Here is a 57,671-nt window from a genome sequence, read left to right on the forward strand (position 1 = left end):
GATGCCCCTGATCTGTTCAACCTTATCTTCTGTTATTTCAGGCCTTGTCCGATATTCCATACGAATTTCCTTCCACCGCGATTTTCATAATGCAATATTCGACATCGGATGGTTGGAGTTCTGTTTTTTTAAAAATTTTAATCAAAAAAAGCGCGGCATTTATTTCTTTTGATGTTGCGTTTGCCGCGCTTTTATCCTTTTCTCTATTGAATAGGTGATGTTATTTATTTGATAAAGAACATTCTATTTCATGAATGGAAATTAAATAGGACTGTGAATAGTAACCCCATTGCCGCGGGCGGGTATTATGTTTCAAAAAATATTCTTGACACCCCAATGACTTTTTTATATACTGAAATGCAATATTATTGTCGTTAAAAGTAATGAAGGGGAGCAAGTAGCCTGATCCCCGGGCTGCAGAGAGCTGGTGGGCGGTGTAAACCAGCGCCCGGCCGGGTGAAAGGATCGCCCCGGAACTGCCGGCTGAAAGGTGTTCAAGCCGATTAAGCCAAGGACGGATTGGCCGCTGTTAGAAAGGCCGTGTCGTTTGTTAGGCGCAAAAGCAGGCTTTTATTTTTTAAAAATAAAGGCAAGCAGGGTGGTACCGCGCGAGGATTAAACCTCCCGTCCCTGGCAGTTGGCTTTAAACTGCCGGGAACAGGGGGTTTATTATTTTTTATAAAAAATAGAGGTGTTATTATGGGTTTGGTTATTTACCTTGATGGGCAGTACGTTCCGGAAGAAAAAGCACTGGTTTCAGTATTCGATCACGGATTGCTATACGGAGACGGAGTATTTGAAGGTATCCGGGCTTATCACAACAGAGTGTTCAGAATGGATGAGCATATCCTGCGCCTTTACAAATCAGCCCGCGCTATAACCCTCCAGATTCCCTTAACAGAAGACGAGATGAAAGAAATTGTCCTTGAGACCTGCCGGCGCAACGATTTGCGGGATGGATATATCCGTCTGGTTGTTACCAGGGGTCCCGGTGATCTCGGTTTGGACCCGAGGAAATGCCATAAGCCCACGTTACTTTGTATCGCAGCCTCGATCCAGATGTATCCCGAAGAGCTGTATCAACAAGGGCTGGAGCTGATTACAGTGGCTACCAGGAGGAACCTCCCGGAGGCCTGCAATCCTCAGGTGAAGTCTTTAAATTATTTAAATAACATTTGTGCGAAGATTGAAGCCAATCTGGCAGGCGTTCCCGAAGCAATCATGCTCAACCAGCAGGGGTATGTGGCTGAAGCTACAGGAGACAATATATTTATTGTTGACGACGATTCCACCTTAATTACACCCCCTGCATCGGCAGGCGCCCTGGAGGGGGTTACCCGCAACACGGTGATGGAAATAGCGGTCAAAAAGGGAATAAAGGTGGAAGAATGCACGATGACCCGCTACGACATATACAACGCCCGGGAGTGTTTCCTTACCGGCACTGCGGCCGAAGTAATACCGGCTGTTAAGGTCGACGGCAGGCCTATTGGAGAAGGCAAGCCGGGAAAAATGACCTGGGAACTGATTGATGCTTTCCATGAAGTGACTAAAACAGACGGACCGCTGATTTTTAGGTAAAGGAGTAGTTTAAAATGCGCAGCGACATGATTAAAAACGGTCTGGAGAAGGCGCCGCACCGTTCGCTCTTAAATGCCCTCGGCTTTGTCAGTGAGGAGCTTGACCGTCCGATGATCGGTGTGGTCAATTCCTTCAACGAGATTGTGCCCGGACACATGCACCTGAATGAACTTACGGACTGCGTCAAAGCCGGGATCAGGCTTGCCGGCGGAACTCCTGTTGAATTCCCCTGCATAGCTGTATGCGACGGCATCGCCATGAACCACAGCGGAATGAAATATTCCCTGGCCAGCCGCGAACTGATTGCCGATTCAATTGAAGTAATGGCTCAAGCCCACCAGTTTGACGGACTGGTGATGGTTACCGCCTGTGATAAAATAGTCCCCGGAATGCTGATGGCGGCGGCGCGCCTGGACATTCCGTCAATCGTTGTCAGCGGCGGGCCGATGATGGCCGGACGTTATCAGGGGCGGGATATCTCCCTGAGCAATGTTTTTGAAGCCGTAGGCGCCGTCAGGGCGGGGAAAATGACTGACGATGAACTCGCCGAGATAGAAGAATCGGCCTGCCCCGGATGCGGATCCTGCGCCGGGATGTTTACGGCCAACTCAATGAATTGCCTTACCGAAGCTCTCGGCATAGCCCTGCCGGGCAACGGGACCATTCCGGCGGTTTCATCCGCCAGGAGAAGACTGGCCAAGCTGACGGGCATCAGGATAGTTTACCTGGTTAACGAGGATATCCGTCCCTCAATGATCTTAACCGAGCAGGCGTTTGAAAACGGCCTGACGGTTGACATGGCGCTGGGCTGTTCGACAAACACGGTCCTGCACCTTCCGGCTATAGCCCTGGAAGCCGGGATTAAAATCGACCTTAACAAAGTTAACGAGCTTAACAAAAAAACTCCCAACCTGTGCCGTTTAAGCCCGGTAGGCCCTCATTTCATGCAGGACCTCGACGAGGCGGGCGGAATTCCCGCCGTAATGAACGAACTGGCTAAAAAAGGCTTGCTGAGCCTTGACGCCAGGACCGTTTCCGGGACTGTGGGAGAGCAGATTAAAGGAAGACAGGTTTACCGCAGGGATGTTATCCGCAGTGTGGAAGAACCATACAGTCCCGACGGAGGAGTTGCTGTTTTAATGGGGAACCTGGCGCCGCAGGGCGCCGTAGTAAAAAAATCCGGTGTTGACGAGCAGATGCTCAAGCACCAGGGTCCGGCGAAGGTCTTTGATTCGGAAGAAGAAGCCTTCAAGGGCATTACTTCCGGCGCCATCCAAAAGGGAGACGTAGTCGTTATCCGCTATGAAGGTCCCAGGGGCGGGCCGGGAATGCGCGAGATGCTTACCCCTACCGCTACGATTGCAGGAATGGGCCTGGACAGGGACGTTGCCCTGCTGACCGACGGCCGTTTCTCGGGCGCCACCCGGGGGGCCTCAATCGGACACATTGCCCCCGAAGCGTCGCTTGGCGGCCCGCTGGCTATTGTCAGGGACGGGGATATAATTGACATCGACATCCCGGGGGGCAGATTAAACGTTCAGCTGTCCGACGAAGAAATCAAAAACCGCTTTGCCGTCTGGAGCCCGCCTGAGCCAAGGGTAAAAACAGGTTACCTGGCAAAGTACCTGCGCATGGTCGGCCCGGCTTCGGAAGGCGCCGTTGTTAGATAAGCAATGCAAAATTGGAAAGACAAAAGGCCTGGAGGTTTTAGATAAATGAAAAAAACCGGAGCCAATATTTTATTAGAGAGCTTGCGGGAAGTAGGGGTAGACACAATTTTCGGTTATCCCGGAGGCAGTGTTCTGCCCATCTATGACGCCATATTTGATTCCGATATCCGGCACATCCTGACCAGGCATGAACAGGGAGCGGTGCACGCTGCCGACGGGTATGCGAGAGCCAGCGGACGGCCGGGTGTATGCCTGGCAACTTCCGGACCCGGAGCAACCAACCTGGTTACCGGGATTGCGAACGCGTATATGGATTCGGTCCCCATCATAGCCATGACAGGCCAGGTAGTTACTTCCCAGTTGGGCAAGGATTCATTCCAGGAAGCGGATATTGTAGGGATCACACTGCCCATAACCAAACATAGTTATCTGGTTAAGAACGCCCGGGAACTGCCCAAAGTGGTCAAAGAGGCTTTTCACATAGCTACAACGGGCAGGCCCGGGCCGGTACTGATCGATATTCCCCGTGATGTCTCCGCCGCTCTTGTGGAACATGAAGAAACAGGCCCCCTTGACCTGCCGGGATACAGACTGCCGCAGACGCCTCCTCAAAGAAGGCTGGAAGAGGCAGCCAGTGTGATCATGGCCTCCCAACGCCCGGTCATCTATGCCGGAGGAGGGGTGGTCAATTCCGGCGCTTTCATAGAGTTCCAGCAATTTGCCGAAAAGATTATGGCTCCGGTGACGACGACTCTAATGGGGCTTTCCGGATTTCCGGGAAGGCATCCCCTGGCGCTGGGAATGCTGGGTATGCACGGGAGCAAATATGCGAATTACGCCGTCTGCAGCTGTGATCTGCTGATTGCCGTGGGAGTGCGTTTTGACGACAGGGTGACTGGAAAGCTTGAAAAATTTGTCCCGGAAGCAAAAGTAATTCACATTGATATAGACCCGGCTGAAATCGGAAAAAATGTAAAAGTAGACATACCGCTTGTGGGAGACGTTAAAAACTCGCTGGCGGAACTTGTCAAATATTTGGAGGCAAAGCCTTCCGGCGCCTGGCAGGAACAGGTGCAGGACTGGAAAAAGGAATATCCTTTGACTTTTGAAGATACTAAAGAAGGCAGGCTTAAACCTCAGTATGTAATCAGAGAGATCTACCGCGCCGGCCAGGACCGGGCAAAAATAGTTACTGATGTGGGGCAGCACCAGATGTGGTCCGCACATTATTACGACTACACCCGGCCGCGTTCCTTTATCTCTTCCGGAGGGCTCGGAACGATGGGCTTCGGGCTTCCGGCGGCCATCGGAGTTCAGGTTGCCTGCCCGGATGAACTGGTCTTTAACATCGCCGGCGACGGAAGTATCCAGATGAACATACAGGAACTGGCCACTGCGGTTAATAACAATCTTCCTATTAAAATAGCTATTTTAAATAACGGTTACCTGGGAATGGTCAGGCAGTGGCAGGAGCTTTTTTACAACCACAGGTATTCACATACCGAGCTGATCAATCCGGATTTCACCAAGATTGCCGAGGCGTATGGCGCCGTGGGGATGCGGATAGAGAGGCAGGAGGACGTGGCGCCGGCGCTTCAGGAAGCTCTGGCGGTAAAAAAACCCGTCGTGATGGATTTTCTGGTTGAACGTGAAGAAAATGTGCTGCCGATGGTGCCCCCCGGTGAGCCACTGGACAAGATGCTGGGATAAGAGGAGATTATTTAGATGAAACATACGCTTTCTGTTCTGGTTGAGAATCAGCCCGGTGTACTGGCCAGGGTTGCGGGGCTTTTCAGCCGCCGGGGATTTAACATTGACAGCCTGGCTGTGGGGCAGACGGAAAATCCGGCTGTTTCACGGATGACCATAGTAGTCGAGGGCGACGGCCGGATTGTGGAGCAGGTAACCAAGCAGCTTCACAAACTTATCGACGTGATCAAGGTCGGCGACATCACCGCTGAAAAATATGTCGACAGGGAACTGGTCATGGTCAAGGTGAACGCCGATGCCGGCCAGCGCGGTGAAATAATGCTCATCGCGGACATTTTCAGGGCGCGCGTCATTGATTTAGGACGCCGCACGCTTACCCTGGAATGCACCGGCGATGAGGGAAAAATAACTGCATTTGAGGAATCCCTTCGCCCATACGGGATCAAAGAAATGGTCCGGACGGGGAAGGTGGCCATGTTAAGAGGCGCCAGGTTTACCACTGTTGGAAATTCGGGATTAGACCAGGATGACGAATAAAAATTAAGGAGAGTCCTCTATTGGAAATTACTGCTGCCCAGGCCCTGGTTCGCTGCCTGGAAAAAGAAAACATAGAAATCATCTTCGGTATTCCGGGCGCCGCTATAGCCCCGGTATATGACGCCCTGTACAATTCAAAAATCAAACACGTTCTGGTGAGGCACGAGCAGGGAGCGGTTCACGCCGCTGACGGCTATGCCCGGGCGACCGGCAGGGTTGGCGTCTGCATGGCCACTTCCGGGCCCGGGGCCACAAACCTGGTAACCGGGATAGCCAACGCTTACATGGATTCGGTGCCTATTGTCGTAATCACCGGCCAGGTGAATACCGAGCGGGTCGGAACCGACGCGTTCCAGGAAGTGGATACTACAGGGATAACAATTCCGATCACCAAGCATAATTTTTTGCTCAAAGACCCGGCTCAGCTGGGAGAAACGGTCAAAAAAGCTTTTTATATAGCTTCTACCGGCCGGTCCGGGCCGGTGCTGATCGACCTGCCCGGAGACGTCACAAGTTCAAAAATCAAGTTTAAGTACCCCGAAACGGTTAAGCTGCGCGGTTACAAGCCGACCTACCGGGGTCACCCGAATATGATTAAAGAGGCTGCAAGGCTGATCGGCGAAGCCCGGCGGCCGGTCATTTACGCTGGAGGAGGAATTCTCAGTTCCTCAGCCTTCGGTGAATTGAAACAGCTCGCCGAAACAATCGACGCGCCCGTAACCAACACCTTTATGGGCCTGTCGAGTTTTCCGGGAGATCACCCGCTTTTCCTGGGTATGTTGGGACTGCACGGCACACGCTACGCAAATATGGCAATTACAGAATGCGACCTGCTGATTGCCCTGGGGGCGCGTTTTGACGACCGCGTCACAGGCAGAATTTCCGCCTTTGCGCCAGACGCAAAGATAATTCATATTGATATCGACCCTGCTGAAATAGGGAAAAACGTAAAGATCAACATTCCCGTCGTAGGCGACGTTAAGCAAGTCTTGCAGTCACTGCTGACTCAGGTCAAGAAGACTGAGCGTCCGGAATGGCATAAACGGATCCAGGAACTCAAAGAGGCTTATCAGATGCGCTACAGCCGTGAGGGGGGGTTGAAACCCCAGTTTATTGTCGAGCGGCTCAATGCGGAAACAGGCGGGGATTCCCTGGTGGTTACCGACGTGGGCCAGCACCAGATGTGGGTTGCGCAGTATTACCGGTTTAACAAACCACGCATGCTGATTTCTTCCGGCGGTCTGGGCACAATGGGTTTCGGGCTTCCCGCAGCAGCAGGCGCCCAGTTGGGCATCCCGGGGCAGCAGGTCGTTCTGATTACGGGAGACGGCAGTTTTCAGATGACCATCCAGGAACTGGCCACAGTCAAAGAACAGAATCTGCCCTTAAAAATATTTATCCTGAACAATCAGAGACTGGGTATGGTCCGTCAGTTCCAGCAGGTTTATTATGAAGGAAGGTACATGGCGGTGGATTTTCTTTTCCATCCCGATTTCGAAGTTCTGGCCCGGGCATATGGAATCGACGGCTTTACCATCCGCAGCGAGGAGGACGCCGTCCGCATGCTGCCCGGGATTTTAAAGTCACCCGGCCCCGCCCTGGTGAACTGCCTGGTTTACCCCGAGGAAAACGTTATACCGATGGTCCCGGCCGGGAAAGGTATTGATGAAGCAATTGAATTTGCCGAGGGAGAGAGTAAGCTATGAGCATGACAATTACGGAAAAAATTCTGGCCGCTCACGCGCAAAAGGAAAAGGTGAGCCCGGGAGAACTGATCAACGTCCGGATTGACCTGGCGCTGGGCAACGATATTACGGCCCCGCTGGCCATCCAGGAGTTTGAAAAAATCGGCCTGCCCGGTGTTTTTGACCCGGACAGGGTCATCCTCGTGCCGGACCACTTTGTGCCCAACAAGGACATCAAGTCTGCCGAACAGGCCAAGATGCTGAGGGAGTTTTCCTCCCGCCAGAAGCTGACCTACTACTTTGAAGCCGGCAGGATGGGGATAGAACACTGCCTGCTTCCGGAGCAAGGGCTGGTCGGGCCGGGAGACGTGGTTATCGGGGCCGATTCGCACACCTGTACATACGGCGCCCTGGGGGCTTTCTCAACAGGCGTGGGCAGTACCGATCTGGCGGCGGCTATGGCTTCGGGGGAGATCTGGCTGAAAGTTCCGGAATCAATCAAGCTGATCTATAACGGCGAACTGCCCCCCTGGGTCAGCGGCAAAGACCTGATCCTGCTCGCCATCGGCGATCTCGGCGTTGACGGCGCCGCCTACCAGGCGCTGGAATTTACCGGCCCCGTAATCGACAGGCTGTCCATGGACAGCAGGTTTACCGCGGCAAACATGGCTATTGAGGCGGGGGCCAAGAACGGCATCTTCCCCCCGGATGAGATAACACGACAGTATGTAGAAGGGCGCGCAAAAAGGCCTTATACTTTTTACAGCAGCGACCCGGACGCCGGGTATAAAGGGACGCGCGAGTACGACGTCAGCGGAATGGAGCCGCTGGTAGCCTTCCCCCACCTGCCTGAAAAAGTTCACCCGGTCAGCCAGGCGGGCCATATCAAGATCGACCAGGTCGTCATCGGCTCCTGCACAAACGGGCGTCTGGAAGACCTGCGTCTGGCGGCAGGCCTGATCAAGGGGAAGAAAGTGCACCCGGAAGTAAGGCTGATTGTCATACCCGGCACGCAGAAGATTTACCTGCAGTCGCTGAGGGAAGGCCTGATTGAGGATTTCGTGGAAGCCGGGGCGGTTTTCAGCACGCCGACCTGCGGACCCTGCTTAGGAGGCCATATGGGCATCCTGGCCAAAGGGGAGCGCTGCCTGGCGACTACAAACCGCAACTTTGTGGGCAGGATGGGCGATCGCGAGAGCGAGGTTTACTTATGCAACCCCGCGGTTGCGGCTGCATCCGCGATAGCCGGATATATCGTTGGGCCCAAGGAGGTTAGCAAATGAAATTTCAAGGGAAAACATGGAGGTTCGGCGACGATATTGACACTGACGCAATCATCCCGGCTCGTTATTTAAATACTTCCGACCCCGCCGAACTTGCTCAGCACTGTATGGAGGACGCTGATCCGCAGTTTTCTTCCAAAGTCGGCAAAGGAGATATTATCGTAGCCGGCAAAAATTTCGGCAGCGGCAGTTCACGTGAACACGCCCCCCTGGCAATCAAAACTTCCGGGGTCAGCTGTGTGATTGCGAGCTCTTATGCCCGGATTTTTTACCGGAACGCTTTTAACATAGGACTGCTTATTCTCGAATCACCGGACGCCGCCGGCGATATACGGCAGGGAGACCTTGTGGAGGTGGACACCGACCAGGGCGTTATCAAAAACCTGACCAGTTCAAAGGAATACAAGTTCATCCCCATACCGCCTTTCATGCAGCAGATTATTGCCGCCGGCGGACTGATCAATTACCTGAAGTTAAGGAAGGAGCAATAATGGTGTACAAAATAGCTGTTTTACCCGGAGACGGAATAGGGCCGGAGATTACCGTTCAGGCTATCAAGGTCCTCAAAGCCGCGGGTCGGCGCTTCGGGCTGGAATTTGATCTTCATGAAGCATATATTGGAGGGGCCGCCTATGATGCCACAGGCCATCCCCTGCCGCCGGAAACACTGGAACTCTGCAAGAGCAGCGACGCAATTTTACTGGGCGCCATAGGAGGGCCGAAGTGGGATGACCTGCCCGTGAGCCTGCGCCCGGAAGCGGGGGCGCTGCTCCCTTTGCGCAAAGCTTTAAACGCCTATGCCAATCTGCGCCCGGCAATGATTTTTCCGGCCCTTGCAGACGCTTCCACATTAAAGCGTGAAGTAGTCGAAGGATTGGACCTCCTGGTGGTCAGGGAACTTACCGGAGGAATCTATTTTGGTGAAAAGAAGCGGGAATCCATCCCGGGCGGTGAACGGGCTACGGATACTCTGGTCTACACAACCGGGGAAATTGAGCGGATAGCCAGGAAAGGCTACGAGATGGCCAGGCAGCGGAGAAAGAAACTTACTTCGGTCGATAAGGCCAACGTTTTAGAAAGCTCGCGCCTGTGGCGCGATGTAATCAACAGGCTGGCGCCCGAGTATCCGGACGTTGAGACCAGCCATATACTGGTAGATAACTGCGCCATGCAGCTGGTTCGTTTCCCGACCCAGTTCGACGTGCTGCTGACCGAAAACATGTTTGGCGATATTTTAAGCGACCTGGCGGCGCAGCTGACCGGCTCGCTGGGTATGCTGCCCTCGGCCAGTGTGGGGGACGGTGTAGGCCTTTTCGAACCAAGCCACGGTTCGGCGCCCAAATATACCGGTTTGAATGTGATCAACCCCATTGCCACCATCCTGTCGGGCGCGATGCTGCTTCGTTTTTCGCTTGGCCAACTGGAAGCGGCCAGGGCTATTGACGATGCGGTGAGCGCTGTACTGGCAAAAGGTTACCGGACACGCGACATTATGGAGGAAGGCCGCCAAAGGGTTTCTACGGAAGAAATGGGCGATCTCGTTGCCGCCCAGGTTGAAAAACCAAATTAAAAAGGGCCAGAAGGAAAGATAAAAGATGCCGGCAGTAGAAATATATGATACCACTCTGCGTGACGGCGCGCAGGGGGAGGGTATTTCATTTTCAATTGAAGATAAAATCAAGATAGCCCTCAGGCTGGATAAGATGGGGTTTCACTATATTGAGGGCGGCTGGCCGGGCTCGAACCCGAAAGACGCGGGCTTTTTTAACCAGATTGGCGATTATGGACTGAAGCAGGCCAGGATTGCCGCCTTCGGCTCGACGCGGCGCCCGAAAACCGAAACCGCCGCTGATGAAAACATCCGGAGTATAATCAAGTCCCGGACTTCCGTCGCGACGATTTTCGGCAAAACATGGGACTTTCACGTGACGCACGCCTTGCAGACGACGCCGAAAGAAAACCTGCTGATGATCAGGGAGTCAATTGCCTATATGAAGGGTAAAGGGATCAAGGTTTTCTACGACGCCGAACATTTCTTTGACGGCTTCAAAGCGAACCCCGCCTATGCCCGGGCTACCCTTGACGCTGCCGTTGAAGGCGGCGCGGACGCGCTTGTGTTCTGCGACACTAACGGCGGGAGCCTGCCGCACGAGATTGCGGAAATTATCGGCGGGCTGCGCTTAAAATACACTGTGCCTTTCGGAATCCACTGCCATAATGACGGGGAACTTGCCGTGGCCAATACGCTTGCCGCCGTACAGGCAGGTGTCACGCATGTTCAGGGCACGGTCAACGGCTATGGCGAGCGCTGCGGGAACGCCAACCTGTGTTCAATAATACCAAATCTGGCCTTAAAATACGGCGTTCAAACCATTCCGCAGGAGAGGCTGTCCAAATTGACCGCCTTATCCAGGTATGTAAGCGAGATAGCCAACATGCACCCGGCAGTGAACCAGCCGTTCGTCGGAGTGAGCGCATTTGCCCACAAAGGGGGCATTCATGTCAGCGCTATTTTAAAGGACTACCGTACATACGAGCATATCGACCCGGAACTAGTTGGCAATAAAAGGCGCGTCCTGGTTTCGGAGCTAAGCGGCCTGTCCAATATTTTATATAAATACAAGGAATTAAAGCTGGACCACACGCCGGAAGGCGCCCAAACCATACCGGACAAACAAATTCTGGAACAGATTAAGGAACTGGAGAACCAGGGCTTTCAGTTTGAAGGGGCGGAAGGGTCTTTAGAGCTTATGCTGCGCAAGGTGTATCACAATTACGAGGAGCCTTTCAGACTGGAAAACCTGCGCATAATCATTGAACTTAAAGAAAACAGCCCTGTTTATTCAGAGGCGGTGATCAAACTTACTGTCGGCGACCGGGTTGTCCATACCGCGGCGGAAGGCAATGGCCCGGTTAACGCTCTGGACAATGCCCTGCGCAAGGCGCTGGAGGAATTCTTTCCCGATATCCGGAAGATACAGCTTAACGATTACAAGGTCAGGGTACTGGACGAAACAGAAGGAACCGGGGGAGTTGTGCGGGTTCTGATTGAAACAGGCGACGGCCAGCATTCCTGGAATACGGTGGGTGTATCCGCGAATATAATCGAAGCCAGCTGGCAGGCCCTGGTGGACAGCATTGCATATGGTCTTCTGAAGATAAAGGGGAGCACGGATATTGCTGGAACAGATTAAAAACATCAAGCCGGATATATTTAATATCACCAACGTAATTGATGTTTTAATCATTGTAATAGTCCTGTATTGGCTGGTCCTTCTGATTAAAGGGACAAGGGCCGTCCAGCTGATCAAGGGTCTGATCGTTCTTTTTATAGCAACACAAATCAGCGACTGGCTGAAACTTTACGCTGTCCACTCGCTGCTTTATCAGGTAAATATGGCCCTTTTGGTTGCCCTGCCGGTTGTTTTTCAGCCTGAACTCAGGCGGGCTCTGGAAAAATTAGGTGGAGGCGAACTTTTTACCACCTCTTTTCCCTTCCTCAGCGAACATGACCGGAACAAGGCGGTGACGGAAATTGTCCGGGCGGCTCAGGTTATGTCCCGGGAGAGAAAAGGCGCCCTTATCGTTCTGGAAAGAAATACCGGACTGGAAGAGTATATTGATAAAGGCATAAAGATTGAAGGCATTCTGTCCGCCGAACTTTTGCTGAATATCTTTACACCAAAGTCCCCCCTTCATGACGGCGCCGTGATTATCAGAGGCAGCCGTATTGCCGCGGCATCCTGCGTTCTTCCGTTGACTGAAAACAATGACGGAGTTTTTAAGGAACTGGGGACCAGGCACAGAGCGGGAATTGGTATTTCCGAGGTGTCCGACGCGCTTGCAGTCATTGTCTCTGAGGAGACCGGGAGCGTTTCCCTGGCTGTGGAAGGGTTGCTGGCCAGGGAACTGAAAGAAAGCGACCTGATCAACAGGCTGACGGGTGTCCTGCAGCCGAAGCCGGTTCGTTCACTTGCTTCATTTTGGCGGCGGAAGTAATTTTTTTAAAGGCTTAAAACGCTGACCGTATTTTTCATATTAAATATAACAGACGGCTAACAGACATATAACAAAGGTTATAAATTTGGAAATTGACGCAATAATAGACAATGATATATAATTAGTTAATTTATGGAGGTGCATACCGGTCATGGGGTAATGTTCGGCACTGATGGAGTAAGAGGAATCGCCAACCGGGAGTTAACTCCCGAGTTAGCCTTGAGCCTGGGCAGGGCAGGCGCTCATTTTCTGTCATTAAAAACCCCCGGCGCTCCTCTGGTTATTGGCCGTGACACCCGTATTTCCGGTGATATGCTGGAATCTGCCCTGATTGCCGGAATGTGTTCGGCGGGTGTAAACGTGCTGAAAGCAGGTATCCTGCCCACGCCAGCCATTGCCTGCCTGACCCGTCTTACAGGCTCTTGCGGCGGGGCTGTAATTTCAGCGTCGCATAATCAGGTGATGGATAACGGGATTAAGTTTTTCGGCCCGGACGGTTTTAAACTCAACGACGCGGAAGAAGAAGATGTCGAAAGGCTGGTTGTCCATCCGGAGGAGATACCTTACCCGGTGGGGGAACAGGTTGGCGCCTGTCAGGAGATGACTGACGCCTGTGACCGTTATGTTCAGTATCTTAAGAGTGTTGAACCGGTCGACCTTTCAGGATTGACAATTGCTGTCGACTGCGCCAACGGGGCGGCAAGTTCTGTAGTGCCCAAGCTATTGGCAGAGTTAGGGGCGCAGGTTGTGCCGATGTTTCACACCCCCAACGGAGTGAATATCAACGACTCCTGCGGATCAACCCATCCGGAGAAACTCTGCGGCGCCGTACTTTCCAAACGTGCGCACGTAGGCCTTGCTTTTGACGGGGATGCCGATCGCCTGATTGCGGTCGATGAAAATGGAAACCTGGTTGACGGGGACCAGATCATGGTTATTTGCGCGCAGGACTTGAAAGAAAGGGGCCGGCTGTCCAAAAACACTGTTGTCGTAACCGTGATGAGCAATCTCGGCCTGCATCGCGCCATGGATAAAGCCGGCATTGAGATTACCGAAACCCAGGTCGGGGACCGCTGGGTGCTCGAAGAACTGCTCCGCAGGGGCGCCATTTTTGGCGGCGAGCAGAGCGGGCATATCATCTTTTTGGAGGACCAGACTACCGGTGACGGAGCGTTAACAGCTCTGAAGCTGCTTTCGGTGATCAAGCGCAAAGGACTTTCGCTTGGCGAACTGGCTGCGCAGATGTTCCGCTATCCCCAGCTTTTGAAAAACGTAGCCGTTTCCGACAAGCAATCCGTTATGAGCAGCGATCAGCTCAAAGAAGCTGTCTGCAGCTGTGAGCGCAGGCTTAACGGGCAGGGGCGGATCCTGGTCAGGCCGTCGGGCACCGAACAGCTTGTCCGGGTTATGGCGGAGGGAAGGGACCTTGAGGAACTGAACGTAATTGTTGATGAATTGACCGGCGTGATCAGAAAGCTGGTCTATTAATCCAGGAGGTGATTTTTTAAACCGTTTGACAACATGCAAGCGCCTGGACCAGTTTAAGGGATAGACTGGTTGACGAGGGGGGAGCTAATCGAAGTTTTCGGCGGATGCTCCCCGGTAAGTCACAACCGTTAAAGGCGGCACAAATCCGGCGGGCAACCGCCGGGACAAAAACGCCGGGTGACCGCGGGCATAAGCCTTTTACTGCCATGGCTTCAATCTGCCGTGGCTTTTTATTTATAAAAGGAGGACTAATAAAAATGTGCGGTATTATCGGTTATATGGGAAATAAGCAGGCTATGCCTGTTTTGTTAAACGGACTGGCCAGGCTGGAATACAGGGGCTACGATTCCGCAGGTATTGCCCTGCTGGAAGACGGGGAGATTAAGGTTTTTAAACAAGCGGGCAGACTGGCCGGACTTCAGGAGCGGTTAAGCGGCAACGGTTTTTCAAGCACGACGGGAATCGGGCATACGCGGTGGGCCACCCACGGCCGGCCTACCGATCACAACGCCCACCCGCACAGCGACTGCGGCGGCCTTTTTGTGGTTGTCCATAACGGAATCATTGAAAATTATCTTGAATTAAAGAAGTGGCTGATCAGCGAAGGGCATGTCTTTAAATCGGAAACGGATACCGAAGTCCTGCCTCATATGATGGAACATTTTTACAAGGGTGATCTCATACCTGCCATTAGCATGATGACCGAAAAGATCAGGGGTTCCTATGCAATGGTAGTTCTCTCAACCCATGAACCGGAAAACCTTGTCGCTGTCCGGAAGGATAGTCCCCTGGTAATCGGCGTTGGCGACAAGGAAAACTTTTTTGCGTCCGACGTGCCGGCTTTCCTGCATTACACACGCAATGTCCATTATCTTGACGACGGGGAAATTTCCTTGCTCACATCCAACAGGGTTGAAGTCTTCAACGAAATGGGGCAGGGTGTTTCCAAAACAGTTCATACGATCAACTGGGAGGCCGAACAGGCCGAAAAGGGCGGCTACGACCACTTCATGCTCAAGGAAATTCACGAGCAGCCTACATCTTTGAAAAATACCCTGAGCGGACGCATCTCCGAAGACGGCGCCAGGGTGAACCTGCAGGAACTTTCCCTGGATGCGGATGTAATAAAAAAGGTTAAAAAAATATTCATCACCGCCTGCGGCACGGCATACCACGCAGGACTGGTCGGAAAATACGCCATCGAGAGCCTGGCCCGCATTCCCGTAGAAATTGACATCGCCTCGGAGTTTCGCTACCGCAACCTGGTGATTGAACCCGACAGCCTGGTTGTTATCATCAGTCAGTCAGGCGAGACGGCGGATTCGCTGGCAGCCCTGCGCGACAGCAAGAAGAGGGGTATGCCGGTGATCGCGATCACAAACGTTGTGGGCAGTTCAATAGCCCGCGAGGCTGACCATGTCCTGTATACCTGGGCGGGTCCGGAAATTGCGGTAGCGTCGACAAAAGCTTATACCGCCCAGATGATGAGCCTGTACCTGCTGGCCTTGTACATGGCCAATGTCCGGGAGACCATCCCGGAAGAGGAAAGCCGTCAGCTTATCGGGGAACTCCTTTCTCTGAGCGGAAAGGTCCAGCAGATTCTGGACAGGAGCGCGGCGATCAAGAAAATCGGCCTCGGGTACCAGCAAAGCAAGAGCATCTTTTTCATCGGCCGGGGACTGGATTACGGTGTGGCCTGCGAAGGTTCCCTGAAGCTGAAGGAAATCTCCTATATTCACGCCGAGGCCTATGCCGCAGGCGAGCTCAAACACGGGACCCTTGCCCTGATTGAGAAAGACGTCCCGGTAGTGACCGTGGCAACACAGCCGTTTCTATTTGAGAAGACCTTTAGCAACATTAAAGAAGTAAAGGCTCGCGAGGCCGACGTCTTCGCTTTAGCCATGGAAGGACTGGACGAGGTGGAGAAAGAAGCCAGCCAGGTGTTCTACATTCCGGAGACACATCCCCTGCTGACGCCTATTCTGTCTGTCATCCCCCTCCAGCTGCTGGCCTATTACGTATCGCTGGCTAGAGGCTGCGACGTTGATAAACCCAGAAACCTTGCCAAGAGCGTGACTGTGGAGTAAGAGGCATAAGGCAAATAATAACCATATAATAACATAGCTGGGATATAATAGTTGTTTCGAGTTGTGGAATTCTACACAGCTCGAATTTTTATTGACATGGGAATGGTAAAAATAAGATAATTTATTAAAGGATCAACAGCTTCTTGACTGGAAAGGCATCAATCGTGGCAAATCCCGATGGAATAAAAGCCAACAGAGATATATCCGCAATAATGCGAAAAGTACGGTCGAGTGATACAAAACTCGAAGTAATGTTTCGTAAGTCTCTTTGGAACAGAGGGTTTAGGTATAGAGTGTGTCCGGTAAACCTGCCCGGAAAACCTGATGTTGTTTTATCTTCAAAACGTCTGGCAATTTTTATAGATGGAGATTTTTGGCACGGTGGACAATGGCAAAAACGAAAATTATCAGCCTTGGAAGAACAATTTCAGGGGACAAGCTCGAAGGAATACTGGTTAAGGAAAATCCGCGGCAATATGAAAAGGGACTGCGCCGCAACGACTTCTCTGTTGTCAAAGGGCTGGACTGTTCTTCGATTCTGGGAAAGCGAGGTTCAAAAGAATTTGGAGAAATGTATTGAACTGACTTTGGAAGTTGTAAAAAAAGAGGTTGAGCCGACTAAACTTTCGCTTGTTCCGCAAAAGACTTTTGCCGAATTTTTTGCGGGAATAGGTCTTATGAGAATGGGTTTAGAACGTCAAGGCTGGAATGTTTCTTACGCCAATGACATTGATCCTCAAAAACATGAAATATACAGATCGCAATTCAACGAATGTCAATCTTTTACATTGGGTGATATACATCAAATTCCTGAAGAATCTGTTCCTACAGTTACATTGGCGACGGCTTCTTTTCCATGTAATGATCTATCTGTCGCTGGAGCGCGAAACGGATTATCTGGTAAGCAATCTTCGGCTTTTTGGGGTTTTATCCGCGTCATTGAGGAGATGGGCGCGCGCAGACCTCCTATAGTTTTGCTTGAAAATGTCGTTGGTTTTTTAAATTCCCGCAAAGGTGAAGACTTCAAAGAAGCTTTGCTTGCGTTAAACCGACTCAATTACGAAGTCGACGCATTTATTCTGGACGCCGCCCGTTTTGTGCCCCAAAGCAGACAACGTCTTTTTGTGATCGGAACATTAAAAGAATCCAGCATATGGGAAGTTCGGGAAACTCTTCGGTTTTACGAAAGTGATGTCAGGCCGAAAGCATTAGCGGATTTTATTTTTATGCATCCTGAAATAAAGTGGAACATACGTAATTTGCCGCCACAACCTGTAAATGAATCAACCATAGAATCTATTCTTGAGGAAATACCCGAAACTTCATCGGAGTGGTGGAGCAAAAAGAGGAACGAATATCTTTTAAATCAAATGAACCTTCGGCACAGGAAAAAAGCGGAGGAAATGATAGCGGGAGAAGAGTATTCTTATGGAACAGTTTTTCGCCGTGTCCGGCATGGCAAATCAATGGCGGAGCTAAGAACGGATGGTCTGGCCGGGTGTTTGCGAACCCCGCGCGGCGGCAGCGCAAGACAGATTTTATTCGTTGCCGGAAAGGGCAAATACTTTGCAAGATTGCTTACTCCCCGTGAATGTGCCAGGCTTATGGGCGCGGATGATTATAGAATAACGGTTCCCGTTAACCAGGCCCTCTTCGGATTTGGAGACGCTGTATGTGTGCCGGTTATAGAATGGATTGCAAAATATTACTTAAACCCTTTAGTAAGCGAGTTGATTAGGGGGCGTCCACTTTATCCAATTCGAAAAGAGGTTAGCAAGTGAAATCAAATGAAAAGTTCATTATAGCATTTCAAAAATGGTACAGTGAATTGCCAATACATAGACCGAGTGGTGGACCGGCCAGGGGAACAATTAGCGCCGCTCTTATAGTTCTTGAAAGATTAAAGAGTGATTTTAACCTTAACTTGGATTCGCACAGAGCGGCGGGACAGTCGCAAATAAAAGGAGTTAGCGGAACGGCGGTTGCGCGCATATTGGCTAATCACGGAGAAATGAGGCCCTTTATAAAAGAAGGGGGGCGTACCAACCGCGGAGGACCGGGAGATATTGGTAAAATGTTGAGTTTTATTGCTACGATGCGCCTGGAAACCAAAACGACGGAAGAAAGAAATAAAATTCTTGATATACTTCAGTCGTTTTTAGTTGATAAAGTACGTGAATATCAGAACAGGCAGCGCTTAAAAGTTATTTATGAGCCATCCAGTAGCACATGGCAATCTATTCATAATCTTCTTGCCTTAGCTCAAGAACAAGGCAAAGAAGGTCCTGTGGCCCAATATCTTGTAGGAGCGAAGCTCGGATTAAGATTTCCAAATTTACAAATTGGAAACAACTCCTACAGCACTGCGGACGATCAGCTTGGCCGCCGGGGGGATTACGAAATCGGAGATACGGTTTTCCACATAACCGTTGCCCCAATGCCGGCAATTTATGTAAAATGCAAAAGTAATATTGAAGCAGGTTTAAGAGTTTATCTGCTTGTTCCTGATCGTTGTTTAATAGGCGCTAAACAAAACACTGAGGCTGTTGTTGCAGGAAAAATTGTTGTCGAGTCGATTGAATCATTTGTTGGACAAAATATCGAGGAAATATCCATTTTTAAAAAGGATAGGATGAAGGAAGGATTTCTGCGTTTATTGGAAACTTACAATCAGAGAGTAAATGAAGTTGAGACTGATAAATCAATGCTGATTGAGATACCTCAAAATTTACTAAAATAATAATCTGTTTTTTCAGCCAGAAAGAGACTCGAATAAGTCAAGAAGCTGATGCGGGCAAAAGCTAATGCGGGGACGGGGTTGTTGGCACACTATAAACAAATGTCACATGGCTAAATGTTTGATAAACGATCCATAGCACGGGAATTCGGAAATTGCAGGGACAGGTACTCTTGATTTGCTTTTTACTAAATCAAGGAACCCGTCCCTTTACCTCATTTGTCCCCATTATTTATTTTTCTTGCGTGAAAAGAAATCTTTTAGTGATTGCCACATCTTTTTAACGGTATCCATTAGTTTCACCTCAAATACAAGTTGTAACCTTTAAAGTAATAGTAAGGCGGTCAGATCAAGCGCTTTGCTGTCAACCACTTTTTGCCAGGTATTTATTCTGACGCTCTTTCCAGATGCCGTCAGCAACGACACCCCAGCGTTCCGCCTTTTGGTCCAGAGATACGGCCGTGGGGCCGTCCAGGATCGTTTCTGCTCCCGGGTGGGTAGGGCGGGCTCCCGATTCGGTCACAATTACCCGCAGCGCATCCGGATTGTCGATGATCGGACAGGGCCGCAGATGGTTTTCGCAGAGGGGCTGATGCTTCTGGAATGAGGCGAATAAGGGTGAATGCAGGACTTCCAGCAGGTTCTTGTCTCTAATGTTGTCTACGGCGAAGTGGACGAAGCCGCAAGGCTCTACGTCTCCGGCGGCGTTGATGTGAAAATACCGCCGACCACCGGCGATACAGCCGCCGGTCATTTCTCCGTCGTTCCAGAAATCGCCCAGCATGATCGGCTTATTGGCGCGTATGTAAGGGATACGCTCAGCCAGGTAAGCCCGTTGTTCCGGCGTCACCATCATGTCCGGGTTGGGATCACGCCCTATAGGGATATAATGAAATAGCCATCCGTAAGAGACTCCTTTATCGACCAGGAAGTCGATGAAGTCATCACTGGTCACTTCCATTACGTTATCCCGTGTGACGGTAATTGACACCCCGAATATGGCCCCTCTTTCCTTTAACAGGTCCATGGCCTTTATTGCTTTACCAAATACGCCGGGGCCACGGCGGCCGTCTGTGCGTTCCTGCCAGCCCTCCAGGCTGATAGCCGGTGATAGATTCCCCGCCTCTATGATTTTGTCGGCCGTCTCCTTATCAATTAACGTACCGTTGGTATAAGCCATAAACGACATGTCGTTGTGCTTGTTAACCAGTTCGAACAGGCGAGGGTAAACGAACGGCTCCCCGCCAGACATAGCTGTCCAGTATATACCCAGTTCCTTAGCCTCGGAAAAGAGCCGGTCCATCCTTTCAAAACTAAGCGAATCCTTTTTCGAGTATTTGCCGGCCCAGCAGCCATCGCAGGCAAGGTTGCAGGCGCTGGTCGGGTCGATCAGGAAGAGGTTTGGTATATGTACTCCATGTTTTTGCGACATCTGCTCCTGTTTTGGAATGCCGAAAATCATGGCGTTGATGAACCAGTTATAAAGCAGGCGTTGTTTGATGTTGGGATGTGTCGTGGTGAACAACCGGTTGGTAAAAAACCGGACGGATGGATTCTGTTGGTAGGCTAGGGCTATCTGCTCTGCTTGTTCCTTGTGTTTCTTCTTGATGGGGAGCAGCTTTGTCAGCCCGATAATTTTCGGTAAGTTTACTTCCGGGTCTCTTTCAAGGTAGCCAATGGCCTGGCGAAGGACCTGTTCCTTTACAAAGTTTTTAGCGAAATCAAGATTGGCTTTTTCCCTATACATACCTATTAAACCTCCCGATTAGTATATTTTACCTTCCATGGTTATGATTGCTAGAGGGATGCAAGATCACCTCCTAAGGTGAATTTGATAAGTGTACGACAAGATATCTTTGAAAGATTACCCATATAACACAAATAACCCAAAAGGCCAAAATAATGCCCAAAAAAATTTTATGTTGTCCTTTCTAAAGCATCACTTAAAAATTTTACCAGTAACTTATTCTCTTTGGCGCTGAATTCCGAAATGTATTTTTGGAACTGGCCGACTTCGTCAGCCAGCCTGTCATTTATGACGTCATGCATATTTTTGACCGTTGCTCCCAGTGCCGTGCCGGCGAACAAACTTAGAATCAAATCAGGTTTCGGAGCTAATTGGAAAAGATTTCTCATTATCTTTATGGACTTGGCGCCCAGATTTTGAATGTGGATAGTTAACACGGCTATTGTATAGGCGCTGATTATTATCGGCGCCTCAATGGCCGGCATCTCTTTCAGAAGGTCATCAATAATTTTTTTTGAGCCGCGCTCTTTAATATCTTCAAATATGCCAAGAAGTTTTTCTCTTGCAGCTTGCCATTCTTCCATATAATCAATTCCTTCCTTTTCCTTTAGGAATACTTCTCTTGCTTTTGATGTTGGAAGAAAAGCGATAGTTGAACGTCCCGGGTTTTTTTCTTCATGACTCACGTTGTACTCACTGCGCAAATAATCTTCTTTCTCTAATTCCTTTAAGATATCGTACGCTGTCCATTTGCTGACTCCCAACGCTTCGGACACAGTGATATAGTGTACGGGCGAACCGGTAGCTTCGTGTATTTTTATAATTTTGGATAAAAATTCTTTTCTTCTCTGAGTTAAAGTCAATTATCTCACTCCCGTTAATAATCCCCCAAAAGACCAAAAAAACCATATGTATAGTAACTCGTTTTTAAAAGCCTGTCAAGAGAAATTTACCGAGACGGGATGCTGGGTTTAACTGACGCGGGGACGGAGTTGTTGGCACACACAACCCATTGGGAGCCGTCATGATTTTATATTAATCCCAAGACTGTTAAAAACAGCCTGTTCCAAGGCATGATGAGATAGATGAAAGACTTGCAAAGCACATAATAAAGGAATAAGAATTAGAATAACAATCCAGCCAAACATTTACTTATATTCTATTCCATTGAATTCGCACCATTCACGGGCGATTTCGCACAATGCTTCATATTTGTAAGCATACCAGTCTTTTTCGAGTCCATACCGAATAGTAAGATCTTTGAAACGGCGAAATGCTCCTCTGCCTTTTATCGCAGAGCACAATTAATTTTTAAGTTTTTCATTTTCCTGCGAATAACAAAAGTCCTCCATAATCCTGTAATCGTTCACTTCATCCTCATCAGGCAGTTCTATATAATCATCCCAATTATCCAGCACTGTTAATGCTTCGCGAATAGCGTCTTGCTCCCAGCCCAGATATTTACTAAAATCATCATCTTCTTCTGAATCCTCGGCTATAGCCATGTATTCCGTGAGAATTTCAGCAATTTCACCTGTCTTTTTGTTCAGGTAACATACACACCCTTGTGTTAAACAATCTAGTTGATCGGCGATTTCTTTCAAGCTGACCGGTTTCATATCTTTATCATCCTTTTCATTGCTTACTCTTCATTTTCCGAAATATTCCGCTTATGCTTAACTTTTCGGGTGTAGTCTTTAATCGATTTATGGGGACGAGTACCTGTATTGAACAGGGCTCGTGTTCTCCCTTTACGGATAATGGTTAATTTCTTTTTCATCGTGTTCTCCTGCTGAAGAAAGTCCGCGTACCGCGGTGCGTGCCACGGGGACGGGGTTGTTGACATACTCAGCCGGTATTTGCTTATAGAGTAAAAGCAGGTTCGTTGGCCAAGGATGTGATAAGCTCTTCCGCCAGCTTTTCCTTCTCTGTCTCTCCGGTGACAGCAAGCCATACCGAGCCTTCTGCGCCAGAGACGCCGCCTCCCGCGACAAGTTCGGCGATTGCCCCGGAGAGAATTGAGATTGCTTCAATTTCGGTGATAACCTCTCCCGGGACCGGAAGAAGACGCGGCCCATGGGTCCCGGGAGCATTGATCTTTACTGCCAGTTGATCAAGATTGCCTGAGATGCGCTTTTCTAATCCGACAGGCAGCAGCAGGCGTACGCGTCTTCCGATAACAGACTGCAGGGCGGCTGTTGTTGTGCCGCCACTGGGATGACCGATGAGAATGGCAGCCCGTTTTTGCCGCAGGTCGAGAGAATTTGCTCCCTTTAAAATAACGTCGCCTTCCTTCATGTCGTCAACTATATCAAAAATAGTTTTCCTTTGCTGCCATTTACCCTTCATAATTACTACATCGCCGGGGAATCCTGTTTCATCCGGAAGTCTTCCCGTTTCAGTTACAGGTATGCCGGGCGGGAGTGTAAGGCCGCGAAAAAAGCGCCGCCTGTTAAATCCTGCCGCCTGGCCGGACAGGTTTAGTATTTCCTCGGCAGCATAGCCGTTTGTTGTACCTGCGATTATTACGATGGTTCCCGAACGCAGAGCGGTTTGCACCGCAGGGTGGACGGCAATTGCTTTGGCAATTAATCTTTTGCCTGCCGCCGGTGTAAGAACGGTCTGGAACATGCTGTTTTTCCTTTCTGTATTAGTATTACAGAAGCTGTTCCCGTGAAATACATATTCCATGCATGATCAGGTTGATCAGGTTGGCCTTTTCTTTTTAACAAAATCTTCTTTCAATAGCCTCAGTGACTTCAGTCCGCCGCCTTCGCCACTACTTTTAGCTTCTTTTTCTTGCTTGCAGAATTTCTCAGGTCATCCACCACAGTGTATATTATAGGGACTATCAGAAGGGTTAAAAGTGTGGATGAGATCAGCCCTCCTATAATAGCGAAAGCCATAGGCTGGCGCATCTCCGAGCCGGTTCCCATAGCCAGAGCCGAGGGGAGCATGCCGAAAATCATAGCTAAAGTAGTCATCAGGATCGGCCGCAGGCGGATCAGGCCGGCATTCAGAATGGCCCCCTTGCGTTCCACACCGGCGCTGCGCTGCTGTTTGATAAAATCCACCAGCAGGATGGCGTTTTTTGATACCAACCCTAAAAGCATGATGATGCCTATTCCGCCGACGACGGTAAGGTCGCTGCCGGTTACAAACAGGGCCAGCACGGCTCCGATTATGGCAAGAGGCAGGGCGAACATAATGACCAGCGGATCGAGGAAGCTTTCAAACTGCGCGGACAGAATTAAGAACATGAAAAGTATTCCCAAAAGCATTGCCTGTAACATGCTTAGAGCGCTTTCCATCATCATTGCCTGGTCCTCGCCGGCGCCGATGCTGATGCCTTTGGGCGTTTTCAGTTCACTGTTTAATTTTTTCATAAAAAGATTGCTGAATGTTCCCATAGATATACCGGTATAATTTGCCTGAAGCTGTATTTCCCTGGACTTGTCATACCTGTTTATAGTGGAGGAAGATGTTGTAAAGACCTTCCTGGTTACCTGTTCAAGTGGGATCATCATCAGCCCGCCGCTGCCTGGGTTTGAACTGGGTATATATATTCCGTCGAGGCTGTCCAGGTTTTTACGCTGTTCATCTTTTAACCGGACACGGACATCATAACGGTCTTCTTCAGTTTCGTACTGCCCCGCTACGACCCCATTGTATAAAGTGTTCAACGTATCGCTTACCGCCGCGGGACTAACTCCCAGATCGGCAGCCACATCACGGTCAACATCCAGCCTTTCTTCAGGTTTTCCTGCTTTGCAGCTCAGGCCCACATCTACTGCGCCGGGAACATGGTTCATGATTTGCTTGGCCTTCTGGCTGTATTCCAGGAGTTGATTGAAATCATCACCTTTGATGTGATACGAAATCATCTTGCCCGAGGATAAAGATACAGAAGGAGAGGTCACTACCGATAAGTCAATCCCGGGAACCTTTCTTAATTCCTCCCGCATTTTTACGCCGATTTCATCTGCGCTTTCTTTTCTGTCTTCTTTATCCGTAAGCTTTATGCCAAGGCTGATACTGTCCGGCTGCACAGTTGTATATATATAACGGACTTCGGGGTTTTTCCGGACTATCTTTTCAAAAATCCTGGCTTTTTTATCAGCCTCATCAAGAGCCAGTCCTGAATCCAGACCGGCGCTGATATTAATCCACCCCCTGTCCTCGTTGGGCGAAAAACCTGTCCCCATTTGCGGAATCAGAGCCAGGCTCAGGAGAAACAAAACCGACACAACGGCAAGGGTTATAGCGCGGCGGTTTAAGACTTTACTCAGCAATCTCTGATAATAACCGGCTAAAAGGTCGAACAAACGGTTAAACCAGGCCAAAAACCTTCCTACAGGCCCCTTAACGCCGCTTTCTTCCGCCTCCAAATACCTGGAAGACAACAGCGGCGCCAGGGTAAAAGAAACAAACAGGGAAACCAGTACACTGAAGATAACCGTAAGACCGAATTCGACAAGGAATCTTCCGATTAATCCGCTCGTCATAGCTATCGGCAGGAAAATGGCCACAACGCTAAAAGTGGTGGACATTACCGCCAGGCCGATCTCGCTGGTGGCTTCCTTTGCTGCCTGCAACGGGGTTTTCCCCATGCGGATGTGCCGGACGATATTTTCGATGACGACTATGGAATCATCGATCAAGAGCCCGACAGCCAGCGAAAGGGCCCCCAGAGTTATAAAATTCAAGGTAAAATTCATGAACTTGAGGATGGCGAAGGTAGTAATAATCGAAGTCGGCAGGGAGATTGCGCTGATCGCTGTGCTTCCCAATCTCCGTAAAAACAGGAATACTATTATGACTGCCAGAATGCATCCCTCAATCATGGTCTTTTCAACATTCCTGACCGATTCGCGGATGTCCTTGGAATTGTCGTTGACAATGTGAATTTTTACCCCGGCAGGCAGAGCGCTTTCAATACTTGCTAATTCTTTTTTGAGGTTGTCGGATACGGCTACGGTGTTGGCGCCGGACTGCTTGACGATGTCTATTCCGATACATTCTTTGCCTTCGTAATAGGATAAACTTGTTTGATCCTTAAAGCCGTCGACAACTTCCGCCACATCCCGCACACGGATCTCTGAGCCGTTGCGGGTTGCCAGCAGGATATCATTGAAGTCGTTAACGTTCTTGATTGAGCTGTAGGTTCTTAAGGTGATTTCCCTGGAGCCGTCCGAAACTTTCCCGCTGGGAATGTCAAGGTTATCCTTTCTTAAGCCGCTCAACACTTCCGCTGTGGTGAGGTTCAGAGCGGCCAGTTTTTCCTTGTCCAGCCTGATTTGAATTTCACGTTTTTTGTCTCCGTAGACATCTATTGACCCAACCCCGCTGACTGTATTCAGTCTTTTGGTGATTGTGTCATCCACCAGCTCGGATAAATCATTGTTTTGCTGTTTTCCCGTGACTACCAGAGATAAAATCGGCCTCGCGTCTATATCGAATTTTGTAATAACCGGCTCGTCAATATCCTGGGGAAGCGTGCCGCGGATGGCGTCCAGCTTTGTGCGGACATCCTGCGAGGCCTCTTCCTGCGGTTTTTCCAGGGTAAATTCAATAAAAGTAAAAGAGTACCCTTCACTGACGGTGCTTGTTATGTGCTTGACTCCGGATATTTGCCCGATTGTTTCTTCGACTTTTTTGGTTATCTTGGACTCGACCTGATCCGGAGAGGCGCCCGGCAGGGAAACGCTTACACCCATATAAGGTATATCAACTTCGGGCATATCGTTGATGGATAGCCCAAGAAGTCCGACTATGCCCAGGGCGACAAGTGCGATAATTACAACGAAGGCAAAAACAGGGCGTTTTAAGCTGACATCGGTCAGGCTCATCTCTTTATTCCCCCTGTCCGCTTACAGAAACCTCATCCCCGTCCTGCAGCATGTTAAGATTGGTGACAATTACTTTTTCGCCTGCTTTCAATCCGGAGATGACCTCGGCCAGATTATTTTGAGTCTCTCCGATTGTTACGGCGTGTTTGCGGGCGACACTATTTTCAATGGTGAATACAGAGTAATTGCCTTCGGCGCCGGTCAGCGCTTTCATCGGGATGACGACTTTTTCCACAGTCTCGTCAACCGGTATTTCAACATAAGCAAATTCACCGGGATGAAGCTTTCCTGCTTCATTACCAACCTGGACCTTGCAGTCAAATACCCGCGCCGAGACATCTGCCGCGATATCAATTGTTTTGACGACGCCTTGATATCCTTTGGTATCCTCCCTGGAAAGCTTCACGGTGGCTTTTGATCCTGCTTTTACTTTGTCCAGGTCACTTTGTTTTACTTGGATTACGGCGTACAGCGAGGCAGTGTTCTTAACCTTGGCCAGAACATTACTGGGAGAAACAAACTGGCCGAGGACGACTTCTTTTTCATCCACTGCGCCGCTTATAGGGGATCTGACGACAGTGTCTTCCAGAGTGTCCTGAAGAATTTCAATATTAATCCTGGCCGATTCCAAATCAACCTTGGCCGTCTTCAGGGCTGCTTCCGCGTTTTCAAAATCGGATTTGGATACAGCGCTGTTGTCATAAAGCTGCTTAATCCTGTCATAGTTGCGTTGGGATAAATCCAGGTTAAGCTCCAGTTTCTGTAAATTGGTTTGAGCGGACTTCAACTGGTTTGCAAGATCCTGATCGTCTAGCATAACCATAGGTGCGCCCTGCGTCACTTTTCTGCCGTTATCAAACAGGATCTGGACGACTTTTCCGCTTATTTTGCTGCTGACAATTCCCTCTTCCTCAGGTTCCAGAGTAGCTTTAAACGATAAAACGGAAGCATTTTTAACAGTCTTTGCCTGCTGCGCCTCGACATAGACCTTGTTGCCCGCAGATGCCGGCGCAGGTGTCTTCTTGGCTGTCACCATTTTAAAAGCCCAAAATGCTCCGGCTGCCAAAACTATTATAATTATTGGTATTAAAATTATTTTCCGGCTTATTTTCATTATTCTTTTTATCCTCCCCTTCCCCTGAAAAACCACTTCTTATTCTAAGCTAACCAACCAGCAGATGAATATCCTGCAAGAATACCAACGTTTGTTTATTATCTCTTCACTGCAGCCGGATAATTTTCTTTGCTTCTTTTATTTATAATAATCACTTCCAGAAATAAATAAGAAATGTATTTTAATGGTTTCTTAATTGAACGAACGGTCGGTCAAGCGCTATTATTTTATTAACTTTTTTCCTTTATTGCAAGTAAAAAATAATAATGTATATTTCTTGTATATTTGAAAATAAGAGCCTGTATAAAAATTTCAAAAAAATGTTTAAAACCTCTTAAGATTCTCAAAAGCTGACCGATAAATATATATGATTTGCCCTGTCCTAAAGCGCCGCTTGTCGTGACGCCCCTCTGCCCGGCAACCTTAAAACGTGTGGCAGAAGTATGGCAGTTTATAGAAAACGCTGGCGAATAGAATTGTTCTCCAAGTCAATTTTGATACAACTGGTATAGCTTTTTCAAGTTCATGTGTTTGCGCATCAATTTTTGTGTTTATGGAACTAATGATGTTCTGCAGGAAAATTATTCTAGACAAAGAATAATAAAAAAGAAGATTTATGAGTCGAAATCAACATAAAAGTTCTAAAAATTAATAAAATAGTCAGTTGAATAAATGTAATAAAAAATTTTATGAAACTGCACAAGGAAAAAAGAAGTTTTTAATTCACTTCTTTGTAATTCACTTCTTTGCAGGTTGGAATTGAACCGCAGCAAATAGTGTGGTTAAAGAATATGGAAGGATGTGGGAAATAAAAAAATAAAACAAGCGCTTTAAAACAAGAAAAGAAATATAGACAAGAAAGGAAATGATCGGTTTGAACTATACCAGGAATAGAGCCAGTTTTACAAAAGTAATTGCGTTTATCACTCTTAAGTTTTTTATACTGTCTTTTTTATTGCTTTTTTTACCGGCGTCCGGTTTTGCTCAAGATGAACAAGAACTTTCTATTGCGCCAACTAATCCTGCTTTTGCTCAGTATGTAAATAATGATAATTCCAGAAAAATAAAAACTGTTACAGAAAAGGTGTACCCTCTTGGCCGTATCCCTTCTCCTTTCCTATATAAGGTTGAGAAAAGGGCCAGCACTCTAAAAAGCAGCAAAGCATTAGCAGCATATCCAGCAAGATATGACCTGCGCGACACGGGGAAAGTTACAGATGTGAGAGACCAGGGCCAATGCGGGAGCTGTTGGACATTCGGCGCATACGCTTCACTTGAATCAGCGCTTCTTCCCTCGGAAACATGGGATTTTTCAGAAAACAACCTGAAGAACACGAATGGATTTGATCCAGGCTGCTGTGATGGCGGTAATGATTGGATGTCTATAGCTTACCTGTCGAGGTGGAGTGGACCTGTCCTGGAAGCAGACGATCCCTATGACTATAGCAGTTGTTTGTCTCCAAACGGGGTCTCAGCCCAAAAACATGTCCAGGAAGTTATATTTCCTTACACTATTGCTGAAATAAAAGATGCGATCATGAATCATGGCGCATTGGCTACAAGTTTTTACTATGACGATTCTTGTTTTAACTATGCAAACAACGCATACTATTTCCCTTACGAAGGCTATTATTCCAACCATGAAGTAGCAATAGTTGGCTGGGATGACAATTACCCGCTGGGGAATTTTGCGCCTTATACACCGTCCGCCAATGGCGCATTTATTCTGAAAAATAGTTGGGGACCAGGCTGGGGAGACGGAGGTTATTTTTACATCTCCTATGAAGACAGCAACTGTGGTTATGAGAATGCGGGATTCTATAGTGCGGAATCAACTACGAATTATGATGATATATATCAATACGATCCCCTTGGCTGCTCGGAACTGATAGGCGCCAGCTATACTCCATACTTATGGGGAGCAAACGTCTTCACCGCGAGAGCGCAAGGGCAAATTAAAGCAGTAAGTTTTTATACGCTGGATAGCAACGTGAATTATGAAGCAAGTGTTTATAAGAACGTTGCATCTGCTCCTACAACTGGAATATTAGCTGGAACAAAAACCGGATCGATAAATGTTGCGGGTTATCATACAGTAGAATTAAATTCTCCTGTTTTAATTTCAAATGGCGAAAAGTTTTCAATAGTAATCAAACTAACAAATCTTAACGGCTACCCATACCAACACGCAATTGAAAAGCCTTATTCCGGCTATAGCAGTACGGCTACAGCCAGTTCCGGACAGAGTTTTTACAGTATAAATGGATATTCCTGGACAGACTTGACATCAGCTATTGGAAAAACTAATTTTTGCATAAAAGCATTTACTGAATCTACTGCTGTTCCTACTGTTCCGACCGTGACAACCAATGCCGCCACCGGTATAACCCAGACCTCCGCCACTTTAAACGGGGTTATCACCGCCGTCGGCGGATCGCCTGTCGACAGCTACGGTTTTGACTGGGGGATAAGTCCGTTTTCATTAACCAACCATATAGAAGTTGGCTCAACCAGTCCCGGCAGCACACCCTTTAGCTTTAACAATGTTCTGACAGGACTTGCTTCTGACAAAACATACTATTTTAAGGCTTATGCGCACAACACCGGCGGCCAAAGTACCAATACCACTGTAAAAAACTTCACTACGCTAAAGAATAACCCCCCGGCCGTGACCACCAATGCCGCCACCGGTATAACCCAGACCTCCGCCACCTTAAACGGGGTCATCACCGCCGTCGGCGGGTCTCCTGTCGACAGCTACGGTTTCGACTGGGGGACCAGTCCGACATCTTTAACAAACCGTTTTGAAGTTGGTGTAACCAGTCCCGGCAGCACCCCTTTTAACTTTAACAATGTTCTGACAGGACTTAATTCCAACAAAACCTACTATTTTAAGGCCTATGCGCACAATGCCGGCGGCCAAAGTACCAATACCACTGTAAAAAACTTCACTACGCTAAAGAATAACCCACCGGCCGTGACCACCAATGCCGCCACCGGTATAACCCAGACCTCCGCCACTTTAAACGGGGTTATCACCGCCGTCGGCGGATCGCCTGTCGACAGCTACGGTTTCGACTGGGGGACCAGTCCGACATCTTTAACAAACCGTTTTGAAGTTGGTGTAACCAGTCCCGGCAGCACCCCTTTTAACTTTAACAATGTTCTGACAGGACTTAATTCCAACAAAACCTACTATTTTAAGGCCTATGCGCACAACACCGGTGGTCAAAGCACAAATACTACCATAAAAAGATTTACTACGCTCAAGAATATCCCACCGACTGTGACAACCAATAATGCCACCGGTATAACCAAGACTTCCGCTGCTTTAAACGGCGTCATCAATGCCATCGGCGGATCGCCTGTCGACAGCTACGGCTTTTATTGGGGGACCAGTCCGACATCTTTAACCAACCGTTTTGAAGTTGGTGTAACCAGTCCCGGCAGCACCCCCTTTAGCTTTAACAATGTTCTAACAGGGCTTACCTGCTCCAGAACCTACTACTATAAAGCTTACGCAACCAACTCAGCGGGTACCAGCTATGGAAAAATTAAATATTTTACTACTCTTTCTTGCTATGGCAAGTATCGTAACCCGAAGAAGCTGGAACTATAAGAGTAAGCCTTTTAAAAATTGACTATATAAAAAAAAGAGCCCGTTTTTCTTTTATAGCCATGCCTATAAAAAGAAAGACGGGCTTATAAATTATAAATGCAGAAAGAACACAGAACACAGGGGGACGGTACTCTAGAACACAGGGGGACGGGAACACAGGGGGACGGTACTCTTGTGTCAAGGGGAAAATGCATGGTAGAATCAGAGAAAAGGGAGAAGGGGCGGGAAGGAATGTCCAGGGAGCCAAGAGAGAAGAGTGAAACAGGAATCTACCATGTTATGGTACGAGGAATCGGCCAGCAGGATATTTTTCACGAAGAAGAAGATTTTCAGAGATACCTGGAAACTACAAAAAAGATATCTCTGGAAAGCGGGGTAAGCATACTCGGGTATTGCTTTATGACCAATCACATTCATTTATTGTTAAGAGAAGACTACGGTAATATATCAGTGTTTATGAAACGATTGGATATAAGTTACGCCTACTGGTACAACTGGAAATACGAAAGAATTGGGCACGTATTTCAAGATCGCTTTAAGAGTGAATGCGTAGAGGACGACGCATACCTACTGACAGTCATTCGCTACATCCACCAAAATCCCGTCAAAGCATCCATCACCAGCAAACCAGAGGAATATGAATGGAGCAGTTGCGCTGCTTATTATAAAGCGGATCGAAATATTGCCATATTTCCTGATACCAGTCAAATCTTAAGCATTATACATAATGAGAAGAAAAAGGCAATTGAAGGACTTCAAAATTTCACAGAAGAGGGTAACGAAGACCACTGCCTGGATTGCAATGAGATCAAACGAATCAGCGAGAGCGAAGCATATAAAATCACCAAGAGAATAATGAATGGTGAACCGTTAACGGCTTTACAGACGATGGACCAGGATAAACGAAATAAAATATTAAGTCGCATAAAAAATGATGGATTAAGCCTGCGGCAAATATGCAGGATAACCGGCTTACCATTCCACATTGTCAGAAAGGCTTAGATATTGACACAGAAGAACCGTCCCCTTGTGTCCCCTTGTGTCAAGATAAACGAATAAGACTTACTGAGGAATAAGACTGGGATTAGAAAGAATTATAGAAGCTGAAGGAAGGCAATTTATTCAGAGGGAAGGAACATACATGAATACTACGGCTAAGCCGTTGGTAGCGGGAAATATAACAAATCTGATCCGAGTAGTCCAATCATCTAGCAGTGGAATCATTAATTGTTAATTAGACTAAACATGAAAGAAAGAAGGAACGGATATGCGTTATTCTTTGGTAGGACTGGACTGCCCGAACTGCGCCGCGAAACTGGAGCGGGAACTTCGTAAAGTAAATGGTTTGGAGAATATAACTATCAACTTTAATACATTGAGCGTCGAACTGCCGGAAATATTTGCCGAAGAAGCCTGTGCCGTCATTAAACGGGTAGAACCGGAAGTTAAACTGCAAAAAGCTGAAAGGTCACAGTCTTCTTCATCAGCAGAGGAAGCTGAAGAACATAATAGTCTTTGGATAATTATCGGAGCAGGTTTACTATTTGCCATTGGATTAATATTTAACCAATCACTGCATAATACGCCTTTTTCTTGGGCTGAGTATGCTGTTTTAATTCCGGCTTATCTCCTTGTTGGTTGGCCGGTTATTCTAGCCGCTTTTAGAAAAGCGGTAGGCGGAGAGTTATTCGATGAGAATTTCTTGATGACTATTTCTACCGGCGGGGCCATAGCGATCTACCAATTGCCGGAGGCAGTGGGTGTGATGCTTTTTTATGCGGTTGGGGAATACTTGCAGGACCGGGCGGTCGATCACTCACGGCAATCTATCACCGCTTTGCTTAATACTCAGCCGGAATATGCCAATCTCAAAGAAAATGGGGGAATACGTCAAGTAAGACCTGAAGAAATTGAGATAGGCCAGATAATAATAATTAAACCTGGTGAAAAAGTTCCCTTGGATGGCCAGATTATTGACGGGACATCATTCGTAGACACCTCAGCCTTAACCGGAGAATCTGTTCCGCGCAAGGTTGAGATTGGCGGGAATATCTTATCAGGAATGATCAATGGTCAGGGACTTCTCACGGTCATGGTCTCCAAACCGTTTAAAGAATCGTCGGTGGCCAGGATCTTGGAATTGGTCGAAAAAGCCAGTGAGAGAAAAGCTCCCACTGAACAGTTTATAACCAAATTTGCAAACTTCTACACCCCTATCGTTGTCGGGGCAGCCGCATTGATTGCAATTATTCCGCCGTTGTTAGTCCCGGGAGCAGCATTCAGTGAATGGATTTACCGGGCGCTGGTACTATTGGTTATTTCCTGTCCTTGTGCGCTGATGGTTTCTATCCCGTTGGGCTATTTTGGTGGAATTGGAGCTGCCTCGAAAAACGGAATCCTGGTTAAGGGAGCTAATTATATAGATGCCCTGGCGGAATTGGATACGGTTGTCTTTGATAAGACTGGTACCTTGACCAAAGGGGTTTTTCGGGTAACCCAGATCGTATCCAAAAATCACATTACCCCGGAAGAAATCCTGTCGGCAGCAGCCGGAGCGGAAATATACAGCAATCACCCCATTGCTCAATCAATCTTCGCTGCGTATAAGGAGAAGACCGGGAAAGAAATAACAGATGACCAGGTTAAGGATTACCGTGAAATTGCTGCCCACGGAATCAGCGCCTGTGTAAATGGGAACTGGGTTCTGGCGGGAAATGACCGGCTGATGCACAAGGAAAATATAATCCATGAAGATTGTGATGTTGCAGGAACTATTGTTTATGTAGCCATTGATGGGGTTTATGCCGGGTATATAGTTATATCTGATGAATTAAAACCCGATGCAAAAGAGGCAATCAGTCGTTTAAAGCAGCTAGGGATTAGGAAAACTGTAATGCTTTCCGGTGATGATAAAACAGTGGCAGAAAAGGTCAGTCAGGAAATAGGAATTGATGAGTATTTTGCGGAATTACTGCCTGAAGGTAAGGTTGAGATGGTTGAAGAATTGGAAAAGGAGATAAAGCATCGGGAAAAACAAAAACTGGTTTTTGTCGGTGATGGCATTAATGATGCACCCGTTATTACCAGGGCCGATATTGGAGTGGCAATGGGCGGATTGGGCAGTGATGCGGTGGTTGAAGCCGCAGATGTAGTTCTGATGGAGAATGCTCCTTCCAAGTTGGCAAAGGCGGTGGTAATCGCCAGAAGAACACGACGAATTGTTCGGCAAAATATCTGCATGGCATTAACAGTTAAAGCCTTTTTTATTTTGCTTGGTACTATCGGCCTGGCCAGTATCTGGGAAGCTGTTTTTGCTGATGTAGGCGTAACATTCCTGGCTGTATTGAATGCCAGCCGGACACTGCAACGCCGAAAAAGGTCTATTACAGCCTAAAATCTTAAAACACCGTTCTAGCGGCGTGGATGTAAATTCCAAACAGCATCCCGGCCAGTCACCTTAACGACAATCTATGACTTCATCCGGCATTATTCCTTGACAGGGTCTGATAACCATGGGAAGATTATTAACATGGGCCTGCAGCCATTTCCATTTGTATGTTTCCGTGTTGAAAGTTATAATAAAAAATGATTATTTGAAACCAAAAAGAACTGGCGAAAATCCTCAAAAAAGATGTTTAATAAAGCGCCTCAGGAGTATTAAAAAAGAAGGACGACCAAATGGCCTATAAAGACTTAAGAGATTTTATAAATGTTTTGGAACAAAGAAGTTTATTAAAACGAATTAAGACTACGGTTAATTCAGAGCTGGAAATTACTGAAATAACCGATAGGATTTCCAAGACCGGCGGGCCGGCTCTCTTTTTTGAAAATGTTCAAGGTTCCCCTTATCCGGTAATAATCAATGCTTTTGGGAGCATGGAACGGATGTGCCTGGCTCTTGAAGTTGACATTCTGGATGAAATGGGAGAGAGGATCCGTCAAATGCTGCAACCTCCTGACATGGATGGTATCATCAGTAAACTTATGGCTCTTCCAAAGCTAAGTAAACTCGCTTCTTATTATCCGGTATCGGTAAAGAAGGCGCCCTGTCAGGAAATAGTGGAAAATGACAATCCGGATTTGAACGTACTTCCTGTTTTAAAGTGCTGGCCCGGTGATGGAGGGCGGTTTATCACCCTTCCGCTGGTTTTTACAAAAGATCCGGTTACAAAAAAGCAAAATGTGGGAATGTACCGCATGCAAGTTTTTGACGGGAAAACCACAGGTATGCACTGGCATCTTCATAAAGACGGCGCTTATCATTTTTCGCAGCATTTACAGCAGGGGAGCGGTAAAATGGAGGTAGCGGTCGCTCTTGGAGGAGACCCGGCGACCATTTATGCGGCTACTGCGCCTTTACCCAGGGGTTTTGACGAAATGCTTTTTGCCGGCTTTTTACGCAGTGAGCCGGTGGAAATGGTCCGCTGCCGGACTGTAGACCTGTCGGTGCCGGCTCAGGCCGAATTTATCCTTGAAGGTTATGTTGACCTCTTGGAAAAACGCCTCGAGGGACCATTCGGAGATCATACGGGTTATTATTCAGCGGAAGATTTTTACCCGGTCTTCCATTTAACGTGCCTGACCAGACGTCGCGAACCTGTTTATCCGGCGACAATAGTTGGACGGCCGCCGATGGAGGACTGTTATCTAGGCAAGACTACTGAACGTATCTTTTTACCTCTGCTGCAGCTGCAGCTGCCGGAAATGAAGGATCTTAACCTTCCTATAGAGGGTGTATTTCATAACTGTGCCGTGGTGTCCATCAAAAAACAATACCCGGGACATGCAAAAAAAGTTATGAATGCGCTTTGGGGTATGGGTTATATGATGTTTACTAAAATGATAATTGTGGTTGATGACTCTGTCGACGTTCAGGATATGGCGACTGTGTGGTGGAAGGTATATAACAATATAGACGCCCGTCGGGATGTCGTAATCGTGGATGGCCCGCTGGACGTGCTTGACCACGCTTCGCCGATTCCTAACTATGGTTCCAAGATGGGAATAGACGCTACTAAAAAATGGCCGGAAGAAGGACATCGCAGACCCTGGCCGGACGATATCATTATGAGCGGGGAGATAAAAAACTTGGTCAATCAGAGGTGGACTGCTTATGGCCTGGACTAAGCTGCGCAAACTGGCTGAACTTATCAAGTGGGAACATACGATTTTTGCCCTGCCATTTTCATATATGGGCTCATTCCTGGCGGCGCAGGGTTGGCCGGCCGGTTCTAAAATATTTTGGATAACTGTAGCTATGGTTGGAGCCCGCAGTTCAGCTATGGCTTTCAACCGGTTAATTGATTGGCAGATTGACTCGCGTAACCCTCGAACAGCTGGGCGGCACTTGCCTATGAGATTGGTTACAAGTACTGATGTTCTGCTCTTAATTATCGTTTCGCTGGGACTGCTTATTTTTGCTGCGGCGCAGCTCAATCCGCTTTGCGTGAAGCTGCTGCCTTTTGTCTTATTACTTGTAATTTATCCCTACACGAAAAGGTTTACCTGGCTCAGCCATTTTGTATTGGGGATGGCAATCGGCTGCGCTCCGATGGGGGGCTGGATCGCGATCACCGGCAAAATTCATCCGGCAACAATACTGCTTGGACTAATTGTCTGTTTCTGGGTTGCGGGATTTGATATTATTTACGCGACCCTTGACTACGATTTTGACCGCAAAGAAGGGTTATGTTCGATACCGGCCAGGTTTGGCATAAAAAATGCGCTGATAATTGCCCGCTTATCGCACGTTATGGTGGTTGTTTTGCTTATTGTTTTGGGAATCTATTTACGGTTGGATTATTTTTATGCGGCAGGTGTATTGATTACCGCTGTATTGCTGCATTACGAGCATTATCTCGCCAGCCCTGAAGATTTAAGCAAAGTGAACCTGGCTTTCTTTAATGTAAACGGAACCATTAGCATTATTTTATTTGTTGCTGTATTTTTAGCAATATTTATGTGATAGGGAGAGGGGGGAAATGATATCGGACGGTATATAGTAGCCATCAGCGGCGCGAGCGGTTGTATATACGGCTGGCGTCTTGTTGAGGTTTTGGCCGATCAGGGACATTCTCTTTATCTTTTGATTACCGACCCTGCAAAACAGGTGATGGCTTTTGAGATGGGTTGGAAAATCAACGGGGATATCTCAGAACAGCGGGAAGCTATAACCCGGCGCCTGGGACCCGGACGGTCACAGAAGATCAATTATCTTGATTACCATGACCTTACAGCAGTAATCGCCAGCGGATCAGTCAAAAGTGACGGAATGATAGTCGTCCCCTGCAGTATGGCCACGGTAGCCGGTATTGCTCATGGCCTCGCCCGGAATTTAGTTGAGCGTTCAGCGGATGTAATATTAAAGGAAAAACGTCCGCTTGTACTTGTCCCGCGGGAAACGCCCTTGAATCAAATTCATTTACAGAATCTTTTATCGCTTTCCAGGATGGGGGTTACGATCCTTCCGGCTATGCCCGCATTCTATACGAAGCCCCGGACAATAACCGAACTTGTCGATTTTATTGCCGGCAGGGTAATGGACCAATTGGGGCTGAACCATCAGCTTTATGAAGCATGGGGAGATACTTAACATACAGCGCGGATCGATCTGGCAAGTTGGTTATTAGTAAGAGATTAGTAAGAGATTAGTAAGAGATTAGTAAGAGATTAGTAAGAGATTAGTAAGAGATTAGTAAGAGATTAGTAAGAGATTAGTAAGAGATTAGTAAGAGATAAGAGAGGAGAGGAGAAAGAATAAGTGATTCGGAAGAGCAAGATATTTTTTTTGTTAGGAGTTTTGTTTCTCGGCGTAATAATGCTGGTAACCGGATGCGATAATAAGAAAGAGCAAGCGAAACCGCTTAAAATTGGTGTCCTGCCGGTAGAAGACTCTTTACCATTTTACGTAGCCCAGGAAAAAGGTTATTTTACAGAGGAAAATGTTAAAGTAGAACTGGTTCCTTTCCAGAGCGCTTTAGAACGTGACAGTGCTTTTCAGACCGGGGCGATTGACGGGGAAATAACAGACTTGATAGCTGCGGTATTGCTTAAGAATGCCGGTGTTGACCACCAGATTGTTACTACTACGCTGGGAATAAAACCGGGCGAAGGGAGGTTTGCCATTCTAGCCGCGCCTGGCTCCGGTATTAACAAAGCAGAACAGCTAAAAGGAGTGGAAATCGGTGTTTCACAGAACTCCATTATCGAATATGTCACTGATCAGTTGCTGCAAGAACAAGGATTTGAGCCTGACGAAATAAAAAAGATAGTTGTTCCCAAGATACCGGTGCGCATGGAAATGCTTTTCAAGAATCAAATTAAAGCCGCCACTTTACCGGATCCTCTGGCAACCTATGCGGAATCCAAGGGAGCTAAAGTAATTTTGGATAATAGTAAAGAAGATATTTCACAAGTTGTTTTAATTTTTCATACAGAAGCACTAAAATCACGGAGCAAAGAAGTAACCGGAACTCTGCAGGCTTATGCCAGAGCCGTAAAAGAAATAGACGCCAATGCGGAAAGCTACCGTGCTCTGTTCACGGAGAAAGCCGGCGTTCCGGAAGAGATTAAAGACACATACCGGATACCTCATTTTTCCTTGCCGGAAACGCCCACCCAAGCGCAGTTTGACCGGGCAATTAACTGGATGCTGGACAAGGGTCTATTAAAGAAAGCGTTGAGTTATAATGACATGGTAAGTGGTGGTTTTATTGGCAAATGAGCTGGTAAATATAGAAGAACTGCAAGTCTCTTATAGAAAGTCCGGGTCCCTGGTACCCGCGCTGGAAAACATCGATTTGTACCTGGAACAGGGGCAGACATGCACAGTTATAGGACCGTCCGGATGCGGCAAAAGCACACTGTTATTCATTCTGGCAGGGTTGTTCACCGATGCGGAAGTGGAAGTCAGGGGCCGCGTCTTATGCCCTGAAAAACACAGGATGGCATTAATTTTGCAGGATTACGGCTTGCTTCCCTGGAAGACAGTCTGGGATAACGCAATGCTTGGTTTGAATATCAGGGGGATGTCAAACGAGGCAAAAAAGGGAGGTTTAGTAAAAATACTGCAAGATTTAGGAATCTGGGAGTTTAAAGACCGTTTCCCCGCTCAACTTAGCGGAGGCCAACGGCAGCGCGTGGCAATCGCCCGCGCGCTGGCGCTGGAGCCTGAGCTTCTGCTCATGGATGAACCCCTGTCTTCTCTTGATGCGCTTACACGTGAAGCGCTTCAAGAATTGCTGCTTGATATTTGCCGGAAAACAAAAATGTCCCTGATCCTTGTAACTCACAACATTGAAGAAGCCGTACTGTTAGGACGGCAGGTGTTGGTCATGTCGCCGGGTCCGGGACGAATTTTAAACGTGCTGGAAAACAGTTCTGCAGGCAATATCGGCTATCGCAATCAGCAAGCCTACTTTGAACAATGCCTGAAAATAAGGAAATTACTGGAACGGGGCATAAACGATGCATGTTAACCCTTCCGTGAAAAGTTTCAGCAATTATTTTATAGCTGCTCTTTTTTTAATATTGCTCTGGCAGTTGATCAGCCTTTGCATGGCTGACCTTGCGTTACCCGGCCCCGTTCAGGCGATACACGCCTTTATAACGGGACTTGACAACGGCATTTCCAGAAATCTTCTTTTCAGTACTTTTCGCGTAGTTATAAGCATTTTGCTGTCGACATTGCTGGCAGTCCCTTTGGGGCTTCTGTTGGGCAGGGAAACTCATCTTGACCGTTTCCTTGGTCCGGTAATTTATCTAATCTACCCGATACCTAAAATTGTTTTTCTGCCGGTTGTTCTTTCCCTTTTTGGCCTGGGTAATTGGGCAAAAATTTTTTTGATTTCCCTAATCATTTTTTTTCAAATACTGGTAACGACACGAGACGCGGCGAAATCGGTGGAAAGACTTTATCTCTATTCGGTAAAATCCCTGGGCGCCTCACGAAAAGATATTTACCGGCACGTTATTTTACCGGCGTGCCTTCCCGAAATATTTACCTCCTTGAGAATAGGTCTCGGAGCGGCTATTGCCGTTCTGTTTATCACTGAAACTTTTGCCAGCAGCGAAGGCATAGGGTTTTATCTGATGGATTCATGGTCACGCCTGGCATACAACGAGATGTATGCCGGAGTAATAGCAATGAGTCTTCTGGGATTTGTTCTATACATAATTTTGGATTGGCTGGAGAAGAAGATTTGTCCGTGGAAATTTTAATACTGATTCTTGTATTAATTAAGGAGGGTCATCAATGGGAAAGAAACTACTCATCCGCTGGGGTTTGAATATTGCGGGGATTATTTTGACCGCTTATCTTGTCAAGGGATTTGAAGTAACAATTTTGGCGGCTATATTCGGCTTTATTTTGCTTGGTTTTGTTAACGCTACAATCCGCCCGATCCTTATTTTGCTGACTTTGCCCATCAACTTGATCACTCTGGGCTTGTTCACCCTGGTAATTAACGGGCTGATGCTGTGGCTGGTCAGCGCATTGATCAAAGGTTTTGATATAACGAATTTCTTGGTGGCTCTTCTTTCAGCTTTGATTATTATGATTATCAGTTCAATAATCAGCTTTTTAATCAAAGATTGACAGCTTGCTTTTTGTTTTCCATGGCAACCACTATTTACATAGAGGTAAGTATGAGAGTCTGACGAATAATAGTAATAAAAATTGAAGGGGTTGAAGTTTATGAAGACACTTTTTAAGCGGCGTACCAGTTCAAGAAAAGGAATAATTGCCAGAGTCTTGTTAACCGCTCTTACCACCACAGCCTGCACATACCTGGTATCGAGATACTTGAAGAAACATCCCAGGGCAATAGAGATAAAAACCACTTAACATTTGACAAGGAGAGGGGCGCCGGCTAAACTCTCTCCTTTATTTTGGAAATTCCTTGTTCGCTCCCCGCCTCCGGACACTTAAACAATTTCCTGGCTTATCCTCGGGCGCACCCGTTCACTAAATAAAATTACGCTTAAGGCATTGACCTTCCTTTATTAATCAATTATCCTCCTTATGAGGGCGCCTTACAGCTGTATGGATGTCTATCGTTGCCTCCTGCAGAGCGCATCAGGAGCATTTCATTGTGGCAACACCCGCCTTTCAGACGCTACAGGGCTTCAGTAGAGTTGCTGATTGCCCGAAAAAAGAAATGAGAATCTGTAGAGAGGGGGTTTGAATTCGGGACTTTTTTGGAACACACATCAGGACAGGCTTTCTTTTAATGTCCCGGATATTTAAAAAGATGATTAATTGTACGGAAGAAGCGGTAAAAAGAGTCTTACCCGGTATCTTAAAGGAATATTTAAAAAGCAGCCCCGGAACGTGCACCTGCGATATCTGTCAGGAAGATATTATAGCCATGACGTTAAACGAACTGCCTCCTCACTATGCCGTTTCTCTGGCTGGAGAAATTTTTACCGATGTTGGCTTAGAGTTAATTGGGGGCAAGGCCCAAATTGTGTCGGTGATCACTAGAAACATCAAAAAGGTTTCGGATAAGCCTCGGCACAAATAATTTCTTAAACAAAAATTAACTGCAGCCGCAATGTCTTTTTAGAGTGAAGACATGCGGATGCAGTTTTTTTCAATGGGACCGTTAATACAAAGATTATCTAATATGGTTTACCACGTCCGGCCTTCTTGGCGGCGTGGGCGAATCCTCGCCGGTCTTGTAGCCGAGCGCCACAGTGCAAATGTGGCTGTAGCCTGTGGGGATGCCTAATTCATTTTTTAAGTCGTTGTCCCTGAATGTTGAAAAAAGGTAACCGGAAGACGTGATCAGGCATGAGCCAATGTTTAGTGATTCTGATGCCAGTGTAATATTTTGCGCCGCCGCCCCGCAGTCAATCTGAATAAAAGGCGCTTTTCCCTCACCTGAAATCAGGATTACCGTGGGAGCATTGTAAAAAGTGTTGTAGTCCGGGGAACTTGCCCTGTCAACCAGGGGCGCAATACGTGAATCAAGCATATTTTCTTTAATTCTTTGGGCCATTTTATCGAGCAGGTTCTTATTCTGGATTAGTGTGAAATGTAATTTCTGACGGTTCATCGCATTGGGAGCGAGCAGGGCCGAGTTTAAGATCTCCTGCACCTCTGAATCTGCTATCTGTTCATCCTTGAATTTCCTAATACTTCTCCTGCGCTTGATAACTCTAATAATTTCGTTCATCTGAATCACTTCCTTCCTACGAGTAAATTACCAATTAACAACACCTGAGACAAATTTATCATGAGAGCTTGTTTATGTCAAAGGATTAAAAAATATAAGAACCTGAAAAGATAGACTTAAATTTTTAAAGAAATCGTTTGCGTATTGACACATCAAATATATTTGATATCATCTAAAATAGTAGGTGAGATAAATGGACGTTTTAAAAATTGCCAAAGCTTTATCTGATCCCCTGCGGCTGGAGATACTCAGGCGAATCGCCGGCAAGAAATGTTGTGAAGATAAGTGGCTGTGTGTCTGCCACCTGGTTGACGATACAGGACTGCTTCAGTCAAGAGTTTCCTACCATATCAAAGAATTAAAGGAAGCCGATCTCATCCGGGAAGAAATCAGGGGCAGGTGGAACTACTATTATTTTAAAGAAGAGACTTTGAAAGAATATCTCTCGGCATTAAACGACCAATTTCAATTATAGTTGCAGTTTTAAAAATTTAAGTTTGAGATATAAAACTGGGCAGCAGTCTCTTTAGAAGGTTAAATGTACCATAAAAAGGAGGATGGGCAGTTTGGCGGTTGAGGAAGACACTTTGCGTGAAACGTGTTGAGGCCCTGATCCGCAGGAGGAGTTTCCTCCTCTTCCACCCGACACAGAGTGGATCACCGGATATAAGACTACTTTGGCAGGAAAAATCCCGGTTATCTCAACAAAACTTTCCGCAAAGGACATTATGGGTTCCTGGAAAGTACGCTGGGGTATAAACAGGTTGAACTATAAAGTTCCCCCCGGTCTATACGGGATTGGTGATCCTGTTGAAGATTCCCCGGTACTGGTAACGGCCAATTACAAAATGACTTTTGACCGTTTGAGAAAAGAGTTATCAGGAGTCAACGCCTGGGTGCTGGTCATCAATACGAGGGGCATCAACGTCTGGTGTTCCGCCGGAAAGGGAACTTTCAGCGCGACAGAGATAGCCAGGATGATTGCCATGACTAACCTTTCCTGGATTGTCTCACACCGGACGCTGATTCTGCCGCAGCTAAGCGCTGTAGGAGTGGCTGCCCACAGATTGTTAAAAATGTCCGGTTTCAGGGTCGTCTACGGCCCGGTAAGAGCCTGCGATATCCCCGATTTTCTTGGAGCGGGCATGAAAGCTTCTCCTCAAATGCGCAGGGTCAACTTTGGTTTTGCAGACAGGCTTGTGCTTATCCCCATGGAACTGTCCAGGATTATCATACCTGTGGTTGCCGTTTACCTTATCATATTCATTATAAACCTTCTTAAAATCTGGTCCGTTTCTTTTTTAGCAACACTGCCTTACTTCGGAGCGATTATTACGGGATGCGTATTGACGCCTGCCCTGCTGCCCTGGATACCGGGCCGCTCTTTTGCCTGGAAGGGGTGGCTGCTTGGGCTGCTCTGGTCCATAGCCGTTGTTTTATACTCTTTTCCGGCCATGCCCTACGCCTGGAATAGGACTCTGGTTTATCTTTTTATTTTACCGGCCCTGTCATCTTACCTGGCGGTCAATTTTACCGGCGCAAGCACTTTTACTTCTTTGTCAGGCGTTCAGCGGGAATTAAGAGTTGCGCTCCCCGCAGCGATATTTTCAGCAGGACTGGGAGTTGTCCTGCTGGTTTTAAATCAGTTTGTTCTGTAAAGAGGTGACTTCTTTGAAGTATTTAAAAAATGTGGTTACGTTGGCGCTTGACAAAGAGAAATGCACCGGATGCGGGATCTGCACTAAGGTTTGCCCGCACCAGGTATTTAGTATTGTTAGCGGAAAGGCAGCCATTCGGGATAGGGACTCCTGCATGGAGTGTGGCGCCTGTGCGATGAACTGCCCTTTTTGCGCCATTTCGGTAGCGGCCGGGGTGGGCTGCGCCTACGCGGTAATTAAAGGTAAATTCGGTAAGGGTGAGGTTTGCTGCTAGTTTTATTAAACAGGGGGCAAAACATGTTGGATAAAAGGGGAATCTAAAAATGAAATATTTGTTAATATCAGCATTGTGGATAGGATACTGTTCACTTCATAGTTATTTAATCAGCATCAGATTTACTAATCTTATGACCCGTTTATTGAAAAACTATTACGCTTTTTATAGACTGTTTTTCATATTGATTTCATGTTTTTTGCTTATTTTATTAATTAATTTCACTACGCAATTGGATAATGAAGTAATTATATTTTATGCAGGGCCTTTAAATGTTGTCCGCCAGATACTCGCATATACTTCTCTGACAATGTTCTTTTGGGCTTTCTTCTTTAACTATGATTCTTTATCGTTTTTTGGAATTAGGCAAATATTAAACGCTATGAAAAGAAATAAAATGAATTCTAAAAATGAGGTTAAAAAAAGAGGGCTGTTGGGTATAGTGAGGCACCCGATGTATTTAGCGTTAATAATATTTTTGTGGTGTGAAACCTTCAGTATGGCTGATATTATTGTATATACAATATTGACTGTATATATTATTATAGGAACAATACTCGAGGAAAAGAAACTCGTTTTAGAATTTGGCAATGCTTACGTCGAATATCAAAAAGAAGTTCCGATGTTGATTCCTTTTGCTATAAGAAAAGTTAAGTAGTAACGACCAATCCAATCATAACAGGCCTACAATTAACGGGCTGATTACAGCGGCAATTGTCTTCCCCGACTTTTCACTGGAGGCTACACAAAAAAAGTAAAATATACACCCAACCCCATCAATATAAGAGCGCTTAATTTATTTAATCCATTTAAAAAAGCCTGACCTTTTAACACCGATTTTAACAAGCCGGTAAAGGTCCCTACTATCAAAAGGGGCAGGCACCGTGCAATTGCGTAAAAGAGAAGAAACCAAAAGCCGAAAAAAAAGTCGGCCTTGGTAGCAGCCAGAGCAAGCACTGTCGTAGTTATAGGAAGGGTGCAGGGTGAAGCGAGGAAAGCAAATGGTATTCCCAGCAGAAAAGCCCCGATCATACCCTTGCGTGAACCGGCAAACAACTTCAACGAATCCTGCCCTAAACTCACATTCCATGGCAAAACGCCCGCAACAACCAAACCCATTACAAACATAAGAATGCCCAGAATTTTATAAATATACGAAAGGTAATGCATCACCATACCTATTCCGGAAGCAACCAATCCTAAAACGGCCAAAGTTAGTGAAATGCCAACAACGAAAGAGAGCGTCAGAAAAAAGCACCTCAACCTGGAAACCTCTCCCGAACCTCCAACATAAGCTGCTACAAGCGCAGCCGCGGGCAGGGTACAAGGGCTAAGACCGGCCAGCAATCCTGCAATAATGGCGGCGCCTAATGTTAACTCGTTAATCAATGGTACCATTAATTTAATCCTCCAAAAACCCTGTCAATCTCTGCCATATTTAAAGGTCCTTCTTGCTTGATTAAAACACTGTTGCTTGCATCAACAACAACGATCGACGGAATGTTATTAATTCCAAAGCTGGATGCATATTGCAGCAATTGTTTATGATAGTCGACGTCGCCTACACTTACGTCAAGCCATATAAATGTCACCCGGTTTCCGTACTTGCTCTCAATTGATTTAACTTCACTGCGGCGCTGCTCAAACTTTTGCCTTGTCGCCTCACAGCAACCTGCACTATTAGTAAAAACATAAACCTTCGCAGGCAGGACAACTTTGGTATCTGTTTCGTTCTCCAATTTAATTTCTGTTTCATTGTCTGTGTTGGTTTCCGATTTTGTTTCTAAGTTAGTTTCTTCTTTTTTATCTGATTGTGACTGCTCTGTATTCACGGGTATAGCGATTTTACTCTGTTGACTGCCAGGCTTGTCTGATCCAGTGTTTTTCTGATCAGTCTTATCAGAAGTTGATTCTTCAGCGCCGGTCTGACTGCCGTCAGGAACCTGGTTGTTTGAAGCCGTTTGTCCGCTCGGGGAGGTCTGTTTTTGGACAGGTTCTTTTTTTGAGTTAGAAGAACATGCTGATAACAGGACCGTTAAACAACACATTAATATGATAAAATAGGCGATCTTTCTTTTCGACAAAAAACCCACCCCATTCGTTAATGATATTGTTGCCACTTTTCAACTTAGCCTATATTTTTCTAATCAAGATACACCAACCAACTTTTAAAAAACATTGTGTTAGTCAAATTGCAAGGCTTTCATAACCTGTTTTATTGATGAAAATACGAGATACATTTTCAATCTGATGTGTAGGTTTCCTTTGTAAGCCAGTGTGATAAAAATCGAATATAATTATTATAGAATAATCATATTAAACAAATAACCTACACAAATAATTGCCACAGCTACAATGCCGAAATATACTGCCAGCAGTTTTGGTTTCAGTACCTGCTTGAGGATTATAGCTTCCGGTAAGGACAGCGCCGTCACAGCCATCATGAAAGCAAGGGCTGTGCCCATTGCCATCCCGGTTCTGACCAGTTCCTTTACTACGGGGATCAGCCCGGCGGCATTTGAATACAAAGGAATGCCAATAACAACCGCCAACGGGACCGCCAATGGATTAGCCGGGCCGGCATACTGGGTCAGGAAACCGGCCGGGGCATAGCCATGCATGGCAGCTCCAATACCTACACCGATTACGACCCAAAGCCACACTTTTGTAAATATCTGCTTTGTATATGCAATAGATTGATCAATCCGGTCTTTCCAGGGCATTTGGGGATTATCCGTACCGCAGCCGCATTGTGAAGCGGTTATCTGATACACATATTCCTCCACAAGATGCTCAAGTTTCAGCCGGCCTAATATCGTGCCGCCAATTATCGCTACGATTACCCCACTTGCAATATATATGAGGGCTATCTTCCAGCCGAACGTCAGCCAGAGCATACCCAGGGCAACCTCGTTAACCATCGGTGAAGATATTAAAAATGAAAACGTAACGCCAAGCGGGACCCCCGCTTCTACGAAGCCGATAAATATCGGCACCGCTGAACAGCTTCAGAAAGGGGTGACAATACCCATCAGCGCTGCGATAATATTCCCGACAAATTCACGTTTATGTCCTAAAAGGTTCCTTGTTTTCTCGGGTGGGAAGAAACTCCTGATTATGGCTATGACGAATATGATCAAGATCAGCATAAATAATATTTTTACTGTGTCGTAGAAGAAAAAATTAATAACAGAGCCAAAGTGAGATTCAGGAGATAACCCGATGAGGTTATAAACCAGGTAATTTACAGCCTGCTGCCACATTCAATTACCCTCATTTCTTAATCTCGCCGGTGATAATGTTTTTTAACTTTTCCTTTGACGGAAGCGGACCGGTAAGCTTAACCTGTCCGTTTATAACTAACGCCGGTGTCATCATCACTCCGTAAGAAGCTATATCTTTGAAGTCTTTTACATGCTCCACGTCAGCTTCTTCATTTAAATATTTTAACACTTCAAGAACCATCTGCTCAAGCTTATTGCAGTTTGCGCAGCCTGCGCCAAGTATTTTGATATCCATTCTTTTTGGGCCACCTTTCTTTTTTTAGTATTCTTGTATTATCTTTCTCCCTGTATTTCAGCTGCAAAAATATTTGCGTTTGAAACCGAGGGCAATATTGACCAATCCAATCATAATCGGCACTTCAATAAGCGGGCCGATTACAGCAGCAAAAGCCTGACCGGAATTAATTCCAAATACGGCAACTGTAACAGCAATTGCCAGCTCAAAGTTATTGCTGGCGGCAGTAAAAGCAAGTGTCGTAGTCTGGCCGTAATTAACCCCAAGAGATTTGCATAGAAAAAAGGCAAGGAAGAACATTATTATGAAGTAGAAAAGTAACGGTATGGCAATTCTAATCACGTCCATAGGCAGGGTTATAATATAACTACCCTTCAGAGAGAACATGACGATAATTGTAAACAGCAGGGCAATCAGAGCCAGAGGGCTGATCTTGGGGATGAATTTTTTCTCATACCAGTCCTTACCCTTCACAGGGAGCAGTGAGAACCTGGTGATCATACCGCCGATAAACGGTATACCGAGATAAATAGCTACACTCTTGGCCACATCTGTCATGGAAATATGAACAACCATTGATTTAATACCTATCCACTGGGGCAATATTGTTACAAAAAAGTAGGCGTAAACTGAAAAGAAAAGAATCTGGAAAAACGAGTTTAAGGCAACCAATGCAGCCGCATACTCTAAATCACCCTTAGCCAAAGAGTTCCAAACAATGACCATAGCAATACAGGGGGCTATGCCGATGATTATTATGCCTGCCATATATTCGGGGTAATTATGTAATAGAATGATGGCTAGAAAAAACATCAGAACAGGCGCGATAATCCAGTTTAGAATTACAGCCAGTGTTAGTACCTTGCCATTCTTAAATACTTTGCCAATTTCCTCGTATTTTACTCTGGCTAAAGGTGGGTACATCATAACAATCAGGCCGATGGCGATTGGTATCGAAGTAGTTCCGATCTGGAACTTTTTTAAAAGACCGCCCACTTCCGGTACGACATAGCCCAACCCTACTCCAAAAAACATAGCTAAAAAGATCCACAAAGTTAAATACTGGTCCAGTATGGATAATTTGGCTGCTGCCTTTTCGGACACGTATGTTACCTCCTTTTCCCTTTTGAACATGTTGTACATGTTTCTTCTTCAATCATCCCTGCGCAAACTTCGGGATCAAAACCCATCTCAGTGCAGAGATTAGGGTTTTGCCTTAACGGTGAGGGTTTCGCTAAGGAGCAGGAGAAGCAGGAAAGACTTTCAAGAAACACGTCCATTTGTTTGAGCAATTCCTTAAGGCCATCTTTGTTCAGGTTGTAAAATACGATCTTTCCCTCTTTTTCACTGTTGATCAGGCCTGCCTGTTTTAAAATTTTTAGGTGGTGGGCAATAGCCGGCTGCGATAGGCCGATGGCCTGGATAATCTCACAGGCTCCCATTTCCTGAGCGGCCAACAATTTTAATATATTTTGCCTGTGCGAATCCCCCAAAGCTTTTAATCTATTTAACACTGGTCAATAATCCCTCATTCCACAAAAAGCTTTCATACTATATTATATACATATTTAAATAATTAGATATATAAATTTTTAAATTTTATTGACAGAATTTATGCATAGCCGTACAATATATCTGCGCTCTATGCATTATGCTTCTATATATTAAATGGAAGTGAAGAGGTGATTTTACAATAAAGTGCGAGTACGAATCACAAGAGTATTGGGCGGGGCTAATCAAAATGAGTCTTTCCCGGTTTTTTATTCTATATGTGCTTCATTTGCAGCCACTACACGGTTATGAAATAACCAAACATATTGCCGAACTGACCAATGGTTGTTGCGCTCCTACAGAAGGAAGTCTTTATCCCGTATTAAGGGAATTCAAGGAAGCCGGACTGGTAGACTTACTTATACAGATTGTATGCGGCCGTGAACGCAAGGTATATACTCTGACACCCAAGGGTGAAAAGGCCTTGGGTGTTGCATCACAAGCCTGGTGCGAGGTAGCTGATTTATTAAAAATGCCACAAGACAACAGCTTTAGTTGCAAAGAAAAAAATGGCGCTGATCATTTAGGAGCCAAAAGTCGATACGATTAATTTTGAAATATAAAGAACTATAAAGGTTAAAAGGGGGCGTGAACTTTGAATAATAAAGAAGAAATAAGAGACATAATTAGAAAAAATTATTCCGAGGTTGCTTTAAAAGGTTCTGCAGGGGAGTGCTGCAGCGGAGGCTGCAGTTGCAGTGGTCCGCAGATGGATATCGTGGATATTGCCATTAAAATTGGTTATTCTGAAAGCGACTTTGAAGATGTTCCGATTGAAGCCAATATGGGGTTGGGCTGCGGAAACCCGATTGCTATTGCACCACTTAAAGAAGGGGAAGTGGTACTTGACCTTGGCAGTGGCGGCGGATTTGATTGTTTTTTGGCAAGAAAGCAGGTCGGTGAAACCGGGTTTGTTATTGGAGTGGATATGACACCGGAAATGATAAATCTATCTTTGGATAAGCAGCAAGTTTTTAATGAAATGTACAGAATACTTAAAACCGGAGGGAGGATATCTATATCTGATATTGTTGCTACAGCGGAATTACCGGAGCATATAAAGAACAGCCCTGCCAGTATCTGTAGCTGCGTGGCTGGCGCTGAGCATGTTGAAAATATAAAAACTATGCTTCAGAATGCTGGTTTTACAAACATCCACTTGATTCCAAAAGATAACAGCAAAGAAATAATAAAAAGTTGGGTCCCCGGCATGGAAGAGTTTATTGCCTCTTTTATAATTGAAGCAAAAAAAGGGTCGTGAAAAAAAGATACATTTTTAAGGGACAACAAGTTTATCAAGCGGCGTTCAAGTTTGGATATGGCAAGTAAATTAAAACACAATTTAAAGGAGGTTGAAGGAAAGTGAAAGAAGTCACTGTCACCGTATTCGGAACTGATGCTTTTATGCCGGCATCCAGCTGCTGAGGTCCGTCCACCGGAGACGCATGTTGCGGCTCTGCGAAGACCATGCAGGAAGAAGCTGAAGCTTTAAATAAATCGCTTGTACAGAGTTTTGGCGAAGCAATCCGCTATGCCTATGTTGATGTGCTAAGCAGCGAGATGAATAATTACCCGGAGATTGCGCAAATCCTGAATCGAGTCAGACTACCCCTGATTGTTCTTAACGGTCAACCCCGCTTCCACGGTGGGATTTCAAAAGAAGTGATCGCAGATGCAGTGGGTGATCTTGCAAAATGATACCTATATGCCGATTATTGGGCATAGCTGCACAAGTGCATATTTTAAAAAAAGGGGTGTTAATCAGATATGAGCGGTAGTGATCCTAAAGCGTCAAAAATATATAAGATAGACGTTGGCGGAGATATGATAGGATTGTCTGGAGTAGAGCAGGCTTTCCTTGAGGTAATGAAACTTGGTTTAAAGGGCGATCAGGCTGCTGAAAAAATATTGGAAATAGTTGAGAGAACAAACTTTATTCCTGAAGGTTCGGAAAGGCAATACAAGTGGGCTCTATCTTTGGCATACAGAAACTATTTAGCTGATCCATCAACAGGAAAAAAGGCTATGGAATTTGATCAGAAACCAGCATGTTGAGACACCTGATAATATATCTCTTCTGTTTTGGTAAAACAGAATTAATTTATTAAAAGTAAACTCCTGCGTAAATGAACTGCCTTTAGAAAATTGGTACATCAAAAGAAAAACACATTAGCATTTACTCCATCTGTGGTACGGGTGCATGGATTCATACTCCCTGGTTGTTTGTTTGGTTATCTTATGCCAGGGAATGCCGATTTTTGCCCCTACAAGAGAAGCCAGGGCGCACCGTCAGAGTATGGGGTCAACTTCCGCCAGCAGTCTGTCAAAGACATCATACGGGTCGCAGGCAAGGAAATCATCTTTTGTGCCAATGCCTATTCTTTCAAGTTTGCCGGCGATTACTTTGCCGATATTGGGCAGTTCAAGAAGGCTGCTTTTATTTTTCATTTTTCCTCCGTCCACATTTGTTTATGTCGACAACCCCGTCCTCCTGCCTGGTATTTGACTGGTATTTGACACAAGAGTACCGTCCCCTTGATCCTTTCCGGCCCGTATTCCTCGGCAATCACCTGGATGATTGCCGCCCCAAGCTCCTTCATCAGGCTGAACAGCCAGGCCGGGCATTTTCCGGGATGTTACGGAAGGTTCGCAACGCCTGTCCGCATATAAATTCATCCTAAATCATCAAAATTCTATCAGCACATACCCTTGTCCATGTCGAAATCCCAGTATTTATCATGGATCTTTTTAACTTCGTTAATGTCGTTTTTAAACATGGAGGATACGGTTGTGGTTCTTTTAAGGCCGGTATCTTCATGGATATTAAAATTCAGTCCCGAAAGGGCGTTAAAAATTGCGGCCACCGAGACGGCTTGGCCTTCCAAATTGTATCCGCCTTCCAAAGTGGCTGTGATACGCCCGTCGCAGCATTTGTCCGCTATGTTCATAACGATTTTAGTCAGGTTTTCAAAGCCCAGTGAGGTTAGACGCATCGCTCCGATTGGGTCGCTGTGATGAGAATCCTGTCCGGCGGAGATTAGAATGAACTGGGGTTTGTACTGTAAGGCGGCAGGATATAAAATTTCCTGGAAGACAGTTTCGTATTCAATATCGCCCATCCTTGCTTCAAGGGGGACATTGATTGTAAACCCTTCCCCTTCTCCCCTGCCAATGTCTTTTGTCCAACCGGTGCCGGGGTAAATCCAGCCCTGGTGGACTGAGAAGTAAAGTACTTTTGCTGTATTATAAAAGGCAGCTTCTGTCCCGTTCCCGTGGTGGACGTCCCAGTCAACAATCAGGATTCTTTCCAGGCCATATGTTTTTTCCAGGTAGCGGGCGGCAATGGCTGCATTATTGAAAAGGCAGAAACCCATCGCCCGTTCCGGCATGGCGTGGTGGCCCGGCGGCCTGACGAGGGCAAATGTGTTCCGGAACTTACCCTCCATTACTTTGTCAACTGCGCACAGGAGTCCCCCTGCCGCCAACATGGCGGCGTCATAAGAACGCTCCGAGGTATAAGTGTCCGGGTCCAGGTTTCCACCCCCGTTTAAACAAATCTGCCTGATGCCTTCGATGTGGGCGGGCGAGTGTACCAGGGCAATTTCTTCTACTGTGGCGGGGCGGGGAGGTATGCTTTGGATATAGTCCAGGATGCTTGTTTCTTTTAGTTTGGACATGATTTTTTCCAGGCGTTCCGGACATTCAGGATGATATACCGTATAGTGATCAAGATAGAGCGGGTCATATACATACCCTGTTTGGCTCAAACAAAAACACTCCCTTTTTGCAATTCTATCACACGGTTTTTTACTAAACAAGGCTGGCGCGGCCTACTTTGGTTTATGCCAGCAGGGCGGCTATAATGCCGACTAAAAATATCCCGTCGAACACTCCGGCGCCCCCGATGCTTAAGACATGGCTGCCCATGTCCCGGAACTTGTTCAGGTTAAGCAGGTCTGCTCCTGTCAGGGTCCCCCACACTCCGGCGATATAGGCTACCGGAGCGGCGTATTCACGGGCCAGAAGGAGCGCTGCGGCTGCCGCCACCAGGGGAGGAATGAATGCCGGCAGGGAGATGCCCATGCCGGGGACCGGACGGGCCAGGGCCTTTGAAACTATGGCAACAATTGCTGCGGCCAGGATAGTCGGTGGAAAGGGAGCCCGGTAAAGAAGATAGAAGCTGAACAGAACGGGTATGACAGCGCCTCCCAGATTGACCGCAATAACCTGTTCGCTTACCCGCGGCGGGTAATAAAAAAAATAATTTAAGGGCGGCATCCGCTCTTTGACCAGGCGCCGGGAAACGGGGATATTGATAATTCCCCCGATCAGGGAAAGTCCGAAGAGAAAGACAGCGCCCTGCGGTGACAAACCCAGTTTGGTAAAGGAAAATGCCGCAACCTGGAAAAAGAATATAAAGATTAGAAAAGGAAGCAGGACAAATAAAGCGAGGAATAAAACCGGCACAGGCAGCGCTCCCTTCTATATTCAGCAATTTAATATTATCTTAAACAGAGAAGGAAATAAAGTGAACCGTATCGAATAAAAAATTAATATTTGTGGGACGACCATGTGGTATAATTTTTTTGGCCGCGGGTCTAAAGAAAATTTTCCGGGAGGGGACAAGTATGAATTTATTGATTATGGGACCGCCGGGCGCCGGCAAAGGTACACAAGCTGAAGTGCTGGTAAAAGAGCTTTCTATTACCCATATTTCCACGGGCGACATGTTCCGCAGCGCGATCAAAGAAGGAACGGAAATGGGTAAAAAGGCCAAGGAGTACATGGACCAGGGGGGACTCGTACCTGATGAAGTAGTCGTCGGCATGGTTAAGGAAAGACTGGCAATGCCAGACTGCGCCAAGGGATTTTTACTTGACGGTTTTCCGCGCACACTGCCCCAGGCGGAAGCCCTGGATGAAACTCTAAAAGCTTTAACCATTAAATTGGACGGCGTAATTAACATTGATGTGCCGCGTGAAAGGCTGATGGCCAGGCTGACCGGGCGCAGGATCTGCAAGGGCTGCGGGGCAAGCTACCATGTTCTGTTTAACCCGCCAAAAAGCGAAGGAAAGTGCAATTCCTGCGAGGGCGAGCTCTACCAGCGCAGCGACGACAACGAAGAAGCCGTTTCCAACCGGTTGGATGTCTATGAGTCACAGACCCAGCCGCTTATTGATTACTACGTAAAAGTAAACCTGCTTAAAAATATCAACGGTGACCAGGATATTAAGAAAGTCCTTGATGACGTCCTGGCCAGTCTCAAAGGTTAGGACTGTTCGTAAAAGTATAAATTACCAGGCAAGTTTTTAAAACCCCGCCAATATAAATCAACTAAGAAAGAGTTGAGGGAGGTGGGGTGCAAAGAAAAACCTTGCCGCAATTTGTAGTCGATTAAACTGACAAAGTCTGGGGGCGCCTGTTTTGATACAGGCGTCCTCAATGTTTCAGACGGGCGCAAGTATCCGGTCTTTATTGACGTTTAACGATATTTCTAATATGATGAAATTGTAAAAATGTGTAATCAATAACTTTAGGGGGAAGGCAAATGAACGAGCGGGAACTGATTATAATAGGCGGCGGGCCTGCCGGTCTTGCGGCCGGATTGTACGCGGCGAGGGCAAAAATCGATGTGCTGATGCTGGAGCGGGCAATGCCGGGCGGACTTGCGGCCAATACGGAGTTTATAGAAAATTACCCCGGTTTTGCAGAAGGGATCGACGGCGCCGCACTGACAGCCCAGATGGAGGCCCAGGCAAAACGTTTCGGATTGGAAATTATCGGCGCCGATGTCATGGGCCTGACTTTTCAGGACGGAAAGTTTACCGTCAAAACTGACGAAGAGGAGCTGTTCAGCCACTGTGTCATTCTAGCCACCGGGTCGCAGCCGCAGATGCTGGGTGTCCCGGGCGAGGAAAAATTAAGGGGACGCGGGGTTTCTTACTGCGCTACCTGTGACGGGGCCTTTTTCCGCGGCAAGGAAGTAGCCGTAATCGGCGGCGGCGACGCCGCTGTTGGAGAAGCTGTCTTTCTGACCAGGTTTGCCAGCGGAGTGAACATAATCCATCGGCGCGGCGAATTGAGGGCAACCAAGGTTGAACAGCAGAGAGCCATGCAGAACGAGAAAATCAAATTTGTCTTGTTTAACACCGTACAAGAAATTATAGGGCAGGAAGAAGTGGAAGGTGTCGTACTCAAAGATACCCGTACAGAGGCCACTCAGAAGATGGATGTAAACGGTGTTTTTATTTATGTAGGCCAAAAACCCGATTCACAGCTGGTCAGAGAAATGGCCGAACTGGACAATAACGGGTTCATAATCACGGATGACAGTATGCGGACGAGGCAGCCGGGCCTTTTTGCGGCGGGGGACGTGCGCCAGAAGCTGTTGAGGCAGGTAGTCACGGCAGTGGCTGACGGGGCAATCGCAGCAGTGGCGGCAGGGAAATATCTCGAGGAGATCGGGAAATAAAAACAGATTGGATTTAAAAAAGAAGAGCTGTATCTGAAGATACAGCAGAGAAAGGGAGAGGAGATTAGGTTGTTATCAATTGGTTAATCTCATTATAATACAGTCAATCAAGGAAAAAAGGATTTACCGGCCAGTGGTTAAAATTGGTCCTTAAAAGTGTATATGTCTTTTAAACGGTATGAAATGTCCTTTTATTCTGAAAAACATGGAAATGGCCGCGGCCGGAAACCGTTGATACCCGATATCAACCTTCTAAAGCCAAAAAAGTGCCACTCGAAGGAAATTTTTATATTTTCAATATTTTCCGTAGTGTCTATCAATATATAATACGCCCTACCTTCCGGGATTCAGGAAAGTTCCCATGATCTGGTTTAATACCTGGACCTCCTCCGGTTTCATAGTCTGGTCGAGGTTATCCATCATGTTTTTGATTAAATTCATCAGCGTATCCTGGTCCATCATCGACACCATCTGTTTCAACATGGACGGATCAAAATTTTGAAGCAGGCTGCGGATCAGTTCCGAGAAATTATCGATGTCAAGCGGAGTATTTGTCATTTGTGTTTTCGCCTCCCAAGCTATGCTTTAAATTTATTAATAGACTATTCTCTCGATAGCTTTATTGTTACTCTGAAAGATTAATCAATCAGGCAGGATTATTTTAGAAAAACATCGAAGAAAGCTTAAATCCCCACTTTTACTTTTGGAGAATAAGAAATGCTTGGCTCCTTTGTGGTCTGTGATCTGGAAACAACGGGTCTTTCTCCCCGGCAGGATGAGATTATCGAAATAGGCATGGCGCTTGTTGAAAACGGTGAGGTCGCCGCAAGCTACCACAGTCTTGTGCGGCCTTCGCAAAAACTTCCGGTAAGTATACGCCGCCTGACCGGCGTAGACGATCAGATGCTCGCCTCCTGCCCGGAGCTGCCGGAAGTGCTGCCCCGCGCCCTGGAATTTCTTGGCGGTTATCCGCTGGTCGGACATAATGTGGGTTTTGATAAAAGTTTTCTTGAGGAAGCGGCCGGCCCGCTGAAGAATCAGTCATACGACACGCTTGAACTGGCCCGGATCGTCCTTCCCTTTTCGCCCGGCTTCAGCCTGAGCGCTCTTTGCCGGTTCCTGGGCATTAAAAATGAAAAAGAACACCGGTCGCTTTCCGACGTTTTGGCCACGGTCGAGCTATACGGGAAATTGGTTGAAGCCTTGAAAAGGCTCGATACAAGGGTTATTTTACAAGTTACTGCTTTTCTTTCGCAGGCAGGTTCTTCCTGGGTTAAGCCGCTGTCGGGCGCATTGAAGGATTTAACCGGCGGCGCCGCGCAGAAAGGAAACGGCGAACCGGCTGTTTGCGCAATTCCGGAATTAGGCCGTCCGGAACAGTATAATGTAAAAACAGCTCCTGCAGAAACCTCTTTCCTGCCTGAGTTCGAAGACCTTCCCTCCCTGTTTGAAGCGAAAGGGCGGCTGGCCTTAAACCTTGCGGATTACGAATACCGTCCCCAGCAGGAACAGATGGTGCGTGCGGTCAGCAGCGCGCTTTACGGGCAGAAGTATCTCTTAATGGAAGCCGGAACGGGCACGGGCAAGTCCATAGCCTATCTGATCCCGGCGCTGCACTGGGCATTAACCCGCGGCGAACGTGTGGTTGTATCGACACGGACAATAAACCTTCAGGAGCAGCTGTGGTCAAAAGACATCCCCGGCCTGCTCGGCGCCCTGTCCTGGCCTTGTAAGGCCGCGCTGGTCAAAGGCAGGTCAAACTACCTCTGCCTGCGCAGATGGTCCGGTGTCCAGGCTGCCGCAAACTCCCGCCCCGAGGAAGCGTCGTTCTACGCCCGGGTGCAGGTTTGGGCAGCGGCGACTGCCACAGGTGACAGGAGCGAACTGAATATTTCCTCATTTGAACAGGATTAC

General features: G+C 47.0%; 51 protein-coding genes and 3 pseudogenes (1 of these 54 running past the window's edge). 36 read left to right on the forward strand and 18 right to left on the reverse strand.

The features are described 5' to 3' along the window. Window positions 1-699 precede the first annotated feature (699 nt). The 14 genes from ilvE (at window position 700) to DEH07_03455 (ending at window position 18,780) form a co-directional block, all read left to right on the forward strand. Entirely contained in the window at window positions 700-1,581 is an 882-nt protein-coding gene (gene ilvE, locus DEH07_03390; protein HBY03584.1) for a branched-chain-amino-acid transaminase, read from the forward strand. A 14-nt stretch (window positions 1,582-1,595) separates the two neighbouring features. Beyond that, window positions 1,596-3,251: a dihydroxy-acid dehydratase gene (ilvD, locus tag DEH07_03395; GenBank protein HBY03585.1), complete on the forward strand. Its 1,656-nt coding sequence runs from the start codon at window positions 1,596-1,598 to the stop codon at window positions 3,249-3,251. 45 nt (window positions 3,252-3,296) lie between these two features. Beyond that, window positions 3,297-4,961 carry a biosynthetic-type acetolactate synthase large subunit gene (gene ilvB, locus DEH07_03400; GenBank protein ID HBY03586.1) on the forward strand — a complete coding sequence of 555 codons (1,665 nt, stop codon included), beginning with the start codon at window positions 3,297-3,299 and terminating at the stop codon, window positions 4,959-4,961. 15 nt (window positions 4,962-4,976) lie between these two features. Then, window positions 4,977-5,498 carry an acetolactate synthase small subunit gene (locus DEH07_03405; protein HBY03587.1) on the forward strand — a complete coding sequence of 174 codons (522 nt, stop codon included), beginning with the start codon at window positions 4,977-4,979 and terminating at the stop codon, window positions 5,496-5,498. Window positions 5,499-5,518: 20 nt separating this feature from the next. Continuing rightward, entirely contained in the window at window positions 5,519-7,204 is a 1,686-nt protein-coding gene (gene ilvB, locus DEH07_03410) for a biosynthetic-type acetolactate synthase large subunit (protein HBY03588.1), read from the forward strand. Beyond that, complete coding sequence (leuC, locus tag DEH07_03415) at window positions 7,201-8,466, forward strand: 3-isopropylmalate dehydratase large subunit (protein ID HBY03589.1); 1,266 nt, start codon at window positions 7,201-7,203, stop codon at window positions 8,464-8,466. The genes ilvB (DEH07_03410) and leuC overlap by 4 nt, the downstream gene beginning before the upstream one ends. Then, window positions 8,463-8,957, forward strand: a complete 495-nt coding sequence (leuD, locus tag DEH07_03420) for a 3-isopropylmalate dehydratase small subunit (protein ID HBY03590.1) — start codon at window positions 8,463-8,465, stop codon at window positions 8,955-8,957. The genes leuC and leuD overlap by 4 nt, the downstream gene beginning before the upstream one ends. Window positions 8,958-8,959: 2 nt before the next feature. Beyond that, complete coding sequence (gene leuB, locus DEH07_03425; GenBank protein HBY03591.1) at window positions 8,960-10,036, forward strand: 3-isopropylmalate dehydrogenase; 1,077 nt, start codon at window positions 8,960-8,962, stop codon at window positions 10,034-10,036. A gap of 25 nt (window positions 10,037-10,061) precedes the next feature. Next, on the forward strand, window positions 10,062-11,660 hold the full coding sequence (locus DEH07_03430) for a citramalate synthase (protein HBY03592.1): 1,599 nt from the start codon (window positions 10,062-10,064) through the stop codon (window positions 11,658-11,660). Continuing rightward, complete coding sequence (locus DEH07_03435; GenBank protein ID HBY03593.1) at window positions 11,644-12,465, forward strand: TIGR00159 family protein; 822 nt, start codon at window positions 11,644-11,646, stop codon at window positions 12,463-12,465. Before DEH07_03430 ends, DEH07_03435 begins: the two co-directional genes overlap by 17 nt. Window positions 12,466-12,597: 132 nt before the next feature. Beyond that, on the forward strand, window positions 12,598-13,953 hold the full coding sequence (locus DEH07_03440; GenBank protein ID HBY03594.1) for a phosphoglucosamine mutase: 1,356 nt from the start codon (window positions 12,598-12,600) through the stop codon (window positions 13,951-13,953). A gap of 257 nt (window positions 13,954-14,210) precedes the next feature. Further along, window positions 14,211-16,040, forward strand: a complete 1,830-nt coding sequence (glmS, locus tag DEH07_03445; GenBank protein ID HBY03595.1) for a glutamine--fructose-6-phosphate transaminase (isomerizing) — start codon at window positions 14,211-14,213, stop codon at window positions 16,038-16,040. 164 nt (window positions 16,041-16,204) lie between these two features. Next, a complete protein-coding gene (locus DEH07_03450) occupies window positions 16,205-17,821 on the forward strand; it encodes a hypothetical protein (GenBank protein HBY03596.1) in 1,617 nt (538 codons plus the stop codon). Continuing rightward, window positions 17,818-18,780, forward strand: a complete 963-nt coding sequence (locus DEH07_03455) for a hypothetical protein (GenBank protein HBY03597.1) — start codon at window positions 17,818-17,820, stop codon at window positions 18,778-18,780. The genes DEH07_03450 and DEH07_03455 overlap by 4 nt, the downstream gene beginning before the upstream one ends. Before the next feature lie 361 nt (window positions 18,781-19,141). Here DEH07_03455 and DEH07_03460 read toward each other — a convergent pair whose 3' ends face one another. The 6 genes and pseudogenes from DEH07_03460 to DEH07_03485 form a co-directional block, all read right to left on the reverse strand. After that, window positions 19,142-20,524, reverse strand: coding sequence for a radical SAM protein (locus tag DEH07_03460; GenBank protein HBY03598.1), 1,383 nt, complete (start codon window positions 20,522-20,524; stop codon window positions 19,142-19,144). 170 nt (window positions 20,525-20,694) lie between these two features. Beyond that, on the reverse strand, window positions 20,695-21,387 hold the full coding sequence (locus DEH07_03465; GenBank protein HBY03599.1) for a hypothetical protein: 693 nt from the start codon (window positions 21,385-21,387) through the stop codon (window positions 20,695-20,697). 285 nt (window positions 21,388-21,672) lie between these two features. Next, window positions 21,673-22,143 (reverse strand): annotated as a pseudogene (locus DEH07_03470) (hypothetical protein). Between the two features lie 244 nt (window positions 22,144-22,387). Then, window positions 22,388-23,155: a hypothetical protein gene (locus tag DEH07_03475; GenBank protein HBY03600.1), complete on the reverse strand. Its 768-nt coding sequence runs from the start codon at window positions 23,153-23,155 to the stop codon at window positions 22,388-22,390. Window positions 23,156-23,283: 128 nt separating this feature from the next. Then, window positions 23,284-26,373 carry an AcrB/AcrD/AcrF family protein gene (locus tag DEH07_03480; protein ID HBY03601.1) on the reverse strand — a complete coding sequence of 1,030 codons (3,090 nt, stop codon included), beginning with the start codon at window positions 26,371-26,373 and terminating at the stop codon, window positions 23,284-23,286. Window positions 26,374-26,377: 4 nt separating this feature from the next. After that, window positions 26,378-27,487, reverse strand: a complete 1,110-nt coding sequence (locus tag DEH07_03485; GenBank protein ID HBY03602.1) for an efflux RND transporter periplasmic adaptor subunit — start codon at window positions 27,485-27,487, stop codon at window positions 26,378-26,380. Between the two features lie 865 nt (window positions 27,488-28,352). On the opposite strand from DEH07_03485, the gene DEH07_03490 reads away from it, so the two are divergent. From DEH07_03490 to DEH07_03540, 11 genes are all read left to right on the forward strand, one after another. Next, window positions 28,353-31,106: a hypothetical protein gene (locus DEH07_03490; protein HBY03603.1), complete on the forward strand. Its 2,754-nt coding sequence runs from the start codon at window positions 28,353-28,355 to the stop codon at window positions 31,104-31,106. Between the two features lie 96 nt (window positions 31,107-31,202). Continuing rightward, complete coding sequence (locus tag DEH07_03495) at window positions 31,203-32,108, forward strand: transposase (GenBank protein ID HBY03604.1); 906 nt, start codon at window positions 31,203-31,205, stop codon at window positions 32,106-32,108. A 265-nt stretch (window positions 32,109-32,373) separates the two neighbouring features. After that, window positions 32,374-34,500: a cadmium-translocating P-type ATPase gene (cadA, locus tag DEH07_03500; GenBank protein ID HBY03605.1), complete on the forward strand. Its 2,127-nt coding sequence runs from the start codon at window positions 32,374-32,376 to the stop codon at window positions 34,498-34,500. A gap of 284 nt (window positions 34,501-34,784) precedes the next feature. After that, window positions 34,785-36,233, forward strand: a complete 1,449-nt coding sequence (locus DEH07_03505) for a menaquinone biosynthesis decarboxylase (protein ID HBY03606.1) — start codon at window positions 34,785-34,787, stop codon at window positions 36,231-36,233. Beyond that, on the forward strand, window positions 36,220-37,071 hold the full coding sequence (locus DEH07_03510; GenBank protein ID HBY03607.1) for a 4-hydroxybenzoate octaprenyltransferase: 852 nt from the start codon (window positions 36,220-36,222) through the stop codon (window positions 37,069-37,071). The genes DEH07_03505 and DEH07_03510 overlap by 14 nt, the downstream gene beginning before the upstream one ends. A 21-nt stretch (window positions 37,072-37,092) precedes the next feature. Continuing rightward, window positions 37,093-37,698, forward strand: a complete 606-nt coding sequence (locus DEH07_03515; protein HBY03608.1) for an aromatic acid decarboxylase — start codon at window positions 37,093-37,095, stop codon at window positions 37,696-37,698. A 168-nt stretch (window positions 37,699-37,866) separates the two neighbouring features. Beyond that, entirely contained in the window at window positions 37,867-38,829 is a 963-nt protein-coding gene (locus DEH07_03520) for a metal ABC transporter substrate-binding protein (GenBank protein HBY03609.1), read from the forward strand. 1 nt (window position 38,830) lies between these two features. Then, a complete protein-coding gene (locus tag DEH07_03525) occupies window positions 38,831-39,583 on the forward strand; it encodes an ABC transporter ATP-binding protein (protein HBY03610.1) in 753 nt (250 codons plus the stop codon). Continuing rightward, the gene (locus DEH07_03530) at window positions 39,573-40,325 is read left to right on the forward strand and encodes an ABC transporter permease (GenBank protein ID HBY03611.1); all 753 of its coding nucleotides are present in this window, start codon (window positions 39,573-39,575) and stop codon (window positions 40,323-40,325) included. Before DEH07_03525 ends, DEH07_03530 begins: the two co-directional genes overlap by 11 nt. A 34-nt stretch (window positions 40,326-40,359) precedes the next feature. After that, entirely contained in the window at window positions 40,360-40,701 is a 342-nt protein-coding gene (locus DEH07_03535) for a hypothetical protein (protein HBY03612.1), read from the forward strand. A gap of 655 nt (window positions 40,702-41,356) precedes the next feature. After that, window positions 41,357-41,629 carry a competence protein ComFB gene (locus DEH07_03540; protein ID HBY03613.1) on the forward strand — a complete coding sequence of 91 codons (273 nt, stop codon included), beginning with the start codon at window positions 41,357-41,359 and terminating at the stop codon, window positions 41,627-41,629. A gap of 93 nt (window positions 41,630-41,722) precedes the next feature. On the opposite strand, the gene DEH07_03545 is transcribed toward DEH07_03540, so the two are convergent. Then, entirely contained in the window at window positions 41,723-42,283 is a 561-nt protein-coding gene (locus tag DEH07_03545) for a nitroreductase (protein ID HBY03614.1), read from the reverse strand. A gap of 193 nt (window positions 42,284-42,476) precedes the next feature. Between DEH07_03545 and DEH07_03550 the strand changes: the two genes are divergently transcribed. The 4 genes from DEH07_03550 to DEH07_03565 all read left to right on the forward strand — a co-directional run bounded on the left by DEH07_03550 (window position 42,477) and on the right by DEH07_03565 (window position 44,873). Continuing rightward, a complete protein-coding gene (locus DEH07_03550; protein HBY03615.1) occupies window positions 42,477-42,758 on the forward strand; it encodes a transcriptional regulator in 282 nt (93 codons plus the stop codon). Between the two features lie 253 nt (window positions 42,759-43,011). Next, window positions 43,012-43,941: an acetyl-CoA synthase subunit gamma gene (locus DEH07_03555; GenBank protein ID HBY03616.1), complete on the forward strand. Its 930-nt coding sequence runs from the start codon at window positions 43,012-43,014 to the stop codon at window positions 43,939-43,941. A gap of 4 nt (window positions 43,942-43,945) precedes the next feature. Beyond that, window positions 43,946-44,215 carry a ferredoxin gene (locus DEH07_03560; protein ID HBY03617.1) on the forward strand — a complete coding sequence of 90 codons (270 nt, stop codon included), beginning with the start codon at window positions 43,946-43,948 and terminating at the stop codon, window positions 44,213-44,215. Between the two features lie 49 nt (window positions 44,216-44,264). Then, window positions 44,265-44,873, forward strand: coding sequence for a protein-S-isoprenylcysteine methyltransferase (locus DEH07_03565; GenBank protein HBY03618.1), 609 nt, complete (start codon window positions 44,265-44,267; stop codon window positions 44,871-44,873). A gap of 83 nt (window positions 44,874-44,956) precedes the next feature. Here DEH07_03565 and DEH07_03570 read toward each other — a convergent pair whose 3' ends face one another. The 6 genes and pseudogenes from DEH07_03570 to DEH07_03595 form a co-directional block, all read right to left on the reverse strand. Then, window positions 44,957-45,613, reverse strand: coding sequence for a hypothetical protein (locus DEH07_03570; protein ID HBY03619.1), 657 nt, complete (start codon window positions 45,611-45,613; stop codon window positions 44,957-44,959). Beyond that, window positions 45,613-46,299, reverse strand: a complete 687-nt coding sequence (locus DEH07_03575) for a hypothetical protein (protein ID HBY03620.1) — start codon at window positions 46,297-46,299, stop codon at window positions 45,613-45,615. Before DEH07_03575 ends, DEH07_03570 begins: the two co-directional genes overlap by 1 nt. Before the next feature lie 216 nt (window positions 46,300-46,515). Beyond that, window positions 46,516-47,478, reverse strand: a pseudogene (locus DEH07_03580) (hypothetical protein). 10 nt (window positions 47,479-47,488) lie between these two features. Further along, on the reverse strand, window positions 47,489-47,734 hold the full coding sequence (locus DEH07_03585; protein HBY03621.1) for a thioredoxin family protein: 246 nt from the start codon (window positions 47,732-47,734) through the stop codon (window positions 47,489-47,491). A 57-nt stretch (window positions 47,735-47,791) separates the two neighbouring features. After that, entirely contained in the window at window positions 47,792-48,868 is a 1,077-nt protein-coding gene (arsB, locus tag DEH07_03590) for an arsenical-resistance protein (GenBank protein ID HBY03622.1), read from the reverse strand. After that, a complete protein-coding gene (locus tag DEH07_03595) occupies window positions 48,844-49,248 on the reverse strand; it encodes an ArsR family transcriptional regulator (protein ID HBY03623.1) in 405 nt (134 codons plus the stop codon). Before DEH07_03595 ends, arsB begins: the two co-directional genes overlap by 25 nt. Before the next feature lie 227 nt (window positions 49,249-49,475). On the opposite strand from DEH07_03595, the gene DEH07_03600 reads away from it, so the two are divergent. From DEH07_03600 to DEH07_03615, 4 genes are all read left to right on the forward strand, one after another. Next, window positions 49,476-49,835: a PadR family transcriptional regulator gene (locus tag DEH07_03600; GenBank protein HBY03624.1), complete on the forward strand. Its 360-nt coding sequence runs from the start codon at window positions 49,476-49,478 to the stop codon at window positions 49,833-49,835. A 45-nt stretch (window positions 49,836-49,880) separates the two neighbouring features. Then, on the forward strand, window positions 49,881-50,546 hold the full coding sequence (arsM, locus tag DEH07_03605) for an arsenite S-adenosylmethyltransferase (protein HBY03625.1): 666 nt from the start codon (window positions 49,881-49,883) through the stop codon (window positions 50,544-50,546). A 206-nt stretch (window positions 50,547-50,752) separates the two neighbouring features. After that, window positions 50,753-50,983, forward strand: a complete 231-nt coding sequence (locus tag DEH07_03610) for a hypothetical protein (GenBank protein ID HBY03626.1) — start codon at window positions 50,753-50,755, stop codon at window positions 50,981-50,983. A 69-nt stretch (window positions 50,984-51,052) separates the two neighbouring features. Beyond that, window positions 51,053-51,340: a hypothetical protein gene (locus DEH07_03615; GenBank protein HBY03627.1), complete on the forward strand. Its 288-nt coding sequence runs from the start codon at window positions 51,053-51,055 to the stop codon at window positions 51,338-51,340. 234 nt (window positions 51,341-51,574) lie between these two features. Here the strand turns inward: DEH07_03615 and DEH07_03620 are convergent, their stop codons facing one another. The 4 genes and pseudogenes from DEH07_03620 to DEH07_03635 all read right to left on the reverse strand — a co-directional run bounded on the left by DEH07_03620 (window position 51,575) and on the right by DEH07_03635 (window position 53,752). Then, window positions 51,575-51,733, reverse strand: coding sequence for a hypothetical protein (locus DEH07_03620; GenBank protein ID HBY03628.1), 159 nt, complete (start codon window positions 51,731-51,733; stop codon window positions 51,575-51,577). Beyond that, a pseudogene (locus DEH07_03625) lies at window positions 51,730-51,951 on the reverse strand (hypothetical protein). Before DEH07_03625 ends, DEH07_03620 begins: the two are co-directional and overlap by 4 nt. A 30-nt stretch (window positions 51,952-51,981) precedes the next feature. After that, window positions 51,982-52,962, reverse strand: coding sequence for a histone deacetylase (locus DEH07_03630; GenBank protein ID HBY03629.1), 981 nt, complete (start codon window positions 52,960-52,962; stop codon window positions 51,982-51,984). 163 nt (window positions 52,963-53,125) lie between these two features. Beyond that, window positions 53,126-53,752 (reverse strand): hypothetical protein, encoded by a 627-nt coding sequence (locus DEH07_03635; protein ID HBY03630.1) that lies wholly within the window; start codon window positions 53,750-53,752, stop codon window positions 53,126-53,128. Window positions 53,753-53,913: 161 nt separating this feature from the next. On the opposite strand from DEH07_03635, the gene DEH07_03640 reads away from it, so the two are divergent. Beyond that, window positions 53,914-54,558, forward strand: coding sequence for an adenylate kinase (locus DEH07_03640; protein ID HBY03631.1), 645 nt, complete (start codon window positions 53,914-53,916; stop codon window positions 54,556-54,558). A gap of 275 nt (window positions 54,559-54,833) precedes the next feature. After that, window positions 54,834-55,757, forward strand: coding sequence for a thioredoxin-disulfide reductase (gene trxB, locus DEH07_03645; protein ID HBY03632.1), 924 nt, complete (start codon window positions 54,834-54,836; stop codon window positions 55,755-55,757). Between the two features lie 333 nt (window positions 55,758-56,090). On the opposite strand, the gene DEH07_03650 is transcribed toward trxB, so the two are convergent. Then, window positions 56,091-56,315 carry a hypothetical protein gene (locus DEH07_03650; protein HBY03633.1) on the reverse strand — a complete coding sequence of 75 codons (225 nt, stop codon included), beginning with the start codon at window positions 56,313-56,315 and terminating at the stop codon, window positions 56,091-56,093. 159 nt (window positions 56,316-56,474) lie between these two features. On the opposite strand from DEH07_03650, the gene DEH07_03655 reads away from it, so the two are divergent. Then, a protein-coding gene (locus tag DEH07_03655; GenBank protein HBY03634.1) for a DNA polymerase III subunit epsilon crosses the window boundary here: on the forward strand, window positions 56,475-57,671 show its start. Its footprint extends 1,659 nt past the window's final position; 1,197 of the gene's 2,856 nt are visible here — the first part of the coding sequence; it begins with the start codon at window positions 56,475-56,477; its stop codon lies off the right edge, out of view.

It is taken from the genome of Desulfotomaculum sp. (assembly GCA_003513005.1).
Lineage (GTDB): Bacteria > Bacillota > Desulfotomaculia > Desulfotomaculales > Nap2-2B > 46-80.

Excerpts from the sequence above, each read along its gene's own strand:
- DEH07_03610 (HBY03626.1), top strand. The coding sequence starts at position 50,753 with ATGCAGGAAGAAGCTGAAGCTTTAAATAAATCGCTTGTACAGAGTTTT.
- DEH07_03600 (HBY03624.1), top strand. The coding sequence starts at position 49,476 with ATGAGTCTTTCCCGGTTTTTTATTCTATATGTGCTTCATTTGCAGCCA.
- ilvD (HBY03585.1), top strand. The coding sequence starts at position 1,596 with ATGCGCAGCGACATGATTAAAAACGGTCTGGAGAAGGCGCCGCACCGT.
- DEH07_03495 (HBY03604.1), top strand. The coding sequence starts at position 31,203 with ATGCAGAAAGAACACAGAACACAGGGGGACGGTACTCTAGAACACAGG.
- DEH07_03570 (HBY03619.1), bottom strand. The coding sequence starts at position 45,613 with ATGGTACCATTGATTAACGAGTTAACATTAGGCGCCGCCATTATTGCA.
- leuD (HBY03590.1), top strand. The coding sequence starts at position 8,463 with ATGAAATTTCAAGGGAAAACATGGAGGTTCGGCGACGATATTGACACT.
- DEH07_03405 (HBY03587.1), top strand. The coding sequence starts at position 4,977 with ATGAAACATACGCTTTCTGTTCTGGTTGAGAATCAGCCCGGTGTACTG.
- DEH07_03550 (HBY03615.1), top strand. The coding sequence starts at position 42,477 with ATGGACGTTTTAAAAATTGCCAAAGCTTTATCTGATCCCCTGCGGCTG.
- DEH07_03620 (HBY03628.1), bottom strand. The coding sequence starts at position 51,733 with ATGAAAAATAAAAGCAGCCTTCTTGAACTGCCCAATATCGGCAAAGTA.
- DEH07_03475 (HBY03600.1), bottom strand. The coding sequence starts at position 23,155 with ATGTTCCAGACCGTTCTTACACCGGCGGCAGGCAAAAGATTAATTGCC.
- DEH07_03490 (HBY03603.1), top strand. The coding sequence starts at position 28,353 with ATGATCGGTTTGAACTATACCAGGAATAGAGCCAGTTTTACAAAAGTA.
- DEH07_03540 (HBY03613.1), top strand. The coding sequence starts at position 41,357 with ATGATTAATTGTACGGAAGAAGCGGTAAAAAGAGTCTTACCCGGTATC.
- arsB (HBY03622.1), bottom strand. The coding sequence starts at position 48,868 with ATGTTCAAAAGGGAAAAGGAGGTAACATACGTGTCCGAAAAGGCAGCA.
- DEH07_03535 (HBY03612.1), top strand. The coding sequence starts at position 40,360 with ATGGGAAAGAAACTACTCATCCGCTGGGGTTTGAATATTGCGGGGATT.
- DEH07_03505 (HBY03606.1), top strand. The coding sequence starts at position 34,785 with ATGGCCTATAAAGACTTAAGAGATTTTATAAATGTTTTGGAACAAAGA.
- DEH07_03555 (HBY03616.1), top strand. The coding sequence starts at position 43,012 with ATGGGTTCCTGGAAAGTACGCTGGGGTATAAACAGGTTGAACTATAAA.
- cadA (HBY03605.1), top strand. The coding sequence starts at position 32,374 with ATGCGTTATTCTTTGGTAGGACTGGACTGCCCGAACTGCGCCGCGAAA.
- trxB (HBY03632.1), top strand. The coding sequence starts at position 54,834 with ATGAACGAGCGGGAACTGATTATAATAGGCGGCGGGCCTGCCGGTCTT.
- DEH07_03585 (HBY03621.1), bottom strand. The coding sequence starts at position 47,734 with ATGGATATCAAAATACTTGGCGCAGGCTGCGCAAACTGCAATAAGCTT.
- DEH07_03440 (HBY03594.1), top strand. The coding sequence starts at position 12,598 with ATGGAGGTGCATACCGGTCATGGGGTAATGTTCGGCACTGATGGAGTA.
- DEH07_03630 (HBY03629.1), bottom strand. The coding sequence starts at position 52,962 with ATGTCCAAACTAAAAGAAACAAGCATCCTGGACTATATCCAAAGCATA.
- DEH07_03545 (HBY03614.1), bottom strand. The coding sequence starts at position 42,283 with ATGAACGAAATTATTAGAGTTATCAAGCGCAGGAGAAGTATTAGGAAA.
- DEH07_03650 (HBY03633.1), bottom strand. The coding sequence starts at position 56,315 with ATGACAAATACTCCGCTTGACATCGATAATTTCTCGGAACTGATCCGC.
- ilvB (HBY03586.1), top strand. The coding sequence starts at position 3,297 with ATGAAAAAAACCGGAGCCAATATTTTATTAGAGAGCTTGCGGGAAGTA.
- DEH07_03510 (HBY03607.1), top strand. The coding sequence starts at position 36,220 with ATGGCCTGGACTAAGCTGCGCAAACTGGCTGAACTTATCAAGTGGGAA.
- DEH07_03460 (HBY03598.1), bottom strand. The coding sequence starts at position 20,524 with ATGTATAGGGAAAAAGCCAATCTTGATTTCGCTAAAAACTTTGTAAAG.
- DEH07_03615 (HBY03627.1), top strand. The coding sequence starts at position 51,053 with ATGAGCGGTAGTGATCCTAAAGCGTCAAAAATATATAAGATAGACGTT.
- DEH07_03640 (HBY03631.1), top strand. The coding sequence starts at position 53,914 with ATGAATTTATTGATTATGGGACCGCCGGGCGCCGGCAAAGGTACACAA.
- ilvE (HBY03584.1), top strand. The coding sequence starts at position 700 with ATGGGTTTGGTTATTTACCTTGATGGGCAGTACGTTCCGGAAGAAAAA.
- leuC (HBY03589.1), top strand. The coding sequence starts at position 7,201 with ATGAGCATGACAATTACGGAAAAAATTCTGGCCGCTCACGCGCAAAAG.
- DEH07_03485 (HBY03602.1), bottom strand. The coding sequence starts at position 27,487 with ATGAAAATAAGCCGGAAAATAATTTTAATACCAATAATTATAATAGTT.
- DEH07_03565 (HBY03618.1), top strand. The coding sequence starts at position 44,265 with ATGAAATATTTGTTAATATCAGCATTGTGGATAGGATACTGTTCACTT.
- DEH07_03530 (HBY03611.1), top strand. The coding sequence starts at position 39,573 with ATGCATGTTAACCCTTCCGTGAAAAGTTTCAGCAATTATTTTATAGCT.
- glmS (HBY03595.1), top strand. The coding sequence starts at position 14,211 with ATGTGCGGTATTATCGGTTATATGGGAAATAAGCAGGCTATGCCTGTT.
- DEH07_03480 (HBY03601.1), bottom strand. The coding sequence starts at position 26,373 with ATGAGCCTGACCGATGTCAGCTTAAAACGCCCTGTTTTTGCCTTCGTT.
- DEH07_03430 (HBY03592.1), top strand. The coding sequence starts at position 10,062 with ATGCCGGCAGTAGAAATATATGATACCACTCTGCGTGACGGCGCGCAG.